Raw genomic sequence first — 46,762 nt, 5'->3', positions numbered from 1 at the left:
TTCAACCGGCTCAAGCAGTGGCGCGGCATCGCGACCAGGTACGACAAGACCGCCCAGTCCTACCAAGCAGCCGTCACCCTCGCGTCGCTCCTGATGTGGGCGTGACACTTTGACGACAACTCCTAGCGGCGGGTGCGGACCCGGTTCAGGAGTTCCGACGCCGGGTGCGGGCCCGTGGGCTCGGGGTGGCGGGGCAGCCGGTGCGGCATGGAGCCGTACCAGGTGCGCGAGACCGTGTAGCCGAAGGCCAGGCAGATCATGCCGCCCACGGCGTCGAGCCAGAAGTGGTTGGCGGTGGCCACGATGACGACGAGGGTCGCCGTCGGGTAGAGCAGGCCCAGGATCCGGGCCCAGGGGGCCGAGGCGACCGCGAAGATCGTCAGCCCGCACCAGAGCGACCACCCTATGTGCATGGACGGCATCGCGGCGTACTGGTTCGACATCTGCTTGAGGTTCCCCGAGGCCATGGAGCCCCAGGTGTGGTGGACCAGCACGGTGTCGATGAAGTCCTGCCCGTTCATCAGCCGGGGCGGCGCGAGCGGGTAGAAGTAGTAGCCGACGAGGGCCACGCCGGTGGTCGCGAAGAGGACCAGGCGCGTGGCGGCGTACCGGCCGGGATGGAACCGGTAGATCCACACCAGCACGCCGATCGTCACGACGAAATGCAGCGTGGCGTAGTAATAGTTCATGCCCACGATCAGCCACGTCACGGAGTTGACCGCGTGGTTGACCGACTGCTCGACGGCGATGCCGAGGGTCTGCTCGACCTCCCAGATCCAGTCGGCGTTCGCGAGGGCGATCGACTTCTGCTCGGGCACGGCGTTGCGGATCAGCGAGTAGGTCCAGTAGCTGACCGCGATCAGCAGGATCTCGAACCAGATCCGCGGCCGGCGCGGGGCGCGCAGCCGGGACAGCAGGGTGCGGTCGGAACCCGGGCGGGTCTCGGTCTCGACCACTACGGGTGAGGAGACGTCCGTCCGGGTTTCCAGTGTCTTCACGCTCGATTCACCCATGGGGAGAGAGTCTGCCAGATGAGCTCTCGCCTCCGATCATCCCTCGGGACGGTCTTCGGCGCAGCCGCTCCGCCTCAAGTACGACTCGGGGTGCGCCGCTGTCCGGGTCCCGAGGCCGTGGAACCGCGCACGACCAGTTCCGGCAGGAAGACGAATTCGCTGTGGGGGGCCGGCGTACCGCCGATCTCCTCCAGCAGGGTCCGCACCGCCGCCTGCCCCATCGCCTGCACGGGCTGGCGGATCGTGGTCAGCGGCGGGTCGGTGAAGGCTATGAGCGGGGAGTCGTCGAAGCCGACGACCGAGACGTCCTGCGGCACCCGCAGGCCCTGCTGGCGGGCAGCCCGGATCGCACCGAGCGCCATCATGTCGCTCGCGCACACCACGGCCGTGCAGCCGCGTGAGATCAGTGCGGACGCGGCGGCCTGGCCGCCCTCCAGGGAGTAGAGGGAGTGCTGGATCAGTTCCTCGATCTCGGCGTCGCCGAGTCCGAGCCGTTCCTTCATCCCGATCCGGAAACCCTCGATCTTGCGCAGGACCGGTACGAACCGCTTCGGTCCGACCGCGAGGCCGATGCGGGTGTGCCCGAGGGCGGTGAGGTGGGTGACGGCGAGCTGCATCGCGGCGCGGTCGTCGGGGGAGACGAAGGGGGCCTGGACCTTGTCGGAGAAGCCGTTGATGAGGACGTAGGGGACGCCCTGGCCGCGGAGTTGGTCATACCGGCCCATATCGGCCGTGGTGTCGGCATGCAGGCCGGAGACGAAGATGATCCCGGAGACCCCGCGGTCGACGAGCATCTCGGTCAGCTCGTCCTCGGTGGAACCGCCGGGGGTCTGCGTGGCCAGCACCGGCGTGTACCCCTGGCGCGTCAGGGCTTGGCCGATGACCTGGGCGAGCGCCGGGAAGATGGGGTTGTCCAGCTCGGGCGTGATCAGTCCGACGAGGCCGGCGCTGCGCTGGCGCAGCCGTACGGGGCGCTCGTAGCCGAGGACGTCGAGCGCGGCCAGCACGGATTCGCGGGTGCCCGCGGCCACACCGGGCTTGCCGTTGAGCACGCGGCTGACTGTGGCTTCGCTGACCCCCGCCTGGGCTGCGATGTCGGCTAGCCGTGCGGTCACGGGATTGGACTCTACCGGTCGCCGGTTCACGTAGGAACCTGAGTGCGCGGAGTGGGACGTCCGGGTTTGCGTGCGGTTCCCCGTGCGGGCCCCGGTGCCGTCCCCCGTGCCGTCCCCGGTGCCGTCACAGGGCCCACCACGTGCACGAGTCCGCGGGGAGGCGGACCGTACGGCCGTCGGTCTCCACCGGTGCGCTGGAGAGTACGGGGCGGCCGGGCGCGGGGAGTTCGACGGGGTCGGGGCGGGTGTTGAGGGTGCAGGCGAAGCCGGGGCGGGTGAAGAGGAGGACGCCGTCGGGGGCGGGCAGCCAGCGCATCCCGCGGGGGTCGGGGGACGGGCCGGCCTCGGGCGCACCGAGGCCGGGCATCGCCCGGCGCAGCTCCAGGGCGGCGCGGTAGAGCTCCAGCGTGGAGTGCGGGTCGCCGGTCTGGGCGGCGACGCTGAGCCCGGCCCAGGCCGGGGGCTGCGGGAGCCAGCTGCCGGCCGGCCCGAACCCGTACGGGGGCTCCGCCCCGCCCCAGGGCATCGGCACGCGGCAACCGTCGCGCAGCCCGTCCTGCCCCTCCGCCTCCGGCGCGGTCAGCAGCTCGGCCCCGGGTCCGGCCCCGGCTTCGGCCTGCGGCCGGGCGGGCCCGTCCGCCTGAGGCGGGACGGGCGGCACGGCCTCCGGCGCGATGGGCGCTGCGGCTTCGCCGGGCCGGGGGGAGATCAGGCCGGGGTTCGCGGGGGGCTGCGGCCGGGGGCCGCGGCGGAAGGCCGGGTCCTGGCGGGATTCCGGGGGGAGGTCCGTGACCTCGGGGAGGCCGAGTTCCTCGCCCTGGTAGAGGTAGGCAGAGCCAGGGAGGGACAGCATCAGCATGGCCGCGGCCCGGGCACGGGCCAGGCCCTGTGCGCCGCCGCCGTAGCGGGTGACGTGGCGGACCACGTCGTGGTTCGACAGGACCCAGGTGGTGGGGGCGCCCACGCCCGTGGTGGCGGACAGGGACTCGTCGATCACCTTCCGCATCGCCTCCGGATCCCACGGGCACACCAGGAAGCGGAAGTTGAACGCCTGGTGGAGCTCGTCCGGGCGGACGTACAGGGCGAGCCGCTCGGAGGAGGGGGCCCAGGCCTCGGCGACGCCGATGCGCCGGCCCTCGTAGGAGTCCAGGAGGCGCCGCCACGCGCGGTGGATCTCGTGGACCCCGTCCTGGTCGAAGAAGGGCAGCGGCTCCGTGCCGATGAGCGTGGCCTGGGCGCCGCGGCCGATGTCCGGCAGGCCGTCCGCCTTGACCATGCCGTGTGCGACGTCGATGCGGAAGCCGTCCACGCCCAGGTCGAGCCAGAAGCGGAGGACCGAGTCGAACTCCGCCGAGACCTCCGGGTGGGTCCAGTCGAGGTCCGGCTGTTCCGGGGCGAAGAGGTGCAGGTACCACTCGCCGTCCGCGACCCGGGTCCAGGCCGGGCCGCCGAAGATCGACTCCCAGTCGTTCGGCGGCAGGCTCCCGTCCGCGCCCCGCCCGCGGCGGAAGAGGTAGCGCTCCCGGGCCCCCGGCTCCCCGGCGAGCGCGGCCCGGAACCACGGGTGCTGCTCGGAGGTGTGGTTCGGCACCACGTCCACGATCACCCGCAGCGCCAGCTCGTGGGCGGCCCGGACGAGCTCTTCGGCGTCGGCGAGGTCGCCGAAGAGCGGGTCGACGGCCCGGTAGTCGGCGACGTCGTAGCCGCCGTCCGCCTGCGGGGAGACGTAGAAGGGGGTGAGCCAGACGGCGTCGACCCCGAGGCGGGCGAGGTGGGGGAGGCGGGAGCGGACGCCGCGCAGATCGCCGATCCCGTCGCCGTCACTGTCGGCGAAGGAGCGTACGTACACCTGGTAGATGACGGCATCGCGCCACCAGTCACCGCTCGCGGTCGTCGCGTTGCTGTAAGCGCTTGCAAGGCCGACGGCCGTCGACTCGTGGGTCATATCGGGGTCAACGCCGCGACATGCCCCCTGGTTGCGGGCCCGGGCAGTCGAAGAGCATTCGAACTAACAGCAAGCTGCGGCAACCGTACGGACACACGGATGTAACGATCGCCTCCGCTTGCAGAAAGTTTGCGCAAGGCCTTTCGGTCCTCTTTCAGTCTTGTTACGTTCCTGGCAACTCGGGACCGCGAGGGCGCGGCCGGGATCATCGAAGGAGTTCATATGCGGCGTGGCATAGCGGCCACCGCGCTGGTCGCGGCCCTGGCGCTCGCGGCGACGGCTTGCGGCGGTGACGACAAGGGCGACGGCGGGACCGACGCCGGCGGCGAGCTTTCCGGCACGGTCACGTGGTGGGACACCGCGAACGACGCCGAGAAGGCCAGCTTCCAGAAGATCGCCGAGGCGTTCACTGCGAAGCACCCGAAGGTGACCGTCAAGTACGTCAACGTTCCGTACGGCGACGCGCAGAACAAGGTCAAGAACGCCTTCAGCAGCGGTTCCGACGCTCCTGACGTGATCCGTGCCGACGTCGGCTGGGTCGCGGACTTCGCCTCCCTCGGCTACCTCGACGAGGTCCCGGCGGACATGGCGAAGAAGGTCGACAGCGAGTTCCTGCCGCAGGCCGCGGCCAGCGGCAAGTACGAGGGCAAGACCTACGCCGTACCGCAGGTCATCGACACCCTCGGCCTCTTCTACAACAAGAAGATGCTCGCCGACGCCGGCGTCCAGCCCCCCAAGACGCTGGCCGAGCTGAAGACCGCCGCCGAGGCGATCAAGGCGAAGACCGGCAAGGCCGCCCTCTACCTGCGCGGCGACGACTCCTACTGGTTCCTCCCGCTGATCTACGGCGAGGGCGGCGACCTCGTCGACGCGAAGAACAAGACGGTCACCGTCGACAACGAGGCGGGCGTCAAGGCCTTCAAGACCGCCCGCGACCTGGTCACCTCGGGTGCGGCGATCACCAACGCCACCGACGGCTACGCCAACATGCAGACGGCCTTCAAGACCGGCGAGGCCGCCATGATGATCAACGGTCCGTGGGCCGTCGCCGACACCTACGCCGGCGACCAGTTCAAGGACAAGGCCAACCTCGGCATCGCCGCCGTCCCGGCCGGCTCGGCCAAGGCCGGTGCCCCGCAGGGCGGCCACGACCTCGGCGTCTACGCCGGCTCGAAGAACCGCGCCGCCGCGCACGCCTTCGTCGAGTACATGACCTCGCAGGAGGTCCAGGTCCAGTCCGCCAAGGAGCTGAGCCTGCTGCCGACCCGTACCGCCGCCTACGAGCAGCCGGACGTCAAGAGCAGCGAGATGGTCGCGTTCTTCAAGCCGGCCGTGGACAAGGCCGTCGAGCGCGCCTGGATCCCGGAGAACGGCTCCCTCTTCGAGCCGCTCAAGGTCGAATACACCAAGGCGATCACCGGGGCGTCGAGCCCGGAGGACGCGGCCAAGGCGGCCGGCATCGAGTTCCGCAAGATCCTCAAGGGCTGGAAGTAACGAAACGATGGCTGCTGACACCAGCCAGTCTGTGGTGAAGGCCGCGGACGACGGAGTCGGGAACGACTCCGCCGTCCGCGGCCGGAGCCGCTGGACTGACAGCGGGAACACAGGGAACACCCGGAACACCCGGAACGCAGGTGGCCTGAGGCGCGCCCTCGCCACCCACTGGTACGCCTGGGCCATGGTCGCCCCGGTGGTGCTCGTCCTCGGCGTGATCATCGGCTGGCCGCTGGTGCGCGGCGTCTACCTGTCGCTGACCGACGCCAACGAGCGCAACGTCGCCCGCGACATCGGCGCCCGCCACATCGACGCCACGTACGAGTTCATCGGACTCGACAACTACACGGCGGTGCTCGGCGACCCGGTGTTCCTGCAGCGGCTGGTGTGGACGGTGGTCTGGACCGTCGCGTGCGTGTCCATCACGTTCGTGCTCGGACTGACCCTCGCCAACATGCTGAACCGGCAGTTCCGGGGCCGCGCCGCCTACCGGATGGCGCTCATCCTGCCCTGGGCCGTGCCCGGCTTCGTCTCCGTCTTCGCCTGGCGGTTCCTCTTCAACCGCGACAACGGCATCCTCAACAAGGTCCTCGACGGCGGCGGCATCGCCGCCGTGCCGTGGCTCGACGACCCGACCTGGGCCAAGTTCTCGGTCATCGCCGTCAACGTCTGGCTGGGCATCCCCTTCATGATGGTCGCGCTCCTCGGAGGCCTGCAGTCCATCCCCGGCGAGCTCTACGAGGCCGCCGAGATGGACGGCGCGAGCGCCTGGCAGCGCTTCCGCCACATCACGATGCCCGGGCTGCGCACGGTCAGCATGACGGTGATCCTGCTCTCCACCATCTGGACCTTCAACATGTTCCCGGTGATCTTCCTGCTCACACGGGGCGGACCGGGAGACTCCACCGAGATCCTGGTGACCCAGGCCTTCCGGGAGGCCTTCATCACGAGCCCGCGCGACTTCGCCGTCTCCGCGACGTGGGGCGTACTGATCCTCCTGCTGCTCATGATCTTCGCGCTGGTCTACCGGCGCTCGCTGCGCAAGCAGGGAGAGGTGTGGTGACCATGACCACGACCCGCACGCGGACCCGGGGCAGCCGCACCCCCTTCGCCTCCTTCGGCCTGCACGCGACCCTCGTCGTCGCGTCCGTCATCGCCGTCTTCCCGGTCCTGTGGATCCTGCTGACCTCGCTCAAGCCCGCGCAGCACGCGATCACCACGGACTTCGTCAAGGAACCCACGCTCAGCAACTACACGTACCTGCTGGAGTCGAGCCACTTCCTCGACTGGTTCCTCAACTCCGTCCTGGTCGCCGGCGTCACCACCGTCCTCGGTGTCTTCATCGCCGCCACCACCGGATACGCGGTCAGCCGGTTCAAGTTCCCCGGCATGAAGCCGCTCATGTGGACCCTGCTCATCACGCAGATGTTCCCCATGGCCATCCTGATCGTCCCGCTCTACAACCTGATGGGACAGCTCGGGCTGCTCAACCAGCCCGTCGGCCTGATCATCACCTACCTCACCATCGCCGTGCCGTTCTGCGCATGGATGATGAAGGGCTTCTTCGACACCATCCCGGTCGAGATCGACGAATCCGGCCGCGTCGACGGACTCAACCCCTTCGGCACCTTCTGGCGGCTGATCCTCCCGCTCGCCAAGCCCGGCCTCGCCGTCACCGGCTTCTACGCCTTCATCACCGCCTGGGGCGAGGTCGCGTACGCCTCCGCCTTCATGGTCGGCGACGAGAACCTGACCCTGGCCGGCGGCCTCCAGACCTTCGTCACCCAGTACACCTCCAACTGGGGTGCGATGAGCGCCGCCTCGGTCCTCATCGCCATCCCCGCGGCGATCTTCTTCGTTTTCGCCCAGCGTCACCTCGTCGCCGGGATGACGGCAGGCGCCACCAAGGGCTGACCACCCGAGCCTGCCGTTCCCCTTCCGGCCCGATCTCTCCAAGGACGACATGACCCAGCACCTCGCCGACGCACTTCCCACCACCACCGGCACCACGCCCGGCTGGTGGAGAGACGCGGTGATCTACCAGGTCTATCCGCGCAGCTTCGCCGACTCCAACGGGGACGGCATGGGGGACCTCGAAGGCATCCGCAGCCGCCTGCCCTACCTCAAGGAGCTGGGCGTCGACGCCGTCTGGCTCAGCCCCTTCTACGCCTCCCCGCAGGCCGACGCCGGCTACGACGTCGCCGACTACCGGGCCATCGACCCCATGTTCGGCACCCTGCACGACGCCGACGCCGTGATCCGCGAAGCCCACGCACTCGGCCTGCGCATCATCGTCGACCTCGTCCCGAACCACTGCTCCGACCAGCACGAATGGTTCAAGCAGGCGCTGCGCGAAGGCCCCGGTTCCCGGCTGCGGGAGCGCTTCCACTTCCGTCCCGGCAAGGGCGAGGACGGCGAACTGCCGCCCAACGACTGGGAGTCGATCTTCGGCGGCCCGGCCTGGACCCGGGTCGCGGACGGCGAGTGGTACCTGCACCTCTTCGCGCCCGAGCAGCCCGACTTCAACTGGGACCACCCGGCCGTCCAGGACGAGTTCCGCTCCATCCTGCGCTTCTGGCTCGACCTCGGCGCCGACGGCTTCCGCGTCGACGTCGCCCATGGCCTGGTCAAGGCCCCCGGCCTGCCCGACCTCGGCGCCAGGGACCAGCTCAAGCTGCTCGGCAACGACGTCATGCCCTTCTTCGACCAGGACGGCGTCCACGAGATATACCGCTCCTGGCGCCGGATCCTCGACGAGTACGAGGGCAACCGCGTCCTGGTCGCCGAGGCCTGGACCCCCACCGTCGAGCGCACCGCCCGCTACGTCCGCCCCGACGAGATGCAGCAGGCGTTCAACTTCCAGTACCTGACCAGCGACTGGGAGGCGACCGCGCTCCGCGAGGTCATCGACGGCTCGCTCGCCGCGATGCGCCCCGTCGGCGCCCCCACCACCTGGGTGCTGTCCAACCACGACGTCACCCGGCACGCCACCCGCTTCGCCAACCCCGCCGGCCTCGGCACCCAGCTGCGCGAGCCCGGAGACCGCGAGCTCGGTCTGCGGCGTGCCCGCGCGGCGAGCCTGCTGATGCTGGCGCTGCCCGGTTCGGCGTACGTCTACCAGGGCGAGGAGCTCGGCCTGCCCGACGTCACCGACCTGCCGGACGAGGTCCGCCAGGACCCGTCGTTCTTCCGCGCGGCGGGGCAGGACGGCTTCCGCGACGGCTGCCGGGTCCCCATCCCGTGGTCGGGCACCGAGGCCCCGTACGGCTTCGGCACCGGCGGCAGCTGGCTCCCGCAGCCCGACTCCTGGGCCGAGCTGAGCGTGGAGGCGCAGTCCGGTGACCCGTCCTCCACCCTGGAGCTGTACCGGGCCGCCCTGCGGCTGCGCCGCGAGCACCCGGACCTGGGCGCGGGCGAGTCCGTGGACTGGCAGGAGGCACCGGAGGGCGTGCTGGTCTTCCGGCGCGGGGACTTCCTGTGCACCGCCAACACCACGGGTGCGGCCGTACGGCTCCCCGTCACCGGCGAGGTGCTGCTGTCCAGCGGTGCGACGGTCGAGGACACGGTCGCGGGCGGCCTGCTGCCGGCCGACACCACGGTGTGGTGGCAGGTGACGGCGGGGTGACCTCCCCCCTCCGGCTGACGGACATCGCCGCGCAGGCCCAGGTCAGCGAGGCGACGGTCAGCCGTGTGCTCAACGGCAAGGCAGGCGTCGCGGCCGGCACCCGGCACAAGGTGCTGGCCGCGATGGACCTGCTCGGCTACGAGCGGCCCGTGCGGCTCAAGCGCCGCAGCAACGGCCTCGTCGGCCTGCTGATCCCGGAGCTCACCAACCCGATCTTCCCGGCGTTCGCGCAGGTCATCGAGCAGGCCCTGGCCGGGCACGGCTACACGCCGGTGCTGTGCACGCAGACACCCGGCGGGGCCACCGAGGACGAGCTGGTCGAGCAGCTGGAGGAGCGGGGGGTCACCGGCATCGTCTTCCTGTCCGGGCTGCACGCCGACGCCCACGCCGATCCGGCCCGCTACCAGCGCCTCGCCTCCCGCGGGCTGCCGTTCGTGATGATCAACGGCTTCAACGAGCACGTGAACGCCCCCTTCATCTCCCCGGACGACCGCGCGGCCGCCGAAATGGCCGTACGGCACCTGCAGGACCTCGGGCACGAACGGATCGGGCTGGCCATCGGGCCGACCCGCTACGTGCCCTCGGCCCGCAAGGAGCAGGGCTTCCGGGCCGTCGTGCCGGACGCGGAGGCCGAAGGGCGGATCCAGCGCACCCTTTTCACGGTCGAGGGCGGCCATGCCGCGGGCGGCGCCCTCCTCGACCGCGGCTGCACGGGCATCGTGTGCGGCAGCGACCCGATGGCGCTCGGGGTGATAAGGGCCGTGCGCGAGCGGGGCCTGCGGGTACCGCAGGACGTGTCGGTGGTCGGCTTCGACGACTCCCCGCTGATCGCGTTCACGGACCCGCCGCTCACGACCGTCCGCCAGCCGGTACGGGCGATGGCGACGGCGGCGGTGGGCGCCCTCCTGGAGGCCGTGTCCGGAACCCCGGTCCAGCGCACGGAGTACGTCTTCCAGCCGGAGCTGGTGGTGCGGGGGTCTACGGGGCAGGTGCCGTAGGGGCGGGGCGGGGTTCCAGCCCCCTCGGCCCCCCCACGCCGGGCTGGTGGTTGCCCACCCGCCTCGCCGGCCGTGGCCCGCTCGACCGGAAGCGCGAGGCGGCGGGCACGGTGAGGTCGCGGGGGTCTCGGCGGGGCGGGATGGGCAGCACGCGGGGTGGTGTGGGGGTGCGGTGCCTCAGCGGGGCGGGACCGGTAGCGCGCGGGGTGGTGTGGGGGCGGGGTCTGAGCGGGGCGGTATCAGGGTTGTGCTGGGGGTTTCCCGTCCGTCCTATCGTCTTCCGTGTCGGGCCGGTCCCTCAAGGGCGCTCCTTTGTCGCGTCGCTTCGCGATGTCGCTGCGCTCCACCCTTGACCGCCCGTCCCGCCCCGGAAAATCGAGGACAGCCGGGAAGCCCCCAGAAGAACGGGCCGGGGGAGAGGCGGAGAGACGGGCACATCAGCGATGCGCGGGGCGGTCGGGGGAACGCCGCAGATCGCTACACGGCCCTGCCGGACGGCGTCCGCGGGCCCCTTGGGCTGGACATAAACCGCCATCGATCGCTACCGGCTTCTCGATCACGCGACTGCAGACCGCCTGGGGCTGGTCATAAGCCGCAGACGCTCTGATGCGCCCGCCTTGGACGGCGTCTGCGGGCAGTTTGGGGGGGAGGAAAGGCGTCAGATGACGGCTGAGGCGATGCCCATCCAGGTCTGGGAGGGCAGGGACCCCAAAGGGGCTTCCATTTGCACCAATTGCCCTTTTTTGGGCGTGTGGTTGTGACCTTGCTTTGGTCTTGATGGGGGTTGGCATCGGCTGGGCCGATGGATGGGCTCTCCGTCCCTCGAATCTGCCTTTCCCAGCCCCGAACGAGGGGCGGACGCCGTCTCGGAGAAGCACGTGACGATCGATGGCAGCTTATGTCCAGCCCAGGAGGCCTGCAGGCGCCGTCTCGGAGACGCGTGTAGCGATCGATGGCGGCTTATGCCCAGCCACAGAGGCCTGCGGACGCCGTCGGGCAGGACCGTGTAGCGATCTGGGGCGCGCGGGCTCTGCCCGGGCCTCTCCGACGCCCCGATGGTGTCTTGTCCCCCGGCCCGTTCTTCTGGGGGCTTCCCGGCTGTCCTCGATTTTCCGGGGCGGGACGGGCGGTCAAGGGTGGAGCGCAGCGACATCGCGAAGCGACGCGAGGAACGAGCGCCCTTGAGGGACCGGCACGACACGGAAGACGATAGGACGGACGGGAAACCCCCAGCACAACTCTGATGCCGCCCCACTCGGACCCCGCTCCCGTGCCACCCCCGCCGCGCCTCCTGTGTTGTGCTCGCAAGCCCGCCCCCCTGCTATGGCTGTGCCTCTTGTGCCGCCTGGCGTGGACCCCGCGTTGCTGCTGCCGTCGCGCCTCTTGTGCCGTCCGGCGCAGGCTCCCCGTGTCACCACCGCCCGCGCCTCTTGCGCCGTCCGGCGCGGCCACGCGTCGCTGCTGCCGGCCCGTGAACTCGCCCTGCTCGGGGCCGAGTCCAGGGGGGCGGGTGCGAGGACACGCCTCGGAAACAATTCTGCAATCTCTTGCGCAAAGTCTTGCAGGGCTCCTACCTGGCACCTACGGTCGCTCCAATCCCCACGTCTTCCGCCAGGAGGCCCCCGCATGCCTGCCAGAGCTGTCAGAGCTGCAACTCTTTTCACCGCCACCGCACTTGCCGCCGCCACGCTCACCGCCATCGCACCGCAGGCCGCCGCCACGCCCCCCGGCGAGAAGGACGTGACCGCCGTCCTCTTCGAGTGGCGCTTCGCCTCGGTCGCCAAGGCCTGCACCGATTCCCTCGGACCCGCCGGGTACGGGTACGTGCAGGTCTCGCCCCCGCAGGAGCACGTGCAGGGCAGCCAGTGGTGGACCTCGTACCAGCCCGTCAGCTACAAGATCGCCGGTCGGCTCGGTGACCGGGCCGCCTTCCAGGCGATGGTCGGCGCCTGTCACGCCGCGGGCGTGAAGGTCGTCGTCGACTCCGTCATCAACCACATGGCGGGCCCGGCGGACGCGGGTGCGACTCTGACGGGAACGGGTGGGTCTTCGTACACGAAGTACACCTACCCGGGGGTCTATTCGGGCGCCGACATGGACGACTGCCGGGCGACGATCTCCAACTACCAGGACCGCGGCAACGTCCAGAACTGCGAGCTCGTCCAGCTCGCGGACCTGGACACGGGCGAGGACTACGTGCGCGGCCGGATCGCCGGCTACCTCAACGACCTGCTCTCGCTGGGCGTCGACGGCTTCCGCATCGACGCCGCCAAGCACATGCCCGCCGCCGACCTCGCCAACATCAAGTCCCGGCTGACGAACCCCTCGGTCTACTGGAAGCAGGAGGCGATATACGGGGCCGGGGAGGCCGTCTCGCCGAGCGAGTACCTCGGCAACGGCGACGTGCAGGAGTTCCGCTACGCCCGCGACCTCAAGCGCGTCTTCCAGAGCGAGAACCTCGCCCATCTGAAGAACTTCGGTGAGGCGTGGGGCTACATGCCCTCCGCGCAGAGCGGCGTCTTCGTCGACAACCACGACACCGAGCGGGTCGGCGACACGCTCACCTACAAGGACGGCTCCGCCTACACCCTGGCCAGTGTGTTCGCGCTGGCCTGGCCGTACGGGTCCCCGGACGTGCACTCCGGCTACGAGTGGACCGACAAGGACGCCGGCCCGCCGAACGGCGGCACGGTCAACGCCTGTTACTCGGACGGATGGAAGTGCCAGCACGCCTGGCGGGAGATCTCCTCCATGGTCGGCTTCCGGAACGCGGCGCGCGGTCAGGGCGTCGTGAACTGGTGGGACGACGGCGGCGACCGGATCGCCTTCGGGCGCGGCTCCAAGGCCTACGTCGCGATCAACCACGAGGGCTCCTCCCTGACCCGGACCTTCCAGACCTCGCTCCCGGCCGGTGACTACTGCGACGTGCAGAGCGGGCGCACCGTGAGTGTCGGCTCCGGCGGCCAGTTCACCGCCACGCTCGGCGCCGGGACCGCCCTCGCCCTGCACGTGAACGCCCGTACCTGCTCGGGCACCCCGGCGGGATCCGGCGGGGCGGCCTTCGCCGTGAACGCCACCACCGTGCCGGGACAGAACATCTACGTCACCGGTGACCGCGCCGAACTCGGCAACTGGAACACCGGCGGCGCGCTGAAGCTCGACCCGGCGGCCTACCCCGTCTGGAAGCTCGACGTCTCCCTCCCGGCCGGCACGTCCTTCGCGTACAAGTACATCCGCAAGGACGCCTCCGGGAACGTCACCTGGGAGAGCGGCGCCAACCGTACGGCCACCGTCCCCGCGAGCGGCAAGGTCACGCTGAGCGACACCTGGCGCAGCTGAGCCGCTGCCCGCCCCACCGACCAGGGCCGCCCGGCACCACCTTCCCCGCCCCCCGCCGGGCGACCCTCATCCATGCGACACGTACACAAGGAGACCCGCCTTGATACGCCCTGCCGCAGGAGTGCTCGCCGCCGCGCTGGCCGTGACGCTCCTGCCCGCCCTCCCCGCCGCGGCCGCCGAGGCCAAGGCGCCCGCGCCGCCCTCGGACGCGAAACTGGCCGCCGAACCGGCCCGCAACGACCTGACCCGCGAGCAGTTCTACTTCGTGCTCCCGGACCGGTTCGCGAACGGTGATCCGGGCAACGACCGGGGCGGGCTGACCGGCTCCCGCCTGGAGACCGGCCTGGACCCCACCGACAAGGGCTTCTACCAGGGCGGCGACCTCAAGGGGCTCACCGACCGGCTCGACTACATCAAGGGACTCGGCACCACGGCCATCTGGATGGCGCCGATCTTCAAGAACCAGCCGGTGCAGGGCAAGGGCAACGACGTCTCCGCCGGCTATCACGGCTACTGGATCACCGACTTCACCCAGGTCGACCCGCACTTCGGCACGAACGCGGACCTGGAGCGGCTGATCGACAAGGCGCACGCGAAGGGGATGAAGGTCTTCTTCGACGTCATCACCAACCACACCGCCGATGTCGTGGACTACCGGGAGGCCTCCTACTCGTACCTGTCGAAGGGGGCGTTCCCCTATCTGACGAAGGACGGGGTGCCGTTCGACGACAAGGACTACGCCGACGGGAAGGGGAAGTTCCCGAAGGTGGACGGGGAGTCCTTCCCGAGGACCCCGTTCGTGCCGGACGCGAAGAAGAACCTGAAGGTGCCGGGTTGGCTCAACGACCCGACGATGTACCACAACCGGGGTGACTCCACCTTCGCCGGCGAGTCCTCCGAGCAGGGCGACTTCTTCGGCCTGGACGACCTGTGGACCGAGCGTCCCGAGGTCGTCAGCGGGATGGAGAAGATCTACGAGAAGTGGGTCAAGGACTTCCGGATCGACGGCTTCCGCATCGACACGGTCAAGCACGTCAACACGGAGTTCTGGACGCAGTGGGCGACGGCCCTCGACGCCTACGCGGCCAAGCGCGGACGCGACGACTTCTTCATGTTCGGCGAGGTCTACTCCGCCGACACCGCCGTCACCTCCCCCTACGTGACGCGCGGCAAGCTCGACGCGACCCTCGACTTCCCGCTCCAGGACGCGATCCGCGCGTACGCCTCCCAGGGCGCGGCGGCCTCCCGGCTTGGCTCCGTCCTCGCCGACGACTACCGCTACACCTCCGGCAAGGCCAACGCCTACGAGCAGGTGACCTTCCTCGGCAACCACGACATGGGCCGCTTCGGGACCTTCCTGAAGCAGGACCGGCCGGGCGCCACCGAGCAGGAGCTGCTGGGCCGCTACCGGCTCGCCAACGAGCTGATGTTCTTCTCCCGCGGCAACCCGGTCGTCTACTCCGGTGACGAGCAGGGCTACACCGGCGCGGGCGGCGACAAGGACGCGCGCCAGCCGCTGTTCGCGTCGAAGACCACCGACTACCTGGACGACGACCAGCTCGGCACGGCGCGCACGCACGCGAGCGACGCCTACGATCCGGAGCACCCTCTCTACAAGGAGATCAGTGCTCTCTCGAAGCTGACCAAGGCCCACCCGGCACTGCGCGACGGCATCCAGAGCGAACGATTCTCCGACGGCTCCGTGTACGCCTTCGCCCGCACCGACGCCCGCACCCGCACCGAGTACCTGGTCGCCGCCAACAACGCCGCCGAGTCCCGCACCGTGGAGATCGACGCCCCGGCCGGTACCCAGTACCGCACCCTGTACGGCGGCTCCGCGCTGATCCGCGCCTCCGCCGCGGGCAAGCTGACGGTCGTCGTCCCCGCCCTCGGCTCGGTGGTGCTGGGAGCCGTCGCCCCGCTCGCCAAGCCCACCGCCAAGCCCGCCCTGACCCTGAAGGCCCCGGCCCCCGGCGCCACCGGCACCGTCGAGCTGTCCGCGGACGTCAGTGGCGGCGGCCTGAACCGCGTGGTCTTCGCCGCCCAGACCGGCAACGAGAAGTGGCAGGTCCTCGGCTCCGCCGACCACGCCCCCTACAAGGTCACCCAGCACATCGACGCCAAGACCCCCGCCGGGACCGCCCTGCGCTACAAGGCGGTCGTCGTCGACTCCGCCGGCCGCACCGCGAGCGCCCTCGCCGGATCCGTCACCGGCCAGGCCCCGCCCGTCGAGGCGCCCACCGCCACCCAGCGCGACTACGCGGTCGTCCACTACAACCGCCCCGACGGCGACTACACCGACTGGCGGCTGTACGCCTGGGGCGACATCGCCGAGGGCGAGGCCACCCCGTGGCCGGCCGGCCACGCCTTCACCGGCCGCGACGCCTACGGCGCCTTCGCGTACGTCAAGCTCAAGCCCGGCGCCTCCTCCGTGAGCTACCTCGTCATCGACAAGGACGGCAACAAGGACGTCGCCGCCGACCGCACCATCGACGTGACGAAGACCGGCGAGGTCTGGCTGGAGCAGGGCAAGGAGCCCGCCCGCACCGACCGCCCCGCCTACCCGCCGCAGGACCAGGGCAAGGCCGTCCTGCACCACCAGCGCCCCGACGGGGCCTACGACGGCTGGGGCCTGCACGTCTGGACCGGGGCCGCGAACCCGACCGACTGGTCCAAGCCGATCCTCCCCTCCCGCACCGACTCCTACGGCGCGGTCTACGAGGTCCCGCTCGCCCCCGGTGCCACCAGCCTCAGCTACATCCTGCACAAGGGCGACGAGAAGGACCTGCCCACCGACCAGTCCCTCGACCTGAAGGCCACCGGCCACGAGGTGTGGATGCTCGGCGGCCAGGAGAAGTACCTCCTGCCCCAGCCCGCCGGCTCCTCCGCCGCCCTCGACCTCACCAAGTCCCAGGCCGTGTGGATCGACCGCGACACCGTCGCCTGGAACGCCCCCGCGGCCGCAGCCTCCGTCCAGCTCCTCGCCTCCCGCGAAGGCGCCGTCAAGGCCGAGAACGGCACCCTGACCGGCCCGGCCCAGTGGCTGCGCCTCGGCCGCTCCGAGCTGACCGCCGCCCAGAAGCAGAAGTTCCCGCACCTGGCCGCGTACGCCGCGTTCACCGTGGACCCGCGCGACCGGGACCGCGTACGGGAGGCCCTGCGCGGGCAGCTCGTCGCGAGCGCCCGCGCCGCGAACGGGGCCGTGCTCGCCGCGACCGGCGTGCAGCTCGCCGGCGTCCTCGACGACCTGTACGCGACGACCGCGGCCCTCGGCCCGGTCTTCAAGGACGGCCGCCCCACCCTCTCCGTCTGGGCCCCCACCGCCCAGCAGGTGTCCCTCGAACTCGACGGCCGCACCGTCGCCATGCGCCGCGACGACGCCACCGGCGTCTGGTCGGTGCGCGGCGAGCGCTCCTGGACCGGGAAGCCGTACCGCTTCGCGGTGACCGTGTGGGCCCCCAGTACCCGCCAGGTGGTCCGCAACCTCGTCACCGACCCCTACTCCACGGCCCTGACCGCCGACTCCACCCACAGCCTCGCCGTGGACCTCGCAGACCCCAAGCTGGCCCCGCCCGGCTGGAAGCAGCTGCGCAAGCCCGCGGCGGTCCCCTTCACCTCCGCGCAGATCCAGGAGCTGCACATCCGCGACTTCTCCGTCGCGGACCGCACCAGCGGCCACCCCGGCCAGTACCTGGCCTTCACCGACACCGCCTCGGCGGGCATGCGCCACCTGCGCGACCTGGCCGGCGCCGGAACCTCGTACGTCCACCTCCTGCCCGCCTTCGACATCGGCACCATCCCGGAGAAGGCCGCGGACCGCACCGAGCCCGCCTGCGACCTCACGGTGTACGCGCCGGACTCGCAGGAGCAGCAGGCGTGCGTCGCGGCGGCCGCCGCGAAGGACTCCTACAACTGGGGCTACGACCCGCTGCACTACACCGTCCCCGAGGGCAGCTACGCCAGCGACCCGAACGGCACCGCCCGCACCGTCGAGTTCCGCAGGATGGTCCAGTCCCTGAACGGGTCCGGACTGCGCACGGTGATGGACGTCGTCTACAACCACACGGTCGCCGCCGGGCAGTCCGACAAGTCGGTCCTCGACCGCATCGTCCCCAGCTACTACCAGCGCCTGCTGGCCGACGGCAGCGTCGCCACCTCCACCTGCTGCGCCAACACCGCACCCGAGAACGCCATGATGGGCCGCCTCGTCGTGGACTCCGTCGTCACCTGGGCGAAGGAGTACAAGGTCGACGGCTTCCGCTTCGACCTGATGGGCCACCACCCGAAGGCCAACATCCTGGCGGTCCGCGCCGCGCTGGACGCCCTGACGCCCGCCAAGGACGGCGTGGACGGCAAGAAGATCGTCCTCTACGGGGAGGGCTGGAACTTCGGCGAGATCGCCGACGACGCCCGCTTCGTCCAGGCCACGCAGAAGAACATGGCCGGGACCGGCATCGCCACCTTCTCCGACCGGGCGCGCGACGCCGTCCGCGGCGGCGGCCCCTTCGACGAGGACCCGCGCGTCCAGGGCTTCGCCTCGGGCCTGTTCACCGAGCCCAACGGCTCACCCGCCAACGGCACCCCGGCCGAGCAGAAGGCCCGCCTCCTGCACGCCCAGGACCTGATCAAGGTCGGCCTCTCCGGCAACCTCGCCTCGTACGCCTTCACCGACACCTCCGGGCGCCGCGTCAAGGGCTCCGAGGTGGACTACAACGGCTCCCCGGCCGGCTACGCGGCCGCCCCCGGCGACGCCCTCGCCTACGCGGACGCCCACGACAACGAGACCCTGGCCGACGCCCTGACCTTCAAGCTCCCGCCCGCCACCGCCAACCGCGACAAGGCCCGCATGCAGGTCCTGGCCATGGCGACGGCCACCCTCTCCCAGGGCCCGGCCCTCTCCCAGGCCGGCACCGACCTGCTGCGCTCCAAGTCCCTGGACCGCAACTCCTACGACAGCGGCGACTGGTTCAACGCCATCCAGTGGGACTGCCGCGCAGGCAACGGCTTCGGCCGCGGCCTGCCCCCGGCCGCCGACAACGCCCCGAAGTGGCTCTACGCGAAGCCCCTGCTGACCGGACCGGCGCCCACCTGCACCGACATCACCGCCACCGCGGCGGCCCACCGCGACCTGCTGAAGATCCGCACCACCGAGCCGGAGTTCGCCCTCGCCACGGCCGAGGCCGTCCAGTCCCGGCTGGGCTTCCCGCTCTCGGGCCGGGAGGAGACCCCGGGCGTGATCACCATGACCCTGGGCGACCTGGTGGTGGTCTTCAACGCCACCCCCACCGCGCAGCCCCAGCGCGTCACCGCCCTCGCCGGCACCGCCTACCGCCTGCACCCGGTGCAGGCGGCGGGCTCCGACGCCACGGTCAGGCAGTCCGCCTACGACGCAACGACAGGAGAGTTCACCGTCCCCGCCCGCACCGTCTCCGTCTTCACACGACGGTGAGCCGGTCGAGCCGCTTCTCCAGCAGGATCACTCCGTAGACCCTGCCGTCCTTCCCCCGCTTGTCGGGGAGCTCCCCGACCACCCGGTAGCCCGCGTCCACGTAGTACGCGAGCAGCCGGGGGTTGGTGGAGACGCAGTCCAGCCGCGCCCGCTCCCGTCCGGTCCTGGCCGTCCGCCGCTCGGCATGTTCGAGCAGGCGGCGGCCGGCGCCGGCGGGGGCGCTCTCGCGCGACACCATCAGCCGGTGCACGTAGCCCGCCACGGGCGGCTGGATCCCCCAGGCCTCCTCGTCGGACCACCACAACTCGTAGGCCCCGCAGACCCGGCCGTCGGCGTCGCCGGCGAGCCACACCTCTCCGTCGTGCATCTTCGACCGGAAGTGCGCGGCGTCCTTGTCGCCGGGCTTCCACTGCTCGATCCCGTGCTTCACCATCCAGCGGGCGGCCTCGTCGTACAGCCGCACCAGCGTCCCGGCGTCCTTCTCCACGGCCGGCCGGAACAAGATCCCGTCGTCAATGATCACGCGGGCATTATCGGTGATCGCAGCCGGTTGCGATCATGGGAGGGCGCGGTTTGCGCACCCGGTCACAAAGCGGGGGCCGCGTCGCCCGGAACGAGCCCCACCAGACGCCCGACCAGCTCCCCGAACGGCCCGTCGGCAGGCTCGTCGGCCAGGATCCGTACGAGGATCCCCGCCATCTCCGCGTCGTACGCGGCGCTCACCGCGGCCAGCGCCGCGAAGTCGTGCACCAGCTGCAGCTCCAGCTCGCCCCGCGGGATCCTGCGCCCGTCCAGCCAGATCAGCGCGGTGGACTCGGCGAGCGAGACCCAGGAGCGCACCACCAGCTCCAGCCGGGCCGGCACCTCGTCGAGCCCGATCCGCAGGTGCGTGAGGATCTGCTCGTACGCCGCCTGCCGGACCTCGTCGATCATCGCGTTGGCACGGCTGCTGCCGGCCGCGGGACCGCCCCGCATCAGGGCCGAGAAGCCCGGCCCGTGGTCGTCGACGAAGGCGAAGAACCGGCCCATCACCCGCAGCAGGCGCGCCCCGAGCGGCCCTTCGTGCGGCTCCACGAACCGCTGTGCCAACTCGTCGGCGGCCCGCCGCAGCGCCGCCTCGTACAGGCTGAGCTTGCCGGGGAAGTAGTGGTAGACCAGCGGCCGGGATATCCCCGCGGCCGCCGCGATCTCGTCGATCGACACATCGTCGGGGGAGCGGTGGCTGAACAGCTCCAGGGCAACCCCGATCAGCTGTTGCCGCCGCTCCTCGACACCCATCCTGCGCCGTACTCCGGTCGTCATGCGGACACCCTACTGGGGAGCGTTCACAGGTCCAGGGCGAGGCGGTCCCCCTTCGCGCGCGAGACGCAGAGCAGCATTGACTCCGCGCGCTCCTGGTCCGTGAGCAGGTCGTCCCCGTGGTCCACCTCGCCCGCGAGGACCCGGTGTTGGCAGGTCCCGCAGAATCCCTGCTCGCACGAGTACGGGGTGTCCGGCAGCTCCCGGCGCACCGCGGCGAGCGTGCTCTCCTGCGGGCCGACCTCGACGACCCGTCCCGAGCGGCGCAGTTCGACGGTGAAGGCCCGCGCCGGACCGGGCGCCGACGAGGGCGCGAAGCGCTCCAGGTGCACGGCCGCCGGGTCCTCGGCCGCCGCCGTCACGGCCTGCATCAGGGGCTCCGGGCCGCAGCAGTAGACCAGGGTGCCGGGCGCGGTGTGCGCGAGCGCGGCGAGGTCGGGCAGGCCCACCTCGTCCTCGGGGTGGACCGTGACCCGGTCCCCGTAGGGCGCGAGGTCGTCCAGGAAGGGCATCGAGTCGAGGGAGCGGCCCCCGTACAGGAGGGTCCAGTCGGCGCCCGCCGCGGTGGCGGCGCGGAGCATCGGCAGGATCGGTGTGATGCCGATGCCGCCCGCGACGAACGCGTACGACGGGGCCGGGAGCAGCTCGAAGCGGTTGCGCGGCGGCCGCAGTTCCAGCTCCGCGCCCTCGAAGAGCCGGGTGTGCGCCTCCCGGGAGCCGCCGCGGCCGTCCTCGACCAGCCGGATCGCGATCCGGTAGCGGCCCTCGTCCGCCGGGTCGCCGCACAGCGAGTACTGGCGGACCAGGCCCGAGGGCAGGGTGACGTCCACATGCGCGCCGGGCGTCCACGCGGGCAGCTCCGGGGATTCCAGGGTCAGTTCCAGCACGTCCTGCGCCGGCTGCGTCCGGGAGACGATCAGCGCGCGCAGCGCGCGGCGCGGGGAGTGGCCCGAGACGGGTACCTCCAGGGCCGGCAGCGGCCACAGCGGGGAGTCGCCGATACGGCGGTTCAGGGCCCGGCGGGCCGCCCAGGCCGCACCCGCGACCGCCGTTGCCGTGGTGACGGCGAGGGCGCGCCTCATGCCCGTACCCCGCCGTTCGCGCCGGGGGAGGAGGCCAGGTAGGCCACCGCCTGGGCCGTCGAGCCCTCCTGCGAGGGGTGGTACGTACGGGAGAGGTACTTCGGTATGGACTTCAGCATGGAGCCCGTCGAGGGGAGCACCCCCTGCTGTCCGGCCATGAAGAACTGCCCGAAGGAGGCCTTGCCGTCCACGAGGTGGGGGTCGTTCTCCATGAAGAAGCGGACCCCGCGCTGCCAGAGGAAGACCAGGGCGGAGAAGGCCGTCGCCCAGGTCCGGGCCCGGCGGCGGTATCCGCCGTCGACGTGCATGAAGAGGTCGAAGGCCACCGAGCGGTGCTCGACCTCCTCCGCGCCGTGCCAGCGCAGCAGGTCCAGCATGGTGGGGTCGGCGCCGCGCCGGTCGAGGGCGTCGGCGTTCAGTACCCAGTCGCCGAGGAACGCCGTGTAGTGCTCGATCGCCGCGATCATCGCGACGCGCTCCATCAGCCACCAGTGCCGGGCGCGGCCCGGCGGCAGGGTGCGGTCGCCGAGCAGCTTCTCGAACAGCCAGTCCACCTGGGCGGTGTAGGGCGTCGGGTCGAGGCCCAGGCGCTTCAGGTGCGGGAGGACGTCGTCGTGGGCGGCGGCGTGCATGGCCTCCTGGCCGATGAAGCCGACGACGTCCTCCCGCAGCCGCTCGTCCTCGATGTACGGGAGCGCCTGCTTGTAGACGTGCACGAACCACCGCTCCCCGGCGGGCAGCAGCAGGTGCAGCACGTTGATCATGTGCCCGGCGAAGGGTTCGCCGGGCAGCCAGTGGAGCGGGGTGTCCTCCCAGCCGAAGGACACGTTCCGGGGCCTGAGGTCCACGTGTTCCGACGCCACGGGGGCGGGCGCGAGCGGCGTATTAGACATGGCGTCAATGTACTGATGGGTACAGGGAGTGAGAAGACCCCTGCGCCGACTTCTCGCGCCTGCCGCGCCGTGGCGTCGTCCGGGGTGGCTAGCGTCCTGTGCTGCTGCTGGCCAGCGCCCACTCGCGGTTCAGGGAGCCGAGCGGGATCTTGCGCTCGAAGACGGGCGTGCCGAAGAGGGACAGCTGGAGCTGGAGGTTCCCGCTCAGGTCGAACCCGCCGTACAGCGCCCAGGCGCCGCTGACGGAGGCCTTGCCGTCGCTGGACGCGGTCGCCTTGACGTCGGCCTCGCCGCGCAGGTACGGGGCGAAGTCGCCGGTGACGCCCACGGCGCCGTAGAGGCCCACGGAGGCTTCGGCGCCGAGCGCGCCCTTGACCTTCCCGGCGGCGGTGACGGTCGCCTGGACCGGCGTGCTCTTCACGTTCGAGGAGCTGACCGGGGTCCAGCCCTTGCCGACGGCGTAGCTGCCGCCGACCTTGAAGTCGCCCTTGACGTCCTGCTGGACGTCAAGGGTGACCTTGCCGTCGGCCTCCACCTGGATGTAGCAGGTCAGGCCGAGGTTGACGACGACCGGAACCGGGCCGACCTGGATGACCGGGGAGCTGTGCAGCTTGGCGAAGGGGATCCGCTTGGGTGCCCCGGTGCTCGCGGCGGCGCGGCCCTGGAGCTTCCACTGAGAGGCCCAGTCGCCGCTCATCCCGAGGAAGGCGCCGCGCGGGCCGGAGCCGCCGCCCTGGGTGCCGTCGTACTGGAACTCGACCTGCGGGGCGAGCTGGACGAAGCCGGAGACGGAGGCGCCGGCCGAGGCGGGCGCGTCCGGGGCGGTGTCGACGGAGGCGTTGACGTCGAGCCGGAGGTTGCCGAGCGGCAGCTTGGCGCCCTCGGGGCCGAACTTCAGGCCGTCGCCCTTGGCCCAGGAGAAGGTGACGCCCTTCATCAGGGGCTCGACGACGACCGTCGAGGGGTCGACGGGGACCTTGCCGTCGGCCTTGTCGTCGTTGAGGACGGCGGCCAGCGTCGTGGAGGCGGTCTTGACCTCGGTGCCGCGGTCGGTCTTGCCGACGACCTCGGTGACCTTGGCGAGCAGGCCGTTGGGGGCGCCGGGGGCCGGGGCGCTGGCGATGACGTCGCCGGCGGCGACGGGCTTGTCGGCCTCGGGGGACTTGTCCGGGGACGGTGCCTGGGAGGGCCCCTTGGGCGGGGCCTTGGCTATGACGGCCCGTCCGGTCGCGGCGTCGTACGAGGCGACCTTCAGCGTGGACTTCTCGGTCCTGCCCTTCGAGCCGCCCCGGGCGACGGCCGCCGGGGTGGGCTCGCCCTGGGGCGCGGCAGCCACGTCCAGCTGCTGCGAGCCGCCGTCGGAGGACGGCGCGAGGGAGGCGGGGGCGGCCGGTTCGGCGGCGCCGGTGTGGGAGCTCGATCCGCAGCCGGTGGCCGCCGCGAGGCTGAGGGCGGTCAGGCCGGGGAGCAGGAGTCGTCGGGCGAGCATGCGCACGTGGTGTGACCTTCAAGCGGGTGAGGGGTGTGGGGGATTACCGATCGGTAACCGGAATCCGATCATGCCATGTGCGCACTACGGCCGTCATGTCCGGATCCCGCCAACTCCTCGACCGCGCTTGGTCGTTGAAAATTCACCCGCCTCCGTGACCCGGTCCGGTGCCCTCGTGAAGCGTCAGCGCAGGACGCCCGCCCTCGTGCCGTCCGTCAGGCGGCCCGACAGGTCGACCTGGGCGCCGGCCGGGGCCTTGACCGCCAGCCGGTTGCCGTTCGCCGAGCCGTTCACGCCGCCGCCCGAGACCGACAGCGAGGCGAACTGCGCGCTGCCCGCGGCCAGGACGTACCACTGGCCCGCCCGTGACTTCCACAGCACGCCCGCCAGCACCCGCGGCTCCCGGGGTCCGCACGCCGCGGCCCCTTCCGCGGCCGCCGCCTGGGCGGCCGCGGCCGAGCCCGGCGCCAGGAACTGGGCCTGCACGCGGTCCGCCGCGCCCTGCCAGGTCTCGGCCCGCGTGCACAGCCAGGTCGCCGTCCCGTCGCCCTCCGGCAGCGGCTGCTTGGCGTACGTCCAGGAGTTGACCGTACGGACCCCGTGCGAGCGCACCGACGGCAGCAGGCAGGCGATCCTCGCCCAGTCCGCGAGCTCCGCGGCCTCCGTCACGTTCCGCTCGGCCCCCGGTGCCCCCGAGGTGAGCCGGGCCGGGGTCAGCTCGCCCAGGTCGGTGATCAGCCGGGTGGCGCCGTCCCCGGACAGGGACAGGGCGTTCCAGCTGGTGCAGTCGCCCGTCGGAGCCGGTCCCGGCACCGGCGGGGTGACCCCGTCCTGCGTCGTCCTCAGCACCGCCGGCGGGCCGCCCGGCTTGAGCAGGTCCCGCAGGGCCACCCCCGTCACCCACGGCGCCGCCAGATAGCGGACGTTGCCGTCGACCCGGCTGACGACCAGCGCCGTCGCGGTGTCCGCCGAGGCGCCGTCGGTCCGGGCGAAGTCCAGGGCCGCGCCCGCGGAACCGGAGCGCGGTTCGGCGTAGCGGACCACGCGCAGGCCGTCGTAGAGCAGGACCACCACGGCCTGGTCGACCGCGCCCGCGAACAGCAGCTGCGCCGGTCCCATCGGCGGCCCGGACGGGGTCCCCGGGGTGGCCGAGACGACCACGGACGAGCCGGGGCGCGCCCAGACGGCCAGCGCCCGGCGCAGCAGCGCCGCGTCGTCCGCACGGTCCCCGCGGGCCGGCCAGGTGGAGAAGTCCGTACGGGAGGACGTGTGCCAGAGCGCGGGCGCGACCCGGACCAGCTTGGCCGGATCCAGGGCCTGTTCGGCCGCGGCGTTGCGCGCGTACGGCGGCGCGGCGGCCCCGTCCGAGCCCCAGCCCCCGCCGGGCAGCGCGAGCAGCGCCCCGCACACGGCGAGGGCGGCTCCCGCGGCCAGCGCGGCCCGCGTCAGGCGCCGCCGCCGCAGCAGGTCGGTGGGCCGGGCCTGGAGCACGCACGGGTCGAACTCGGGGGAGGTGAACAGCGCGTCGTTCGCCGGATCACCGGACTCTGCGACCGCGGCGGCCGGGTCCGGGACGCCGGCCTCGTCGAGGACCCGGAGCACCTCCGGCTCGGGCAGCCGCTCCAGGGCGCGCAGTACGCAGGCGGCCCGGCCGGGACCGTCCAGGGTGGCCAGCCACTGGTCGAGGGCGAGCTCCTCGGCTCCGCCCGACCGGGGGAACAGCCGCAGGCCCCACACCTGAGGCAGCGCCGGCGGGAGCTGCGCGCGCCGGGGCAGCGCCCGGAACGTCAGCGGGAGCCCCGCCTCCAGCGCCGCGCGGAGCACCCGCAGCCGGACGTACGCGTAGCCCGAGTCGTCCGGGCCGCCCCGCTGCCCCGGAACCCCGCCCTGCACGGCGGCGACGCCCGCCGCCGCGTCCCGCCGCCCGCGCGGCAGCGCCCGCTGGACCAGCGAGTGGGCGGTGAGCACCCGCCGGTTGCGGCCGAGGGTGGGGGGCAGCACCAGATAGGCGAGCCGCACCAGCCGCGGGTAGTGCTCGACGATGGCGGCCTCGGCCTGCTCGACGTCGGGCGGCACGGGAGCCACGGGAGGCTGGGGGCGGGTGGCGGTATCCGGCGCAGTCACGTTCAGCAGAACGAGCGAATCGTCGGATGGTCACCCCTCCCCGCCCCCGTCCCGCCTCTGTCCCGGGCCCCGTCCCCGGGAGGGGACTCAGCCCACGAGACGGGCGCGGAGCGCCTCGACCGTCTCGTCCGCGACGCCGAGGCCCTCGCGCACGTACTTCTCCATGGAGCCGTAGCGCGTCTCGACCTCGTCGAGGGCGGCCTCCAGGTAGGAGGGGAAGACCCCGATCAGCGCGAGCGCGATGTCCGGGTTGCCGCCGGCCGCCGTGAAGCCCTCGATCATCGGCGCGAAGGCCTGCTTGACCGCCGGGTTCACGGAGAGGTATTCGGCCATCAGGGTGTCGTCGTCCGCGCCGAGCAGCGCCAGGACGACGGTCGCGCCCCAGCCGGTGCGGTCCTTCCCCGCCGTGCAGTGGAACAGCAGCGGGCCCGCCTCCGGGTCGGCGGCCTCGGTCAGCAGCATGCGGTACGCGGCCTGCGCGGAGCCGGAGTGCACGAAGGACCGGTAGGTGTCGGCGAACAGGGCCTGCGCCTTGCCGCCGCCCAGGTGCTCCTCGGCCACCGCCGGGTCGGAGAGCAGGTCCTTGAGCTGCGCGGCGGCGGGCTTCTTGCCGGCCTCCCGCAGCTTGTCCGCGAGGACGTCGGCGACCAGCAGCCGGGCCCCGGCCGGTATGCGGTCGGGGTGGTCGGCGCGCTCCGCGTCGGTGCGGAAGTCGATGACGGTACGCACGCCCAGCGCCGCCACCACCGGGTCGGCGTCGAGGTCGAGCCGGTCGAGCTGGCCGGAGCGCAGGACCAGGCCGGGGCGGACGGTGCGGCCGCCGGAGAGCGGGGTGCCTCCGAGGTCGCGGAGGTTGGCGACGGTGGTGGAGGGGGTGGCGGTCATCGTGGTGGCTCCAGCGGTGTTCGAGTTACTCGTGTCATGCGACGATCAGGTAATTTTCTGATGGTTTGCACCGGAAAGGCAATCGAGGGCCAGTGAGACCCCCATGCCGATCCCGAGCGCCGCGAGGTGCCCGGCGTCGGTGAAGGTCCGGCCGCGCTTCAGTACGGGCGCCGCCGCGAGCGCCAGCAGGCCGAGCCGGGCGGCCGTGCGGACCGGCCCGCGCGGCAGGGCGGAGGCCAGCGTGCCGAGGACGGCATTGAACCCGTAGCTCGTTCCCACGTCCACGGCGCGGCGGGTTGCGGCATCGGTCGTCCTGCGCAGCGCGCCGTACACCAGGAGGGTCGCCGAGGCGTGCCCGAACAGGAACACCGCGGCCGTCCACCAGGCCCCGTACGCGTATTCGGCATAGCCGAGCACCGCGACCAGCAGCAGTGCGTACGGCAGGGGCATCGGCTCCTCGACGACGAGAGCGCTGCTCAGCAGGGTCTCCCAGCGCCCGGCGGCGAGGTTGTCGACGTTCGTCGAGCAGCCCCGGAGCAGCCGCTCCCGGTCGGCCGGTCCGGTGCGCTCCAGCGCGTACGCCCCGAGCTGGACGCCGCCGGCGTACACCGCGCCCCATGGAATTGGATTCACCTGCTCATGATCGGATAAGCCTCTGGCGGAAGCCAAGGGGCATCGTGCGACCATGTCCCGGCCATGTTCGAATCCTTCGCGCCACTGCGCGCCACGCGAGCCGCACTCTTCGCGGCGATGTGCGTCGTGCTGGGCGCCGCGGGGCATTCGTACATGTCCGGCACCGACATTCCCTTTTCCGGCCTTCTGGGCGCTTTCGCGGTGACCGCCGTCCTCGCGTGGCTCCTCGCCGGACGACGGCGCGGACCCGTGGGCATCTCCGCCGCGGTGCTCGCCGTGCAGGGCGTGCTGCACCTCGTCCTCTCCGGCAGCCAGGCGGCCGAGTCCGCTTCCGGGCACGCGGCGATGCGGGGGCACCACCACGTGCCCGCCGCCGAGGCCGTCGGCGCGGCCGACATGGCGACCATGGCGGACATGGCCGGCACGGCCTCCCACGGCGGCGCCGGGATGATCGCCGCACACGCGCTCGCCGGGCTGGTCTGCGCCGCCTGGCTGGCACGCGGCGAGGCCGCCGTGTTCCGGCTGGCCCGTGTCCTGGGCGCCGCCGCGCTGCACGCCGCCCGGCCGCTCGCCCGCGCGCTCGACCTGGTGCGGGCCCGGGTCGCCGCCGTACCGGCCGTGCCCGTCTTCCGTGCTCCGTACCGGCGGCCGCGCCGGCTGCGCGGTGCGCTCCACGCCCACGCCGTGGTGCGCCGAGGGCCGCCCGGGAGCGGCTGTGCCCACCGCTCCACGGCCCCCGGCCGTCCTGCCCGCGCCTGATCCGGCGCACCTCCACGGCACCCGTGCGAGGGGAGGCGAAGCCCGGGGCCGCCGTCCCCATGCCTTCGCCAACACCTAGGACCCCCATGTCCCTTGAAGAGGTTCAGGACGTCCGCACCCCGGACGCCGCCCCCGACTCCGCCCCGGAGTCCGTCCCGCCCGCCCCCTCCAAGAGCCGCGGCGGCGGCTGGGCCGCCGTGCGCCCGCTGCTCCTGCGGATGCACTTCTACGCGGGCCTGCTCATCGCCCCGCTGCTGTTCCTCGCCGCCGCCACCGGGCTGCTGTACGCCGCCTCCTGGCAGGCGGAGAAGATCGTCTACGCCGACGAGCTGACCGTCGCCCGCGTCGGCGACGGTGCCCTGCCGCTCAGCGCCCAGGTCGAGGCGGCCAAGGGCGCCGCCCCCGAGGGCGAGGTCGTGTCCGTGTGGCCGGGCCCCGACGCCGAGGCCACCACCCGGGTGATCATGGAGAGCTCGGGCCTCGCGGAGGGCGAGACCCTCACCGTGTTCGTCGACCCGTACACCGCCGAGGTGCGCGGGCAGCTCACCACCGTCGGCGACGCGCTGCCGCTGCGGGCCTGGCTGAGCACCTTCCACTCCAACCTCCAGCTCGGGGACTTCGGCCGCAACTACAGCGAGATGGCCGCCAGCTGGATGTGGGTGGTCGCGCTCGGCGGCCTCGCCCTGTGGATCGGCCGCCGCCGCAAGCGCAAGGCGCAGCTCGTCCTCCCGGACCGGGAGGCCACCGGCCGGCGCCGGACGCTGTCCTGGCACGGAGTCGTCGGCCTGTGGTCCGTCGTCGGACTCGTCGTGCTCTCCGCCACCGGCCTGACCTGGTCGAAGTACGCCGGTGAGAACATCGGGCAGCTCCAGGACGGCCTCGGCGGGGCCACCCCGGCCGTCTCCGCGAAGCTGAACCCGGGTGCGGACGCCGGCGGCGCCGACGAGCATGCGGGCCACACCATGCCCGAGGGCACGCAGATGCCCCCGCCCGCTCCCACCGCCGACGTCGGCCTCGACCGTGCTGTGGCCGCCGCCCGGGACGCCGGTGTCACCGAGGAGATCCGCGTGACCCTGCCCGCCCAGGGCAAGGGGTACGTCATCAAGGAGAACGACAAGCAGGTCCCGGTGCACTTCGACACCGTCGCCGTGGACCCCGCCGACGCCCGGATCATGGACGAACTCCGGTTCGCCGACTACCCCGTGCTCGCGAAGATGACCCGCTTCGGCATCGACCTGCACATGGGCCAGACCTTCGGGCTCGTCAACCAGATCGTGCTCGCCGCGCTGGCCGTCGGCGTGATGTTCCTCGTCTTCTGGGGCTACCGCATGTGGTGGCTGCGCCGGCCGACGAAGGACCGCAGGCTCTCGGTCGGCCGCGCACAGCCGCGCGGCGCCTGGCGGAAGCTGCCCGTGACCGTGGTGCTGCCGCTGGCCGCGGTGACCGCGCTCGTGGGCTGGTTCGTCCCGCTGCTGGGCATCAGCCTGGTCGTCTTCCTCGCGGTGGACCTGCTGCTCGGTTTCGTGGCACGCCGCCGGGCGGCGGCCGCGGCCGCCTAGTGCGGCGCCGGTGAAGGCGGTGGGCCCGTACTCCGTGGAGGAGTACGGGCCCACCGTCGTTCCCGGGTCGGTCAGGTCGGGTCAGGGGGCGTACTTGTAGCCCACCCGGCGCACCGTCTGGATCGCACCGCGGTGGGGCCCGCCCAGCTTGCGCCGCAGCCGGGCGATGTGGACGTCCACGGTCCGGCCGTCGCCGACGTGGCCGTAGCCCCAGACCGTGGTGACCAGCTGGTCGCGGCTGTGCACCCGGTGCGGGTGCTGCACGAGGTGGGCCAGCAGCTCGAACTCCAGGTACGTCAGGTCGAGTACGCGGCCGTCGACCTCGGCGGTGCGCTGCGCCGCGTCGATGCGGATCAGGGCGTCGCCCTGGCCGGGGGCCGTGGCCGGGGCGGTGGCCGCGGGCTCGGTGCGGGCGCCGGGGACCGGCTGGACCGGGGCGGCCACGGCCTGCGGGGCGAAGGAGAGCGGAGGCTGCTGGTCGGCGGGCACGAGGACCAGGTAGCCGACCATCGGCGGCTGGCCCGGCAGCGCCGGAAGGGTGTGCTGGGGTGCGGGCAGCCAGGTGGCGCCGGGCGGGAGGAAGTCCACGACCCGGGCCACCTCGTCCCGGTCCACGGCGCGCAGCCGGTGGCGGGGACTGGGCGGATAGGCGAGAGGAGAGGTCGCAGCGGAGGTCAGGGAGCGGGTGTTCGCCATGAGTGGTCAGCTCTTTCACGCGGAGTGGTCGGCAGGAGACGTACGTGCGTCATCGATGTCGTACCGCGCAGACCGAAGGCCTCGGGGAAACCCGGAGGAGAGGTCCCGGAGGCTTTAGAGGGCCGGCGCGTTCTTCGCGCGGCAACACTCACGATCGAAGTCGTGGTCCTGACGGGACGGCCAGAACGGCTCGAGGTCGCTGCGACCTGACGAGGTGTGCGAGTGGCTGGCCATGGCCCCATTCAAGCAGAAGAGCCGCCCCCGGGGCAGGCTGCGTCTCGCATCCTGGATCAGCGTCTCGGAATCCGGGCAGGGTGTCGGGCATACCGGGGCATCCCATCAACCGGCCAGCCGCTTGCGCCAGTCCAGTCCCGTCACGCGTATCGCATCGTGGGCAGCTCCGCCCCACGTCCGGCCGAGCCCCTCGGTGTCGAGCGCCGCGACGACCTCCCGGCCGACCGAGACCGTCAGGGCCTCGTCGGGCTCGAACCCGCCGTACATCAGGAACAGGTCCTGGCCCGCGGCCGCGCCCTCGGCGGCCTGCCTGTGGAAGAAGACGAACCCGCGCGCATCCTCCGCGCCGTCCCCCCGGATCTCTTGGAGGCCGCAGCCGCGGCAGCAGGTGAAGTTCTCCCGCGCCGTGATGCCCGACGCCTCCAGCGCGGCGAAGGCGCGGGTGATGCGCTCCGGGTCCGTCGTGCCCGTCCAGTCGGCCTGTTCGGCCAGCCGCTCCCGCCACAGCCGGTCCACGAGCCGCGCGGCCTGCTCGTGCGAGACCGGCCGGACGTCGCCCCGGACGAGGTGCTCCTCGGCCGACTCGGTCAGCGCGTCCCGCCCGTCGTAGCCGCACCGCAGCCACCCGCGGACCGCCTCCGCCAACTCCCGCTCCACCTCGGGATCGAGCGGCGGCACGTCCTCGGCGGCCTGCTCCGGCGGGAAGTCGAGGCGCTCCCAGTCCGGCCCGGTGTCCCAGTCCTTCTCCTGGCGGGCCCACCGCGCCATGACGGCCGTCACCTCGGCCGCCGTGCGCAGGTGCGCCTGGAAATGCCGGTCGGCGGAGCCGGCCCGGTGCTCCAGCTGGTAGGCCTCGCCCTCGTCGTGCCACACCTGAATGTAGACATCCGGATCCGCCGTCAGCGGCTCGACGATGACGAAGTGGTCCCCGTCCGCGCCGATGCGCCCCACCAGTTCGGACAGTGTGCCGAGCGCGGGCCGGTCGTAGGACTCGCCGCGCTCCGTGTGGATCCTGATCGCCAACATGGGGGACAGCGTGCCACCCGGCACCGACAGCGCCCGCCGGGCCCCGGGGGGCGCGGCGGGCGTCGGTGTCCGGGGAGGCGGGGCCGTCAGACCAGGCCGTCCTTCTCCAGGCCGGAGCAGCAGGTGTCCGTGATGAGGCGGGTCACCACGTACGGGTCCACGTTCGCGTTCGGGCGGCGGTCCTCGATGTAGCCCTTGCCGTCCTTCTCCACCTGCCACGGGATGCGGACGGAGGCGCCGCGGTCGGAGACGCCGTAGCTGAACTCGTTCCACGGGGCCGTCTCGTGCAGACCCGTCAGGCGCTCGTCGATGCCGGCGCCGTAGTTCTTCACGTGGTCGAGCGGCTTGCTGCCCTCGCCCAGGGCCTCGCACGCCGAGATGATCGCGCGGTAGTCCTCGCGCATGGACTTCGTGGAGAAGTTGGTGTGCGCGCCCGCGCCGTTCCAGTCGCCCTTGACCGGCTTCGGGTTCAGCGTCGCGGAGACGTTGAAGTCCTCGGCGGTGCGGTAGAGCAGCCAGCGCGCGATCCACAGCTGGTCGGAGACCTCCAGCGGGCTCAGCGGGCCGACCTGGAACTCCCACTGGCCGGGCATGACCTCGGCGTTGATGCCGGAGATCTCCAGGCCCGCCGCCAGGCAGTGGTCCAGGTGCTTCTCGACGATCTCGCGGCCGAAGATCTCGTCCGAGCCGACGCCGCAGTAGTAGCCGCCCTGCGCGGCCGGGAAGCCGCCCACCGGGAAGCCGAGCGGACGGACGCCGTCGAAGAAGGTGTACTCCTGCTCGATGCCGAAGATCGGCTCCTGGCCGGCGAACTTCTCGGCGACCGGACGCAGCAGCGCGCGGGTGTTCGACTCGTGCGGGGTCATGTCGATGTTCAGGACCTCGCACAGGACGAGGACGTGGTCCCCGCCGCGGATCGGGTCCGGGCAGGAGAACACCGGGTTGAGCACGCGGTCGGAGGCGTGGCCCTCGGCCTGGTTGGTGCTCGATCCGTCGAAGCCCCAGATCGGCAGCTCGGCGCCGTCGGCCAGGATCTTCGTCTTGGAGCGAAGCTTCGCCGTCGGCTCGGTGCCGTCGATCCAGATGTACTCAGCCTTGTAGCTCACGGGCCCCATCCTCAGACTCTGCGGGTGCTGCTGGACGCTGCTTCATCGCTGCGGTGTTGACCGCAGCGTGCCCGCCCGCGATTTCTCTTCCGTTGCCCGTGTGTGAACCCCGTGTTACCGAGGTTTACGCCGCTGGTCGGGCGGCTTGTGCGGGTTGGCGGTCGAGCACCCGTCCGGGTGGGGCAGACTGGCCGCGTGAGCATTTCGTCTGATTTGAGCCCCGCCGGAGACCGCGCCGGAGTTTCCGCCGGAGTTCCCGCCGAGACCACCGCCCCAACTGCCGCCGGTCAGGCCCCCGCAGACCCCCGCCCCCGGGTCGGGCTGCTCGGCACCGGCCCCTGGGCGACCCGTACGCACGCCCCCGCGCTCGCCGCGCACGCCGGCTCCGAGTTCGCCGGTGTGTGGGGCCGCCGGCCCGAAGCCGCGGCCGAGCTGGCGCGGAAGTACGGCGTGAAGGTGTACGAAGACCCCGACGAGCTGTTCGCCGACTGTGACGTCGCCGCCTTCGCCCTGCCGCCCGACGTACAGGCCCCGCTCGCCGTGCGCGCGGCCGCCGCCGGCTGCCACGTGCTGCTCGACAAGCCCGTCGCGACGACGCCGCAGGATGCCCGGGCCGTCGCCGAGGCCGTCGCCCGCCACCAGGTCGCCTCCGTCGTCTTCCTCACCCTGCGCTTCGCCGAGCCCACCGCGGGCTGGGTCGACGAGCAGGCCGCCCGCACCGGCTGGTTCACGGCCGCCGCGCACTGGCTGGGCGCCGTCTTCCCGCCCGACGGCACGCCCAGCGCCTACGCCGACTCGCCCTGGCGCAAGGCCAAGGGCGGACTGTGGGACGTCGGGCCGCACGCACTGTCGGTCCTGATCCCGATCCTCGGTGACGTCACCGGGGTCAGCGCCACCCGCGGCCCCTCCGACGTCGTCCAGCTGGCGCTGCGGCATTCCTCCGGTGCGGCCAGCACCGCCGTGCTCAGTCTGGGCGCCCCGCAGGCGGCCGCCGGGGTGGGCCTCGAACTGCGCGGCAGCGAGGGCGTGCACGAACTGCCCGGCTGGAGCGACGTGCCGGGCGCCTACGGGCGAGCCCTCGACGCACTGCTCACCGCGGCCCGGACGGGCGTGCCCGATCCGCGCGGCGCGGAGTTCGGGGCCCGGCTGACGGAGATCCTGGCGCAGGCGGAGGCGCAGCTGCCTACTTGATGAGGGCGTTGGCCACGATGATGGCGAGGCCGATGGTGGCATCGGCCAGGCCGATCAGCAGGGCCCGGCCGAGCCGGTGGCCGACCCGGAGCGCCGTGAGCGAGCCCCAGCCGAACAGCAGGGCGGTGTTCAGGCCGAGTCCGCCGGCGGTCACGTCGTAGGCGTCCCAGCCGCCGAGCCCGGCGGCGGTCAGCAGCAGGACGGTGGGGAGAGTGGCCACGATCAGTGGCCACTCGTTCCACAGGGCCCGGGCCAGGACCTCCCAGCGGTGCCCCCCGGCCTCCTCCCGGTGGGAGGCCATGTGGTGCGAGTAGCCGTGCGCGAGTCCGGCCGTGGCCGCCGTCACCAGCACCCAGCTGGCGTCGTAGAAGGGGGTGAAGTCCTCACCCTCCTGGTTCAGTGCGGCCATCAGGGCGCTGGCCAGGACCGTCCCGTAGACCCCGCCGAACATCCAGTCGGCGTGCCGGTGGGACGGATGGGACGGGCGGGGCGGGCGGGTGGTCAGGCTCTCTTCCTGCGGCTGCTGCTCGGTCACGACTGGTCCTTAAGATGCGGTATGTCCTCTTTCGGCGCTCCGGCCACCATACGAGAACGGCGCGTGGGGGCGTTGTGAAGGAGCCCGCTACCCGCCCGCCGCCCGGCGGGCCACCTCCGCCAGGGCGTCCAGGGCCTGGGCGAACGCCGCGTCCGGGGGAGCCGCGTAGCCGACGACCAGCCCCTCGCGGGGTGGTGTCCTGTCGGCGGGGTGCCGGTAGGAGGAGAGGCCGTCCAGGGCCAGCCCCGCGGCGCGGGACGCCGAGAGCGCCCGGGCCTCGCGGCCGGGCGGGAGTTCCACCACGGCGTGCAGTCCGGCCGAGATGCCCGTGACCCGGACCTCCGGGGCGCGTGCGGCCAGTACGGAGACCAGCTGGTCGCGGCGGCGCCGGTAGCGCAGGCGCATCCGCCGCACGTGCCGGTCGTACGCCCCGCAGTCGATGAAGTCGGCGAGTGTCAGCTGGTCCAGCGCGCTCGCCCAGGACTCCCGCTGCCCCTTCGCCGCCAGGACCTGCCCGACCAGGGGGTCCGGGAGGACCAGCCAGCCCAGGCGGAGCGCGGGGGAGAGGCTCTTGCTGAGCGAGCCCGCGTAGACCACGTGCTCGGGGGCCAGCCCCTGAACCGCTCCGACCGGTTTGCGGTCGTACCTGAACTCCCCGTCGTAGTCGTCCTCCACGATCAGGCCGCCGGTGCCGCGGGCCCACTCCACGGCCGCCGCCCGCCGGGCGGGCAGCAGGGCGCACCCGGTCGGGAACTGGTGCGCCGGGGTGAGCAGCAACGTACGGGCCCGGGAGGGGATTTCCCCGGTCCGGGCGCCGTCCTCGTCGACCGCGACGGGATGCGGGCGGACCCCGGCGGCGTCCAGGATGCCGTGGTGGAAGGGCAGTCCGTACGCCTCGACGGCCCAGTCCCGGGGCCGCAGGGACGCCAGGAGCCGCAGCCCGCCCGCGAAACCGGAGCAGACCACGATGTTCTCGGGGCCGGTACGCACGCCCCGCGTCCGGGACAGGTAGCCGGCCAGGGCACGCCGCAGCTCGGGGCGGCCCTGCGGATCGCCCGGACCGAAGGCCTCGGTGGGCGCCCCGGCCAGGGCCCGGCGGGCGCTGGCGGCCCAGGGGCCCCGCGGGAAGGAGGCGGGGTCGGGCTTGCCCTGGAGCAGGTCGTGCCGGGGCCGTTCGGGCGCGGGCCCGGCCCCGGGGGCCGGTACGGGCGCGGCCGCCACCCCCTCCGCCACCCCCTCCGCGACCCGGGTGCCGGAACCCTGCCGGGCCGTGAACCAGCCCTCGGCGACCAGCTCGGCGTAGGCGTCGGCGACGGCGTTGCGGGCCAGCCCGAGGTCGGCGGCCAGGGCCCGGTAGGGCGGCAGCCGCGTCCCGCCGGCCAGCCGCCCGCTGCGCACCGCGCTGCGCAGGGCCTGGGCGAGGGCGGTGCGGCGGGCGCCCTCGGCGGGGAGGTCCAGGTGCAGGTCGGAGCCGGAGCCGGAGCCGGGGGCGGTCACGGGTGCGGCTCCGCCGTGAAGACGGTGTGGGTGGCCGTCAGGAAGCGGCGGACGGTGTCCCGTTCGGCGGGGTCGAAGGAGTCCAGCACCCGCAGCACCCCGTCGATCAGGGGCCCGAAGAACTCCCGGCCGAGGCGGATCGCGGTCGGCTCCACCCGCAGCAGGATCCGGCGCCGGTCGTGCTCGTCGCGGATCCGGGCCACGTGGCCGAGCCGCTCCAGCCGGTCGATCACGGCGGTGGTGCCCGCCGAGTTGAGGCCGAGCCGGGCGCCGAGCAGGCCGGCCGTGGCCGGCTCGGCGGCGCGCGCCGCGTCCAGCAGGCAGATCAGGGCGCGTACGTCGGTGGGGTGCATGCCGTTGCGGGCGGCGAACTCCGCCTGGCGCAGGCCGAAATCGACGGTCACCGCCCGGAGCAGGTGCACCAGTTGCAGATGGCCGGGCTCGTGGTTGTCGTGCACATCGCCTCCTGCCTACTATCTCGTTCAGCGAGATTATCGCCTGGCGAGACATTGGAGCAGCCCGTGTCCCGGACGCCGTACCCCCGTTCCTCTCCCTCTGCCGGCTCCGCCTTCCGGTCCGCCTACGACGAGGCGCTCGCCGGGTGGCCCGGGCCGGTCGAGGCCGCCGAGCTGCCGACCCCCTACGGGCTCACCCGCGTCAACAGCTGCGGCCCGGACGGCGCCCCGCCGCTGGTGCTGCTGCCGGGCGGCGGCGCCACCTCCGCGGTGTGGGGAGCCTGTGCCGCCGCCGGGGCGGCCCGCACCCGCCGCGTGCACGCCGTGGACCTCGTGGGCGAGCCGGGGTTCAGCGTCCCGGCGCCCGGGCGGGCCCCGCGAACCCCCGAGGACCTGGCCGACTGGCTCGGCGCGGTGCTCGACGGGCTCGCCCCGCGCGGACCAGTGACCCTCGCCGGGCACTCGTACGGTGCCTGGATCGCCGCCCACCACGCCGCCCACCACGCCGCCCGGCGGCCCGCCCGCCTCGGCCGCCTCGTCCTCCTCGACCCGACCCGGGTCTTCGCAGGACTCCGGCCCGGCTACGTCCTGCGCGCCCTGCCCGTGCTCGTGCGGCCCACCCCGGAGCGGATCCGGTCCTTCCTCGCCTGGGAGACCCGCGGGGCCGCCCTCGACCCGGCCTGGCTCCGGCTCCAGGACGAGACCGCCCGCTTCCCCACCACCCGGCCGGTCACCGGCCCGCGCCCGGACCTCGCCCGCCTCGCGGAGCAGGACGTCCGGGTGGACGTCCTGTTCGCCGGGCGGGCCCGCTGCCACGATGCCGGCCGGGCGGCCCGCGCCGCGCGCGAGGCCCTGCCGGGCGCGCGGGTCGACGTACTGCCCGGGATCTCGCACCACGCCCTGCCCCTGACGGCCGCCCCCGAGATCGCCCGCCTGCTCGCCGAGCACTAGGCCGCGTCCGGCGGATCGGCCGGTACAGTCCTCTTTCGATCTTGATCAACTCGGGGGACGGGGGCGCTGTATGGCGCGGCGCAACGGGTACGGGCGACAGCCGGACGGCTGGTCCGCGGCGGGGCGGGCCGGCACCGGGCCGTACGGGACGCCGCCTCCGCCGGGCCGGGAGCAGGCGCCGCGCCACGGTTGTGTGACGGTGCTGATGGCCCCCTTCGTCGCGGCCGCCCGCTTCCAGCGGCCGGGGCGAGAGGACCGGCTGGCCGACTCCGCCATGTCCGGGGCCCGGGTGGCCCGTACCTGCATCGGCCTGGGTGCCACGGTCTGGCTGTTCTACGCGTACTCGCTGCGCCAGGGCGCCAAGGACGTGGTCGACGACAAGCTCACGGAGATGCTCATCGCCGCCGCCGTGCTGATGGTCGTGGGACCGCTGGCGGTCGGCGCCTTCGTGGTCGCGGCCCGGCCGCCGCTGCGCGACCGGTACCGCCGGAGGCTGCCCGGCCCGCTGACGGCGTTCGGCGTCCTCTTCGGGGCGGCGGCCCTGCTGGCCTTCTCCTTCCGGCGCGACCTGCACGACCGGCTGTTCGGGGGAGTCGGCGACGTCGGCCTCATCCTGAGCCTGCTCATCGGGCTGACCTCCCTCTTCCTGGTGCCCTTCGTCCTGACGTCCTCGGTGCTGTGCGTCCACCACTCCTTCCGGACCGCCGACGTCCACGAGGTGCTGCCGCCCCTGCTGTCCCCGGTCGTCGTCGTGGCGATGGCGGTACTCCAGGCCATCGACGGGCCGCCGGTCAACGCGCCGCAGGGCGTGTGGTTCCTCTTCCTCGCCGGAGCACCCCTGTCGGTGACCGCCCTGACCTTCTGGGAGCTGCGCCGGCTGCGCACCCGGTACGGGATCACCCTGCGCGGCGCCCTGGGCCGGTAGGGCAGCCGGGGCGGCGGCCCCGCCCGCCTTCGGCGGCAGGGCCCGCGCGGCAGCGGCGCTTCGACCGCGGGAGTCGCTATTTTCCTGACATGTCCGCCGGTCCGGCCCTCGCGGCCACTCCCGCCACCGTCCCGCTCGCGTCCCCGCAGCCGCGTCTGCTGTACGACGCCTGCCCGCTCTGCTCCGACGCCGAGATCTCCGTCCTGAGGACCGGGGACTGCTCTCGCCATCCGCTCTACAAGCCCGTGGTCGCACCGGTCATGACCTGGATGCGGTGCGCCGGCTGCGGGCACGTCTTCACCGACGGCTACTTCTCGGACGAGGTCTCGGCCGAGATCTTCTCCGCGACCAACCCGAACCAGCAGCCCGGCGCCGGCTTCGAGCAGAACCGCTACACCTCGGCGCGCATCGTCGAACGCGTCGCGCGCCACGTCCCCGACGGCCGCTGGCTCGACGTCGGTTTCGGCAACGGATCGCTGCTGTTCACCGCCGAGGAGTGGGGCTTCGAGCCCCACGGGCTCGATCTGCGGCCGTCGACGGCGGAGGGCCTGCGCCGACTCGGCATCGAGGCGCACTGCGCCGACCTCACGGAGCTCGACGCCCCCGGCCGGTACTCCGTGATCAGCCTGGCCGACGTGCTGGAGCACATGCCGTACCCGGGTGAGGGGCTGGCCGCCGCGCACCGTCTGCTCCGGGACGGCGGCGTGGTCTTCGCGTCGATGCCGAACTACGACTGCTCGGTCTGGCGCCTGCTCGACGCCGGCGACGCCAACCCCTACTGGGGGGAGCTGGAGCACTTCCACAACTTCAGCCGCCGACGCCTCTACGAGCTGATGGAGGAGCACGGCTTCGAGCCGCTCCAGTACTCGGTCAGCGAGCGCTACCGAGCCTGCATGGAGGTCATCGCCCGCCGCGTCTAGGAGGTACGGGACAGCGCGTCGCGGACGGCGTCCTCGGTGCGGGCGACCACGGCCGTGCCGTCCTCGGCGGTGATGATCGGGCGCTGGATGAGCTTCGGGTGCGCGGCCAGGTGGGTGATCCACCGGGCCCGCGCCGCGTCCGTCTCCTCGCGCGGCAGCTCGCGTACGCCGGTCTCCCGGGCCAGCGGGTCCGACGTACGGGTGATGTCCCACGGCTCCAGCCCGAGACGGCCCAGCACCTCGCGGATCTCGTCCTCGGACGGCACGTCCTCCAGGTAGCGGCGCACGGTGTACTCGGCGCCCTCCGCGTCCAGCAGGGTGAGCGCGCTGCGGCACTTGGAACACGCGGGGTTGATCCAGATCTCCATGGCCCCAACCCTACCCAGGGCCCGTCTGGCCAGGGGCTTCTGTCAGTGGTCGCCGGTAAAATCGAGGGAGAACGACAGGAAGCCAACTACCGTTTGGGAGGCTGTAGATGGCCACTGCCAGCACCGTCCGGTCCGTCCAGAAGAAGCCGCTGCCGGCGGGCCTGCCCCGCGAGTGGTACGAGAGCCACAACCGCCGTCTGAAGGCGATGCGGCTGGCGATATCCCTGCTCGACTCGGGGACGTACGACGCCAAGCGCGCCACCAACCGGAAGATCCGGACGATGGCCGTCCGGACGGGGATCCACCGGCCGTCCAACGTCACCTGCAAGATGGTGCGCGCGTTCATCAAGGAGTCGTGACGGCGAAGGGGCCGTGACGGCGCCCCACCGCATGCCGGGACCCCGGCCGACCGTCCGCGGGCGGCGGGCGGGGCCCCGGGCGGAGCGTCGGGGCGGAGGGCGGGCCTTCCGGCACGGCCTGGCACGGCACGGCCTGGCACGGCACGGTACGACCCGGGGCCAACCGGTCACGGCGGACGGCCGTCGGGGGAGAGCAGCAGCAGGGCCACGTCGTCGCCCGGCCCGCCGTTCGTGAAGGCCGCCAGGTCCTTCCACACCGCCCCGACCAGGCCCGCCGGGTCCCGCGCCAGGACGGGCACCCGGGTCGCCAGGGGGTAGAAGTGCCCGGCGGCGTCCCGGGCCTCCGTCGCCCCGTCGGTGTGCAGCAGGAACTGGTCCCCGGGCCGCACCGGCACCTCCACCACCTTCGGTGGATCCGGTCCCGCGAGCCCCAGGCCCAGCGGAGGCCCCGGCTCCACGGTTACCTCGTCGACCTCGGCCCCCCGCAGGCGCAGCGCCGGCGGATGCCCGCACGACACGAACCGTACGAGGTCCAGCCCGTGCGGGAACTCCACCAGCACCGCCGTCGCGAACAGCTCCGGATGGTCCACATGGGCGTCCGCCGCGTCCGCCAGCAGCCGCCGGTCCAGCCGGACCGCCACCGCCGCCAGCTCTGCGTCGTCGAGCACGGCCTCGCGGAAGGCACCGAGCAGCGCCGCCACCGTGGCCACCGCCGCCAGGCCGTGCCCCTGCACGTCCGCGACCAGCGCCCGGACCCCGAAGGGCCCCACCCTCACGTCGTACAGGTCGCCGCCCACGAGCGTGCCGCGCTGCGCCGCCCGGTAGAGGCCCGAGCAGCGCACCTCGCCCACCCGTTCCGGCACCGGCGGCAGCACCGCCAGCTGGGCCGCCTCCGCGACCGTACGTACGCTGACCAGCTGCTCGTCCCGGCGCTGGCGGACCCAGGCGATGACCACGCTCAGCAGCCCGACGACGGCCACCGTGGCCAGGTCCGTCCCCCGGGCCTGGGCCACGCCGATGTCGTGCACCCCCAGCAGCAGCAGGACGACGGCTGCGAAGATCGCGGTTCCGGCCGCCCCGTACGCGAACGCCGCCACCGGGGGCAGGCCCGCCAGGAAGAAGCCCAGCTCCACGTCGGTCGTGAGCGCCTGCGCGAGGACGAGCGCGACCAGGGCCGCCGCGGGCGCGATCCGGGCCCAGCGCGGCGGTGGCTCGCCGCGCAGCCCGCCCGGCTCAGCGCGTCCGCGTCTCACCCCTCCACCCTCGTATGGGGGCGGGGCCCGCGCACCCCGGACCGCCCTGCCGGGTGGCTCCGCCCGCTCCGGGCCGCGACAGTGGTGGCGTGACGGGAAACGAAGCCGCGGGTGGGGCGCCCGGCCGGGCCCACGTCGAGGCGCACGGCGCCGGTGACGGCTCGGCCGGCGCGGAGATGAGCACACGGCTCAACTGGCTGCGCGCCGGCGTGCTCGGCGCCAACGACGGGATCATCTCCACCGCGGGCCTGGTGGTCGGCGTGGCCGGGGCCACCACCTCCCGCCCGTCGATCCTGGCGGCGGGCGTCGCGGGACTGCTGGCGGGCTCTCTGTCCATGGCGGCGGGGGAGTACGTGTCCGTCAGCTCCCAGCGGGACTCCGAACGGGCCGCGCTCGCGATGGAACGCCGGGAGCTGGCCGAGGAGCCGGAGGCGGAGCTCGACGAGCTCACCGATCTGCTGGCGGAGCGCGGCCTGAGCCGGGATGTCGCCCGCGAGGCCGCCGAACAGCTCACGGAACGGGACGCCCTGCGGGCCCACGCCCGCGTGGAGCTCGGGATCAACCCGGACGAGCTGGCCAACCCGTGGCACGCGGCCTTCGCCAGCCTCGTCGCCTTCACCGTGGGGGCGCTGCTGCCGCTGCTGGCGATCATGCTGCCGGGTCCGTCGGCGCGGGTGCCGGTGACGGTGCTGGCGGTGCTGGCGGCGCTCACGCTGTGCGGGGTGCTCAGCGCACGGCTCGGCGGGGCCCCGGTCCCGCGCGCGGTCGCCCGCAACGTGGCCGGCGGCGCCCTGGCCATGGCCGCCACCTATGCGGTCGGCACCTGGCTCGGCACGGCGACCGCCTGACGGGGCCGGCCCCCGGGGCTCTGCCCGCGGGCGCGGAGCGCCGTGTCGTGGAGCCCCGGCCCGTGTCCGACCGCGGCGCGGCGCCACACCCGAATCCGCCGAGCACAGCGCAGCGACCCGGCAGGATGGGCCCATGCGTATCGCACTCACCGGCTCGACCGGCCTCATCGGCAGTGCACTCGTGCGGTCCCTGCGGGCCGACGGCCACGAGGTGGTGCGGTTCGTGCGGCGGGAACCGGCCCGGGCGGACGAGGCGCGGTGGGATCCGCAGCGCGGCCACGTGGACCCGGCAGGCCTGGCCGGCTGCGGCGCCGTCGTGCACCTGGCCGGGGCCGGGATCGGGGACCACCGGTGGACCGCCGCGTACAAGCGGAAGATCCGCGACAGCCGGGTGCTCGGCACCGCCGCGCTCGCGAACGCCCTCGCCGGCCTCGACGAACCGCCCGCCGTCCTGGTCAGCGGCTCCGCCGTCGGCTACTACGGGGACACCGGCGACCGCCCCGTGGACGAGGACAGCCCCGCCGGGCACGGATTCCTGCCCTCGGTCTGCGTGGAGTGGGAGGCCGCCGCCGCCCCCGCCCAGGAGGCCGGGATCCGCACCGCGTTCGCCCGTACCGGACTGGTCGTCGCCAAGGAGGGCGGGGCCTGGGGGCGGATGTTCCCCCTCTTCCGCGCGGGCGTCGGCGGCCGGCTCGGCGACGGCCGCCAGTACTGGCCCTTCATCTCCCTCCACGACGAGGTCGCGGCCCTGCGCCACATCATCGACACCCCGGCGCTGAGCGGCCCGGTCAACCTCACCGCCCCCGAACCGCTGACCAACCGCCAGGTCACCGCCGCCATGGCCCGGGTGCTGCACCGGCCGGCGGTGCTGCCCGTACCGGCCGTGGCCCTGCGCGTCGTGCTCGGGGAGTTCTCCCAGGACGTGCTGGGCGGTCAGCGTGCCCGCCCCACGCGGCTCCTGGGGTCCGGGTTCGCCTTCCGCGACCCAGACATCGAACAGGCCATCCGCGCCGCGCTCCGATAAACGGCGTGCGACCGTGTGCGACCGTTCGTGACCCGGATGCGACCGTCGTGCGACCGGAGTTGTCCGCAATACCCGGTCGAACTCGGGTTCCCGTTCGACCGGTTGGGGGAAGGAGGATCCCCACACAGCCGCGCCGACCTCGGGGAGGGGCACGTGCTCAGCAGCGCACCCAATGCCGCACACCATGCGGACGTCGTCATCGTAGGAGCCGGAGTCTCAGGACTCGCGGCCGCGCACCACCTGATCGCAGCCGGGGTCACGGTCACCGTCCTGGAGGCCGCGGACGATCCCGGCGGGCGGATGGCCACCGAATCGGCCGCCGGGTTCCGGCTCGACCGGACCGCCCAGTTGCTCAACACCACGTACAGCGAGCTGGAGCGCACCCATGCCCTGCGGGCCCTGGTCCTGCGCCCCTTCCCGCCCGGGGTCCTGGTCCACACCGACGGCAAACAGCTGCGGGCCGGGTCCCTCACCCCCGCCCGGGCCCTGGCCAGCGGATCCCTCGACCAGGCCCGGCTCAGCGCCGCCCTCGGCAGGCTCGCCGCGCTGCCCGAGGACAAGCTGCTCGCCCGGCCCGAACGCACCGCGTCCGCGGCCCTGCGCACCCGCGGCCTGCCGTCGCGCACCCTGAACGGCGTGCTCCGGCCACTGCTCGCCGCCCTGCTGCGGGACCCGGAGCTCACCACCTCCAGCCGGGTCGCCGACCTGGCCCTGCGCACCTTCGCCCGAGGCCGTCTCGCCGTGCCCGAAGGCGGCGCGGCCGCCCTGCCCGACCTGCTCGCCGCGGGACTGCCGCCCGGCACCGTACGGACCGGCACCAGGGTCCGGTCGGTCGCCACCAACCTGGTCACCACCGAGGAGCACGGCGACTTCCGCTGCCGCTCCGTCCTGCTCGCCACCGGCGCCCGCGCCGCCGCCGAGCTCCTGCCCGGCCTGCGCGTGCCCGCGTTCCACGAGGTCACCGTCCTGCACCACGCCACCGCCGACCCACTGCCCCGGGACGGCTCGCTGATCCTGGACGGGGACCCCAACTGGCCCGTCTCCCACACCGCCGTCATGAGCGCGGTCGACCCCACGCGGGCCCCGGCCGGGCGCAGCCTGGTCACCACGACCGTGCTCGGCCCGCCGCCGCCGACGCGCACCGTCGCCTCGCGCCTCGCCCGCCTCTACGACACCACCACCCGCGACTGGGAGCTGCTGGCCGTCCACCACACCCCGGAGGCCGTCCCCGCCATGCCCCCGCCGCACGACCGGAGCCGCCCCGTGCGGGTCCTGGCCGGGCTCTACGTGTGCGGCGACCACCGCGACACCAACACCGTCCAGGGTGCCCTGCACTCGGCCCGCCGCGCCGGCGGCGCCATCCTGCGCGACTTCGGCATCCCGCTCCCGGTCGCCCCGGAGCCCGCACTCCCGGTGGCGGCCTGAGAACCACCCACGACACAGGGGCCCGGTCCTCCCGCCTCGGGACCGGGCCCCTGCCGTACCCCCGGGCGGCCCGGACGCGCGCATCCCGCCGCGATCAGGACAGCGCCGCCACCCGGTCGCGGTAGGTCCGCACGGCCGACGCGTCCCGGTAGGGCTCCAGCCGCCGCTCGAAGTCCCGTACGTACTCCACCGCCCGCACCGACCGCATCTCCATCGCCTGCTGCGCCGCCTCCGCGCCCAGCGCGCACGCCTGGTCCAGCTCGCCCAGCCCCAGCCGGGCCGTGGCCAGCACCACCCGGCAGAACAGCCGCGACCGCGCGAACCCCGGCGCCCTCAGCTGCAGCGACCGCTCCGCGTGCTGCGCCGAGGCCCGGTACTGCTGGAGGTCCCGGTGGCAGTGCCCGAACTCGTCCGCCAGCTGCGCCTCGTCGTAGAGGCGCGCCCAGTGCGGTACGTCGTCGCCCGGCCTGGCCGCGCCCAGGGCGCGCTCGGCCCGCACCAGGGAGGCCGTCGCCGCCCGGACCTCGCCGAGGACCGCGTGCCCGCGCGCCTCCGCCGCGTGCAGCAGCGCCTGCACCACCGGCGGCGGGCCGGAGCCGACGCCCTGCTGGGCCACCCGGGCCAGCTGCACCGCCTCCCGGCCGTGCCCGAGGTACACCGCCTGCCGGCTCATGGTGACCAGCACGTACGAGCCGTAGGGGCGGTCCCCGGCGGCCTGCGCGAGCCGCAGGGCCTGCACGAAGTACCGCTGGGCGAGCCCGTGCGCGGCGATGTCGTACGAGGTCCAGCCCGCGAGCCGGGTCAGGTCCGCGGCGGCGGCGAACAGCCGGCGCCCCGTGGTCTCGCCGTAGGTGCCCCGGAGCATCGGCTCGGCCTCGTGCTCCAGGTACCGCACGAGGGCCTGGCGGGCGTGCCCGCCGCCGTAGGTGTGGTCCAGGGTCCGGAAGAGCTCGCCGACCGATCTCAGCGCGGCGATGTCGCCCGCCGTCACGCGCTGCCCGGGCCCCCGGTCGATCTGCCGCTGCCTCGGCACCGAGGCCCGGCCCTGGAGGGGGACGCGGGCCGCGGCCGGTTCCGCGCCCCGGGCCACGCGCTCGTCGGGCCGCCCGATCAGCCAGTCCCGGCTGGGGACGACCAGCCCGGCCGGGGTGAAGGCGATCTTCCGGAGCTCGGCGTGCGAGCCGGAGTCCTTGCGCCACAGGCCGCTCGCGATGTCCACGGCCTCCTCCGGGGTGGCCGCGAACTCCAGGCCCGCGTAGACCGGGGCGCAGGCGTCGAGGCCCAGGTCCTGCGCGGAGAGCCGGCGTCCGAGGCGCCGGGTGAACACCTCGGCGATCAGCGCCGGCGTGGTTCCGCGCGGCTGCTGGCCGCGCAGCCAGCGGGTCACCGAGGTCTTGTCGTACCGCAGGTCGAGACCGTGTTCCAGACCGAGCTGGTCGACGCGGCGGGCGAGCCCGGCGTTGGAGAACCCGGCTTCCGCGATCAGCGCCGCCAGCTGGCGGTTGGGGACGCGCTGGGCAGGTCGTTCCGTCATCGGCTCCACGGTTTCCTGACGTGACGGACCGGAGGCCCGGCCCTTGAACGGCGTGAATGTAGCGGCGAACTTCGCCCATGCCGCCCTCTCTGCCCCACATTCATCCGATCGTGTGCAGAATCGGTAGGGCTCTTTACGGACTCGCCCCCTCCGCCCGCGTACGCTGCGGGCCATGACCCGCCGGCACCACCCGTCACACCTGCCCGAGGAGCGGCCCGAATCGACCGCTCCGCTGCCTCCGCCCGAGCTGACCGAGGCCGAGTGCCGGCGCTGCGGCACCTATATCGCGGGGCTCGACGGGCGGTACGCCTGCGGGGTGTGCGGCTGGGTGAACGACCACTCGGAGGGCCACCGGCGGCTGCCGCGCGCGGACGAGGACCCGGACCGCCCGCCGAAGGGCCGCCGACGGCCCAAGCAGCTGCCCTCGCGCCTGCCGGAGCCCGGCGCGGCACCGGAAGCGGGGCCCTGAGGGGGCCCGCACGGGCAGCCGTACCCTTGCTCAGTGAAGTACGTGCACACAGCAGGTTCAATGAGGAGGCGCTGCGGTGGCTGAGCTTGGGTTTGTACGTCTGGGCTTCGGCGCGGAATCCGTCGAGTACACCCAGGCCTGGGAAGAGCAGCGCAGGGTGCACGCGGCCCGCTTCGCGGACGAGGTGGAGGACACCTGCCTGCTGCTGGAGCACCTGCCGGTCTACACCGCGGGCCGGCGCACCG

At 73.1% G+C, this 46,762-nt stretch carries 39 protein-coding genes and 1 pseudogene (1 of these 40 cut by a window edge); 20 read left to right on the top strand and 20 right to left on the bottom strand.

Annotation, left to right across the window (positions count from 1 at the left end):
* A pseudogene (locus E6U81_RS15225) lies at positions 1–105 on the top strand (IS5/IS1182 family transposase); the annotation flags it as partial.
* Positions 106–122: 17 nt separating this feature from the next.
* Here the strand turns inward: E6U81_RS15225 and E6U81_RS15220 are convergent.
* From E6U81_RS15220 to E6U81_RS15210, 3 genes are all read right to left on the bottom strand, one after another.
* Positions 123–1,013, bottom strand: a complete 891-nt coding sequence (locus tag E6U81_RS15220; RefSeq protein ID WP_136230604.1) for a phosphatase PAP2 family protein — start codon at positions 1,011–1,013, stop codon at positions 123–125.
* Positions 1,014–1,087: 74 nt separating this feature from the next.
* Positions 1,088–2,128, bottom strand: coding sequence for a LacI family DNA-binding transcriptional regulator (locus tag E6U81_RS15215; RefSeq protein WP_136230603.1), 1,041 nt, complete (start codon positions 2,126–2,128; stop codon positions 1,088–1,090).
* A 124-nt stretch (positions 2,129–2,252) separates the two neighbouring features.
* Positions 2,253–4,073 (bottom strand): glycoside hydrolase family 13 protein, encoded by a 1,821-nt coding sequence (locus E6U81_RS15210; RefSeq protein WP_136230602.1) that lies wholly within the window; start codon positions 4,071–4,073, stop codon positions 2,253–2,255.
* Positions 4,074–4,295: 222 nt separating this feature from the next.
* On the opposite strand from E6U81_RS15210, the gene E6U81_RS15205 reads away from it, so the two are divergent.
* The 7 genes from E6U81_RS15205 (at position 4,296) to pulA (ending at position 18,978) form a co-directional block, all read left to right on the top strand.
* Positions 4,296–5,567 (top strand): extracellular solute-binding protein, encoded by a 1,272-nt coding sequence (locus tag E6U81_RS15205; protein WP_136230601.1) that lies wholly within the window; start codon positions 4,296–4,298, stop codon positions 5,565–5,567.
* Positions 5,568–5,574: 7 nt separating this feature from the next.
* A complete protein-coding gene (locus E6U81_RS15200) occupies positions 5,575–6,630 on the top strand; it encodes a sugar ABC transporter permease (protein WP_136230600.1) in 1,056 nt (351 codons plus the stop codon).
* A gap of 2 nt (positions 6,631–6,632) precedes the next feature.
* Positions 6,633–7,481, top strand: coding sequence for a carbohydrate ABC transporter permease (locus tag E6U81_RS15195; RefSeq protein ID WP_136230599.1), 849 nt, complete (start codon positions 6,633–6,635; stop codon positions 7,479–7,481).
* Positions 7,482–7,530: 49 nt separating this feature from the next.
* The gene (locus E6U81_RS15190; RefSeq protein WP_136230598.1) at positions 7,531–9,192 is read left to right on the top strand and encodes a glycoside hydrolase family 13 protein; all 1,662 of its coding nucleotides are present in this window, start codon (positions 7,531–7,533) and stop codon (positions 9,190–9,192) included.
* Positions 9,189–10,190, top strand: a complete 1,002-nt coding sequence (locus tag E6U81_RS15185; RefSeq protein WP_240803817.1) for a LacI family DNA-binding transcriptional regulator — start codon at positions 9,189–9,191, stop codon at positions 10,188–10,190. Before E6U81_RS15190 ends, E6U81_RS15185 begins: the two co-directional genes overlap by 4 nt.
* A gap of 1,626 nt (positions 10,191–11,816) precedes the next feature.
* On the top strand, positions 11,817–13,529 hold the full coding sequence (locus tag E6U81_RS15180) for a carbohydrate-binding module family 20 domain-containing protein (protein ID WP_136230596.1): 1,713 nt from the start codon (positions 11,817–11,819) through the stop codon (positions 13,527–13,529).
* Positions 13,530–13,629: 100 nt separating this feature from the next.
* Positions 13,630–18,978 (top strand): pullulanase-type alpha-1,6-glucosidase, encoded by a 5,349-nt coding sequence (gene pulA, locus E6U81_RS15175; RefSeq protein ID WP_136230595.1) that lies wholly within the window; start codon positions 13,630–13,632, stop codon positions 18,976–18,978.
* Here the strand turns inward: pulA and E6U81_RS15170 are convergent.
* From E6U81_RS15170 to E6U81_RS15135, 8 genes are all read right to left on the bottom strand, one after another.
* A complete protein-coding gene (locus tag E6U81_RS15170) occupies positions 18,965–19,501 on the bottom strand; it encodes a GNAT family N-acetyltransferase (protein ID WP_136230594.1) in 537 nt (178 codons plus the stop codon). The genes pulA and E6U81_RS15170 overlap by 14 nt on opposite strands.
* A gap of 62 nt (positions 19,502–19,563) precedes the next feature.
* Positions 19,564–20,280, bottom strand: a complete 717-nt coding sequence (locus tag E6U81_RS15165; protein WP_136230593.1) for a TetR/AcrR family transcriptional regulator — start codon at positions 20,278–20,280, stop codon at positions 19,564–19,566.
* Positions 20,281–20,303: 23 nt separating this feature from the next.
* Positions 20,304–21,359: a PDR/VanB family oxidoreductase gene (locus E6U81_RS15160; protein WP_136230592.1), complete on the bottom strand. Its 1,056-nt coding sequence runs from the start codon at positions 21,357–21,359 to the stop codon at positions 20,304–20,306.
* Positions 21,356–22,252, bottom strand: coding sequence for a metal-dependent hydrolase (locus E6U81_RS15155; protein WP_136230591.1), 897 nt, complete (start codon positions 22,250–22,252; stop codon positions 21,356–21,358). The genes E6U81_RS15160 and E6U81_RS15155 overlap by 4 nt, the downstream gene beginning before the upstream one ends.
* 88 nt (positions 22,253–22,340) lie before the next feature.
* Positions 22,341–23,747 (bottom strand): hypothetical protein, encoded by a 1,407-nt coding sequence (locus E6U81_RS15150; RefSeq protein WP_206309933.1) that lies wholly within the window; start codon positions 23,745–23,747, stop codon positions 22,341–22,343.
* Positions 23,748–23,924: 177 nt separating this feature from the next.
* Entirely contained in the window at positions 23,925–25,865 is a 1,941-nt protein-coding gene (locus E6U81_RS15145; RefSeq protein ID WP_136230589.1) for a hypothetical protein, read from the bottom strand.
* An 87-nt stretch (positions 25,866–25,952) separates the two neighbouring features.
* Positions 25,953–26,750 (bottom strand): tyrosine-protein phosphatase, encoded by a 798-nt coding sequence (locus E6U81_RS15140; protein ID WP_136230588.1) that lies wholly within the window; start codon positions 26,748–26,750, stop codon positions 25,953–25,955.
* A 45-nt stretch (positions 26,751–26,795) separates the two neighbouring features.
* Positions 26,796–27,383 (bottom strand): rhomboid-like protein, encoded by a 588-nt coding sequence (locus E6U81_RS15135; RefSeq protein ID WP_240803816.1) that lies wholly within the window; start codon positions 27,381–27,383, stop codon positions 26,796–26,798.
* A 63-nt stretch (positions 27,384–27,446) separates the two neighbouring features.
* Here E6U81_RS15135 and E6U81_RS15130 point away from each other — a divergent pair, with 63 nt between their 5' ends.
* Both E6U81_RS15130 and E6U81_RS15125 read left to right on the top strand, forming a co-directional pair.
* Positions 27,447–28,142 carry a hypothetical protein gene (locus tag E6U81_RS15130; protein ID WP_136230587.1) on the top strand — a complete coding sequence of 232 codons (696 nt, stop codon included), beginning with the start codon at positions 27,447–27,449 and terminating at the stop codon, positions 28,140–28,142.
* A gap of 218 nt (positions 28,143–28,360) precedes the next feature.
* A complete protein-coding gene (locus E6U81_RS15125) occupies positions 28,361–29,701 on the top strand; it encodes a PepSY domain-containing protein (RefSeq protein ID WP_240803824.1) in 1,341 nt (446 codons plus the stop codon).
* An 81-nt stretch (positions 29,702–29,782) separates the two neighbouring features.
* Here the strand turns inward: E6U81_RS15125 and E6U81_RS15120 are convergent, their stop codons facing one another.
* From E6U81_RS15120 to glnII, 3 genes are all read right to left on the bottom strand, one after another.
* On the bottom strand, positions 29,783–30,397 hold the full coding sequence (locus E6U81_RS15120) for a winged helix-turn-helix domain-containing protein (RefSeq protein WP_136230585.1): 615 nt from the start codon (positions 30,395–30,397) through the stop codon (positions 29,783–29,785).
* Between the two features lie 339 nt (positions 30,398–30,736).
* Entirely contained in the window at positions 30,737–31,657 is a 921-nt protein-coding gene (locus E6U81_RS15115) for a hypothetical protein (RefSeq protein WP_136230584.1), read from the bottom strand.
* 86 nt (positions 31,658–31,743) lie between these two features.
* The gene (gene glnII, locus E6U81_RS15110) at positions 31,744–32,763 is read right to left on the bottom strand and encodes a glutamine synthetase (RefSeq protein ID WP_136230583.1); all 1,020 of its coding nucleotides are present in this window, start codon (positions 32,761–32,763) and stop codon (positions 31,744–31,746) included.
* A gap of 321 nt (positions 32,764–33,084) precedes the next feature.
* On the opposite strand from glnII, the gene E6U81_RS15105 reads away from it, so the two are divergent.
* Complete coding sequence (locus E6U81_RS15105; RefSeq protein ID WP_240803823.1) at positions 33,085–33,954, top strand: Gfo/Idh/MocA family oxidoreductase; 870 nt, start codon at positions 33,085–33,087, stop codon at positions 33,952–33,954.
* On the opposite strand, the gene E6U81_RS15100 is transcribed toward E6U81_RS15105, so the two are convergent.
* The 3 genes from E6U81_RS15100 to E6U81_RS15090 all read right to left on the bottom strand — a co-directional run bounded on the left by E6U81_RS15100 (position 33,947) and on the right by E6U81_RS15090 (position 36,444).
* A complete protein-coding gene (locus tag E6U81_RS15100; protein WP_240803815.1) occupies positions 33,947–34,489 on the bottom strand; it encodes a hypothetical protein in 543 nt (180 codons plus the stop codon). The two genes, E6U81_RS15105 and E6U81_RS15100, sit on opposite strands and share 8 nt — an antisense overlap.
* A gap of 87 nt (positions 34,490–34,576) precedes the next feature.
* Positions 34,577–35,986: a PLP-dependent aminotransferase family protein gene (locus tag E6U81_RS15095; protein ID WP_136230582.1), complete on the bottom strand. Its 1,410-nt coding sequence runs from the start codon at positions 35,984–35,986 to the stop codon at positions 34,577–34,579.
* On the bottom strand, positions 35,983–36,444 hold the full coding sequence (locus tag E6U81_RS15090; protein WP_240803814.1) for a MarR family transcriptional regulator: 462 nt from the start codon (positions 36,442–36,444) through the stop codon (positions 35,983–35,985). Before E6U81_RS15090 ends, E6U81_RS15095 begins: the two co-directional genes overlap by 4 nt.
* Before the next feature lie 63 nt (positions 36,445–36,507).
* Between E6U81_RS15090 and E6U81_RS15085 the strand changes: the two genes are divergently transcribed.
* The 3 genes from E6U81_RS15085 (at position 36,508) to E6U81_RS15075 (ending at position 39,237) form a co-directional block, all read left to right on the top strand.
* Complete coding sequence (locus E6U81_RS15085) at positions 36,508–37,392, top strand: alpha/beta hydrolase (protein ID WP_240803813.1); 885 nt, start codon at positions 36,508–36,510, stop codon at positions 37,390–37,392.
* A gap of 70 nt (positions 37,393–37,462) precedes the next feature.
* Positions 37,463–38,317 carry a hypothetical protein gene (locus E6U81_RS15080; protein ID WP_136230580.1) on the top strand — a complete coding sequence of 285 codons (855 nt, stop codon included), beginning with the start codon at positions 37,463–37,465 and terminating at the stop codon, positions 38,315–38,317.
* Positions 38,318–38,406: 89 nt separating this feature from the next.
* Entirely contained in the window at positions 38,407–39,237 is an 831-nt protein-coding gene (locus tag E6U81_RS15075; RefSeq protein ID WP_136230579.1) for a class I SAM-dependent methyltransferase, read from the top strand.
* Here E6U81_RS15075 and E6U81_RS15070 read toward each other — a convergent pair.
* On the bottom strand, positions 39,234–39,605 hold the full coding sequence (locus tag E6U81_RS15070; RefSeq protein WP_136230578.1) for an ArsC/Spx/MgsR family protein: 372 nt from the start codon (positions 39,603–39,605) through the stop codon (positions 39,234–39,236). The genes E6U81_RS15075 and E6U81_RS15070 overlap by 4 nt on opposite strands.
* 107 nt (positions 39,606–39,712) lie before the next feature.
* Between E6U81_RS15070 and E6U81_RS15065 the strand changes: the two genes are divergently transcribed.
* Positions 39,713–39,964, top strand: coding sequence for a hypothetical protein (locus E6U81_RS15065; RefSeq protein ID WP_136230577.1), 252 nt, complete (start codon positions 39,713–39,715; stop codon positions 39,962–39,964).
* A gap of 167 nt (positions 39,965–40,131) precedes the next feature.
* On the opposite strand, the gene E6U81_RS15060 is transcribed toward E6U81_RS15065, so the two are convergent.
* Positions 40,132–41,217 carry a PP2C family protein-serine/threonine phosphatase gene (locus tag E6U81_RS15060; RefSeq protein WP_240803812.1) on the bottom strand — a complete coding sequence of 362 codons (1,086 nt, stop codon included), beginning with the start codon at positions 41,215–41,217 and terminating at the stop codon, positions 40,132–40,134.
* 176 nt (positions 41,218–41,393) lie between these two features.
* Between E6U81_RS15060 and E6U81_RS15055 the strand changes: the two genes are divergently transcribed.
* The 3 genes from E6U81_RS15055 to E6U81_RS15045 all read left to right on the top strand — a co-directional run bounded on the left by E6U81_RS15055 (position 41,394) and on the right by E6U81_RS15045 (position 44,514).
* Complete coding sequence (locus E6U81_RS15055; protein WP_136230625.1) at positions 41,394–42,065, top strand: VIT family protein; 672 nt, start codon at positions 41,394–41,396, stop codon at positions 42,063–42,065.
* 133 nt (positions 42,066–42,198) lie between these two features.
* Positions 42,199–43,089 carry a TIGR01777 family oxidoreductase gene (locus E6U81_RS15050; RefSeq protein WP_136230576.1) on the top strand — a complete coding sequence of 297 codons (891 nt, stop codon included), beginning with the start codon at positions 42,199–42,201 and terminating at the stop codon, positions 43,087–43,089.
* A 153-nt stretch (positions 43,090–43,242) separates the two neighbouring features.
* Positions 43,243–44,514, top strand: a complete 1,272-nt coding sequence (locus E6U81_RS15045; RefSeq protein WP_240803811.1) for an FAD-dependent oxidoreductase — start codon at positions 43,243–43,245, stop codon at positions 44,512–44,514.
* Positions 44,515–44,608: 94 nt separating this feature from the next.
* Here E6U81_RS15045 and E6U81_RS15040 read toward each other — a convergent pair whose 3' ends face one another.
* Positions 44,609–46,048: a hypothetical protein gene (locus tag E6U81_RS15040; protein WP_030849245.1), complete on the bottom strand. Its 1,440-nt coding sequence runs from the start codon at positions 46,046–46,048 to the stop codon at positions 44,609–44,611.
* 172 nt (positions 46,049–46,220) lie between these two features.
* On the opposite strand from E6U81_RS15040, the gene E6U81_RS15035 reads away from it, so the two are divergent.
* Positions 46,221–46,517, top strand: a complete 297-nt coding sequence (locus E6U81_RS15035) for a hypothetical protein (RefSeq protein WP_240803810.1) — start codon at positions 46,221–46,223, stop codon at positions 46,515–46,517.
* A gap of 76 nt (positions 46,518–46,593) precedes the next feature.
* A protein-coding gene (lipB, locus tag E6U81_RS15030; protein ID WP_136230575.1) for a lipoyl(octanoyl) transferase LipB crosses the window boundary here: on the top strand, positions 46,594–46,762 show its 5' portion. The gene runs 623 nt beyond the window's last position; the window shows 169 of its 792 coding nt (coding positions 1–169); it begins with the start codon at positions 46,594–46,596; its stop codon lies off the right edge, out of view.

This window comes from Streptomyces sp. A0592 (genome assembly GCF_004795115.1).
Taxonomy (GTDB): Bacteria; Actinomycetota; Actinomycetes; order Streptomycetales; family Streptomycetaceae; genus Streptomyces; species Streptomyces erythrochromogenes.
This window is presented reverse-complemented; position numbering and strand designations above follow the sequence as displayed.

Bases quoted from the DNA above. Each gene is read 5' to 3' on its own strand.
- E6U81_RS15070 (WP_136230578.1), bottom strand. From the start codon at position 39,605: ATGGAGATCTGGATCAACCCCGCGTGTTCCAAGTGCCGCAGCGCGCTC.
- E6U81_RS15040 (WP_030849245.1), bottom strand. From the start codon at position 46,048: ATGACGGAACGACCTGCCCAGCGCGTCCCCAACCGCCAGCTGGCGGCG.
- E6U81_RS15120 (WP_136230585.1), bottom strand. From the start codon at position 30,397: ATGGCGAACACCCGCTCCCTGACCTCCGCTGCGACCTCTCCTCTCGCC.
- E6U81_RS15155 (WP_136230591.1), bottom strand. From the start codon at position 22,252: ATGTCTAATACGCCGCTCGCGCCCGCCCCCGTGGCGTCGGAACACGTG.
- E6U81_RS15075 (WP_136230579.1), top strand. From the start codon at position 38,407: ATGTCCGCCGGTCCGGCCCTCGCGGCCACTCCCGCCACCGTCCCGCTC.
- E6U81_RS15080 (WP_136230580.1), top strand. From the start codon at position 37,463: ATGGCGCGGCGCAACGGGTACGGGCGACAGCCGGACGGCTGGTCCGCG.
- E6U81_RS15200 (WP_136230600.1), top strand. From the start codon at position 5,575: ATGGCTGCTGACACCAGCCAGTCTGTGGTGAAGGCCGCGGACGACGGA.
- E6U81_RS15220 (WP_136230604.1), bottom strand. From the start codon at position 1,013: ATGGGTGAATCGAGCGTGAAGACACTGGAAACCCGGACGGACGTCTCC.
- E6U81_RS15160 (WP_136230592.1), bottom strand. From the start codon at position 21,359: ATGAGGCGCGCCCTCGCCGTCACCACGGCAACGGCGGTCGCGGGTGCG.
- E6U81_RS15195 (WP_136230599.1), top strand. From the start codon at position 6,633: ATGACCACGACCCGCACGCGGACCCGGGGCAGCCGCACCCCCTTCGCC.
- E6U81_RS15115 (WP_136230584.1), bottom strand. From the start codon at position 31,657: ATGTTGGCGATCAGGATCCACACGGAGCGCGGCGAGTCCTACGACCGG.
- E6U81_RS15180 (WP_136230596.1), top strand. From the start codon at position 11,817: ATGCCTGCCAGAGCTGTCAGAGCTGCAACTCTTTTCACCGCCACCGCA.
- E6U81_RS15130 (WP_136230587.1), top strand. From the start codon at position 27,447: ATGTTCGAATCCTTCGCGCCACTGCGCGCCACGCGAGCCGCACTCTTC.
- E6U81_RS15050 (WP_136230576.1), top strand. From the start codon at position 42,199: ATGCGTATCGCACTCACCGGCTCGACCGGCCTCATCGGCAGTGCACTC.
- E6U81_RS15165 (WP_136230593.1), bottom strand. From the start codon at position 20,280: ATGACGACCGGAGTACGGCGCAGGATGGGTGTCGAGGAGCGGCGGCAA.
- E6U81_RS15055 (WP_136230625.1), top strand. From the start codon at position 41,394: ATGAGCACACGGCTCAACTGGCTGCGCGCCGGCGTGCTCGGCGCCAAC.
- E6U81_RS15125 (WP_240803824.1), top strand. From the start codon at position 28,361: ATGCACTTCTACGCGGGCCTGCTCATCGCCCCGCTGCTGTTCCTCGCC.
- E6U81_RS15140 (WP_136230588.1), bottom strand. From the start codon at position 26,750: ATGACCGCCACCCCCTCCACCACCGTCGCCAACCTCCGCGACCTCGGA.
- E6U81_RS15065 (WP_136230577.1), top strand. From the start codon at position 39,713: ATGGCCACTGCCAGCACCGTCCGGTCCGTCCAGAAGAAGCCGCTGCCG.
- E6U81_RS15210 (WP_136230602.1), bottom strand. From the start codon at position 4,073: ATGACCCACGAGTCGACGGCCGTCGGCCTTGCAAGCGCTTACAGCAAC.
- E6U81_RS15035 (WP_240803810.1), top strand. From the start codon at position 46,221: ATGACCCGCCGGCACCACCCGTCACACCTGCCCGAGGAGCGGCCCGAA.
- E6U81_RS15205 (WP_136230601.1), top strand. From the start codon at position 4,296: ATGCGGCGTGGCATAGCGGCCACCGCGCTGGTCGCGGCCCTGGCGCTC.
- E6U81_RS15190 (WP_136230598.1), top strand. From the start codon at position 7,531: ATGACCCAGCACCTCGCCGACGCACTTCCCACCACCACCGGCACCACG.